Here is a 54,912-nt window from a genome sequence, read left to right on the forward strand (position 1 = left end):
GCCCGGTTACATTCCGAACCCGGAAGCTAAGCCTTTCAGCGCCGATGGTACTGCAGGGGGGACCCTGTGGGAGAGTAGGACGCCGCCGAACAATCATTGTGGGAAAGCCCCGCACCAGATCATGGTGCGGGGCTTTCCTGCGTTTCAGGGCAGGTTGAATACCGGTGCGGGCCGGCGCCGGCCCGTGATTGGATCCGGGTGCATGGAACAGTTTGCGATCCGGCCCGTACGCACCGACGAATGGCAGAAGGTCAAGGCGCTCCGCCTGGAAGCCCTCGCCGACCCGCTCGCACCCATGGCCTTCCTGGAATCCGTCGAAGACGCCGCCGCCAAACCCGACACCTACTGGCAGGAACGGGCGCGCGGGGCGGCCGAAGGCCTGCACGTCCGGCAGTTCATCGCCGAGACGCCCGACGGGCAGTGGGTCGGCTCCGTGTCCGCGTTCGTCGAACCCGTCGGCGGCGCCGACTTCCTCGAACGCACCGTGGACACGGACCAAGGGCACCTCGTCGGCGTATACGTACGGCCCGAGTGGCGCGGCCGCGGACTGACCGACGCCCTGTTCACCGCGGCCCTCGCATGGGCCTGGTCGTTGGAGGAGCCGCTGCTGGAGCGCGTCCGGCTGTTCGTGCACGAGGACAACGCCCGGGCCGGCGGCTTCTACCGCCGGTACGGGTTCCGGCCGAGCGGGCTCGCCATCCCCAAGCCCGGCGACCCGGCCGCGAAGGAACTGGAGTACGTGTACCCCCGCCCCGCGCCCCAGGGCTAGTGCTGTGACCGGGAGGGTTCGCCGGGAGCACTAGGGAGCCGGGGTACGGGCGCCCGGCCGGGGCGGCAGGACCGCGTCGGCCGGGGTCTCCGCGGGCCACTGCGGCCAGCGGGACCGCGCCTGCTCGCGGCTGCGGCACAGCGCCAGCAGCGGCAGCGCGTCCTCACCAAGGAGGTCCGGCAGCTGGGGGACGGGGGCGACGGCCGCCACGTCCTCCAGGACCAGGGTCAGTGGTGGGTCGAGCCGGCCGTGGGATGACCGTGCGGCCATGCGGCGGCCGTGCTCGACCACGCTCGACGCGAGTGCGGTCAGCAGCGGCATCGCACCCGGGTGGGCCGCGGGGTCCTCCACGGATTCGCCCACCACATAAAGGGTGCCCCCCTCGTCCGGGAACGATGCCAGCGTCAGCGCATCCGTTCGGTTCGGGTTGCAGGCCTCCCGGATGTGCACCGACGTCAGGCACGACAGGGCCCGGGCCGTCAGATGCCGGGCCTGGTCACGCCGCTCGGGATGCGCCGTGAGGGCGCTCTCCAGTTCCCCGGCCGCCCCCGCCGCCGCCTGCGGGTGCGTGCGCAGGATGCGGACCGCCTCCTGGACGCCCGCGCCCTGCGCCCACCGGTGCAGCTGCTTGAACGGGCGGCCGTCCAGCGCGGCCGCCTGCAGCCAGCTCCGCAGCAGCGTCTCCGCCGTGTCGGCGACCGCCTCGTCCATGCGCGCCCGCGGCCGTACGGGCGCCAGCAGGGCCGTCGCGCGGGCAGCGGCCGTCTCCCGGTCCGCGCAGCCCTCCGCCGGGTTCCAGTGCATACGGGCCGGGGTGTCGCACAGGTGCGACGGGTCGTACAGGAGAACCGGGCCGAGCTTCGCGCGGGCGTCCTTCGTGTCCGCCCACAGCGCCGGGGAGGACGTCACGACGAGCGCCGGGCCCTCCGCGACCGCGATACGGGCCGCCGCCAGGCGGCGGCGTTCGCCCGGACCCCCGAACGCCAGACGGCCCGCCGGAGCGGCGGCCGGCACCGCGGGGCGCGGCGGGTGGCCGAAGCCGTACCGGTACGCCTCCTCCGCCCCCGGCGGGGCGGGCGCGGCGGGCGGGGACGCCGGGGCGGGGACGGCGGCGGCCGTCGGCTTCGCCACCGGCGGCCGCGGCGGACCCGGCCGGGCCGGCTCGGGTTCCGGCTCCGGTGCGGGCGGCGGGACCGTGCGGGCGCGGGCGCGGGCCCGGCGGGCCTTCGTACGGGCCACGGCGCCGACCACAAACACGGTGAGCACGAAGAGGACCAGCAGCTGCCCGACGAACAGGCCCCAGAAGAGCCCCCAGCCCGACAGCGCCGCCGGGTCCGCCGCCGGCCAGGCGCCCGCGAGGTCCTGCGGCTCCGCTATCAGGGCGCGGACGGCGCCGGGCGTGCGGCCGAACGTGACGGTGTCCGGCCAGGCACCCTTCGCGAGGAGCGCGGCCAGCCCCGTCGAGGACCACACGAGTGCGGCCAGCCCGAGGAGGAACGCGACCAGGGCGACCAGGAGGCCGTCCGGGATGCCGCGGGAGGGGGCGGGGGCAGGGCCCACAGGGCGTCTCGTGCCGCTCTCGTGCATCTGGTGCCTCTCGTGCTCCTCGGGGCTCGCCGGCCCCTCACGCCACCGTTGTCGCGGACCCCGGGCCGCCGCCCTGGTGGCGTTCCATGAGCAGGGCGCGCTGCTCCGCCTCCAGTTCGGCCGCCAGGAGGTCGTCGGGAAGGGGGTGCGCGGTGGCGGACTCCGTCATCGCGCGGTCGGTGTAGACGAGGGGGCGTTCGGATTCGGTGATCAGGTGTTTGACGACCTGGACGTTGCCGTTGACGTCCCACACGGCGATGCCCGGCGTGAGGGTGGGGATGATCTCCACCGCCCACCGGGGCAGGCCGAGGACCCGCCCGGTGGCGCGTGCCTCGTCGGCTTTCTGGGCGTAGATCGTGCGGGTCGAGGCCATCTTGAGGATGGCGGCGGCCTCGCGGGCGGCCGCGCCGTCGACGACGTCGGACAGGTGGTGGACGACGGCGACGAAGGACAGGCCGAGGCGCCGGCCGAACTTGAGGAGGCGCTGGAACAGCTGTGCGACGAAGGGGCTGTTGATGATGTGCCAGGCCTCTTCGACGAGGAAGATGCGTTTCTTGCGGTCCGGGCGGATCCAGGTGTGCTCCAGCCACACGCCGACGATCGCCATGAGGATGGGCATGGCGATGGAGTTGCGGTCGATGTGCGAGAGGTCGAACACGATCAGCGGGGCGTCGAGGTCGATGCCGACGGTCGTGGGCCCGTCGAACATGCCGCGCAGGTCGCCGTCGACGAGGCGGTCCAGGACGAGCGCGACGTCCAGGCCCCAGGCGCGTACGTCGTCTATGTCGACGTTCATGGCCTCGGCGGAGCCGGGTTCGGGGTGGCGCAGCTGCTCGACGATGTCGGTGAGGACGGGCTGGCGGTCGCGGATCGTCTCGACGACGTAGGCGTGGGCGACCTTCAGGGCGAAGCCGGAGCGTTCGTCGAGGCCGTGGCCCAGCGCCACCTCGATGATGGTGCGGAGCAGGGCGAGCTGGCCGGTCGTGGTGATGGCCGGGTCGAGGGGGTTGAGGCGGATCCCGTCGTCGTTGGCGGCGACCGGATCCAGGCGGATGGGGGTTATCCCCAGCTGCTGGGCGATCAGGTTCCACTCGCCGACGCCGTCCTCGCCCTGGGCGTCGAGGACGACGACCTGGCGGTCGCGAAAGCGGAGCTGGCGCAGGACGTACGTCTTCTCCAGGGCGGACTTGCCGTTGCCGGATTCGCCGAGGACGAGCCAGTGGGGGGCGGGGAGCTGCTGGCCGTACAGCTGGAAGGGGTCGTAGATGTAGCCCTTGCCGCTGTAGACCTCCCGGCCGATGATCACGCCGGAGTCGCCGAGGCCGGGGGCGGCGGTGGGCAGGTAGACGGCCTGGGCCTGGCCGGTGGAGGTGCGGACGGGCAGGCGGGTCGTCTCGACCTTGCCGAACAGGAAGCTGGTGAAGGCGTCCGTGAGGGCGGACAGCGGGTCTCGCATGGCGGCCTTTCCCTCCAGCTAGCGTCGGATGCCGGTGGCGAACGGCAGGGTGTTGACGAAGGCGCGGTGGTGTTCGCGGTCGCACCACTCCAGCTTCAGGTAGGACTTGCCGGCCGAGGCGCGGATGGTCCTCTTGTCGCGGGCGAGGGCCTCCGGTGAACGCGAGGACACGGTGATGTACCCGACGAGGTTGACCCCTGCCGCACCGCTGGCGAGATCTTCACCTCTTTGGTCGAGCCGGCCGTGGGCGGCGATGTCGCGGGGGTCGACGGTGCGGTTCATCTTGGCGGCGCGGGAGGCGTCGGCCTCGTCGTTCGTCTTCTCGGTGAGCATCCGCTCGATGGCGATCTCGGTGGGTTCGAGGTCCATGGTGACGGCGACGGTGCGGATGACGTCCGGGGTGTGGACGAGCAGCGGGGCGAGGAAGTTCACGCCGACGGGGGTCATGGGCCACTCCTTGATCCAGGCGGTGGCGTGGCACCAGGGGGCGCGGGTGGAGGACTCGCGGGTCTTGGCCTGGAGGTAGGTCGGTTCGACCGCGTCGAGTTCGGCGGGCCAGGCGTTGCGCTTGGTCATGGCCTGGATGTGGTCGATGGGGTGGTCCGGGTCGTACATGGAGTGGACGAGGGAGGCGAGGCGGCCCTGGCCGAGCGGCTGGCGTACCCGGATGTCGGCTTCGGCGAGGCGGGCGCAGATGTCGGTGAGCTCGCGGGCCATGACGATGGCGAGGCCGGAGTCGCGGTCGAGCTTGCGGCCCTTGCGGCCGCCGGCACGGGCGATGGTGTGGGCCTCGGCGGCGAGTTCGCGCGTGTAGTGCATGCAGGCGACGAGGTAGGCGCGGTGCTGCTCGGAGGAGGTGGAGACCATCGACTGGAGCTGGTCGTAGGAGTCGCGCAGCCAGGCCGGGGCGGTGGGGTCGCCGCGCTGGATGACGTCCTTCGCGTGGGCGTCGGGGTCGGCGGGCAGGGTGCGGGCGAGCATCTGCAGGCGGGTGACGAAGCCGTCGCCGTTGGCGACGTGCTTGAGGAGGGTGCCGAAGCGGTCGACGAGGGCCTCCTGGTCCTCGCTGTCGCGCAGGCCGACGCCGGGGCCCTCGATCTCGATGGCCGCAGTGACGGTCCTGCGGTCCGCGTGGAGGAGGACGGCGATCTCGTCGGGGCCGAAGGGCGCGGAGAGCCAGCTGATGCGGCCGATGCCGGGGGGCGGGCCGACCTCGACCTCGCGGCCGTCGGCGCGGGTGCCGGCCTCCATGGCGCCGGAGCGGTAGGAGGTGCCGCGGCGCAGGATGCGCTTGTAGCTGCGGTTGATCTCGAACCACTTGTAGAAGGTGCGGCCGCGGTAGGGGACGTAGACGGCGGCGAGGGCGAGCAGGGGGAAGCCGACGAGCGTGGCGATGCGCAGGGTGAGGTCGGGGACGAGCAGGCCGCTCATCATGCCGAGGAACGCACCCGCGATGATCAGGGCGATCTCGCCGGTCTCGCGGTTCTTGCCGATGACGGCGTTCGGCCGGGCGCGGCCGATGAGGTAGGTGCGGCGGGGCGCGACCGGGTGCATCTGGTGGGGCTGGGCCGTCAACGCCCGTCACCTCCTGTGTTCCTCGTGCTCGAGCTCGTGCGGGGCGCGGGTGCGGCGGCGGGGACGGTTCCGCCGCCGGTGGGGCGGCTGCTGTGTGCGGCCACGCCTCCGGAGAGGGGGTTGGCGGGGGCGGGGGTGCTGCCGCCGCCGGAGCGGTGGGCGCCGCGGCTGCTGTGGGTCTTGATGCCCTGGGAGACGAGGGAGGCCGGGCTGCTGATGACGGCGGCGGCCTGGGCGCCGTCGGTGGCCTTGGTGCGGCCGGCGCGGGCGGCGGCGATGTCGTCTCCGAAGCCGGGGACGAAGCGGTAGATCATCGCGGAGGCGAAGATGGCGAGCAGGATGATCGCGAGGCCGGAGACGACGGCGGAGAAGGCGTTCGGGCCCTTGTCGCCGGCGAGGGCTCCGGCGAGGCCGAGGACGATGACGATGACCGGCTTGACGAGGATGACGGCGATCATGATGCCGGCCCAGCGGCGGACGTGGCCCCACAGGTTGCGGTCGACGAGCCCGGAGTAGACGACGACGCCGAGGAGGGCGCCGACGTAGAGGAGGGCGGCCCGGATGAAGAGCTCGAGGAAGAGGATGCCGGCGGCGAGGACGGTCACCAGGGAGACGACGATCAGCATGATCGGGCCGCCGCCGATGGAGTCGCCCTTCTTGAGGGCTTCCGTGAAGGAGCCGAAGAACATGTCGGTCTGGCCGCCGCCGGCGGAGGCGATGACCTCGGTGACGCCGTCGGTCGCGGAGACGACGGTGTAGAGGATCAGGGGGGTGAAGGCGGAGGCGAGGACGGTCAGCCAGAGGAAGCCGACGGCCTCGGAGAGGGCGGTGGCCAGGGGGACGCCGCGGATGGCGCGCTTGGCGACGGCGAGGAGCCACAGGACCAGGGTGAGGACGGTCGAGGCGGCGAAGACGATGGCGTACTGCTTGAGGAAGGCGCCGTTGGTGAAGTCGACGTTGGCGCTGCCGTTGACGGCCTTGCCGAGCTCGGTGACGATCCAGGCGGCGGCGTCGGCGCAGCCCTTGGCGAGGGAGCCGAGGGGGTTGAGGGCGTCGGCGGGGTCGCTGGGGGCGAGGCCGGTGCGGGGGGCTCCGCCGGTGGCTGCGCCGTTGCCGCGCTCGCAGAAGTCCCTGGCTGGGCCCACGATCAGGTCGCACCGGTTGTCGTTCGGCGACGCCGAGGGGGCCGGGGAGGCCGGAGGGGTCGCTGCCGGCGTCGTCGGCGGGGCGGCGTACGCCCGGGCGGCGAGGAGGACGGCGGCGGTCTGTACGGCGGCCAGCGCGCCGGCGGCGCGCCGGATGGGGCTACCGGGCATAGGTGAAGCCTCCGTACTCCGTGGCTGCCTTGGCGATCTCTTCGGCCGTGGAGGCCGTGCGGTCGGTGTGGACGGGGGCGGGCCCGTCCTGCTGGGCGAAGCTGTCGACCTTCCAGTCGTTGTCCACCCGGCGGAGCGTCAGCGTCATGGTGAACCAGTCGTTGCTGACGGGGTTGGTCGAGCCGACGCCCGCGGTGCCGAAGACTCCGGTGCACCAGACGTCGATGACGGCTGCGCCGTCCGTGTACTTGACGGCCTTGGTGCCGACGGGGACGGTCCGGGACACGTAGGTCAGGCCGGGGGCGGCGTTTCCGTTGGCGTCGAGCCCTGCCCGGTCGAGGAAGGGCTTGCCGTAGGCCTGGTCCAGTCTCGGTTCGATCTCGGCCACCTTGTCGGGGGCGAAGACCTGGCGGACGATCTGGCGGCGCATCTGCGGTTTGAGGATGTCCGCCGAGACCAGGGCGACGGCGTAATTCGCGGCGGCGGACTGGGCGCCCTGTTGGTCGGCCGGGAAGCCCGTGGGGATGTTCGCGTTCTTGCCGTCGACCGGGCGGGTGCCGGTGGGCGCGGTGGCGGAGGCGGCCGGGGTGTCGTCGTCCCTGCCGGCGGGCGCGGTGGTGTCGCCGGACTGGTTGGCGAACGCGATGGCGGCGATCAGCAGGACCACCACGCCGACCACCGTGACCAGGCTGCGCGAGGTGCGGGGGGTGCGGCGGGGGGCGCCGTACGGGTCGGTGTCGGCCTCGGGGAGGCGGGTGCGGGTCTGGCCCGTGCCGCCGATGTCGCCGTGGCCGCCGCCGTACTGGTCGTCGTTGCTCATTGCCTGTCCGCCCCCTCCGCGTCGTACGACGGTAGTGCTGGTTCCCGCGTGGATGCGGTGTGCTGATCGGGCCTCGGTCCGGATCCGGCGGGCGGTCCGGCTAGACGGCCATTCCGTAGACGATGGTGAACAGCGTGCCGAGGGAGCCGATGATGAAGACGCCGGTGAGGCCGGCGACGATCAGGCCCTTGCCCTGTTCGGCGCTGAAGGTGTCGCGCAGCGCGGTGGCGCCGATGCGCTGCTTGGCGGCGCCCCAGATGGCGATGCCGAGGCAGAGGAGGATGGCGACCGCCATGATCACTTCGATCATGATCTTCGCCTCGTTGCCGAGACTGCCGAAGGGCCCCCAGTTGGGGGCGATTCCGCCGATGATGGTGGTGATGTCGCCCTTTTCGGCTGCCAGGATCATGTAACTCACCGCCCCTGTACGGGTAGTTCCGGTAGCCCGTGCCGACGGCATGGGTCACCCACTATCTTCGCTGATGAAACCCCGGTCGTACGTCGACTTGGCGGCGTTCTTTGCCCGGTGTCCCGGGGCTTGGCCCGTCCGGGGCTCTGACCTGCGGTGGTGACGGTGTGTTCGTCTGACGGTCCGATGGTCGGATGGTCCGTCAGGCCCAGTGCGCGGGGCGGGTGAGGCCGGGCGGAATCCTGGTGCTGCTGTCGCCTCGGGCGGCGCCGAGCTGGGCCTGGGTGAGGAAGAGGGCGTCGCGCAGGTCGGCTCCGCGCAGGTCGGTGTCGCGGAAGTCGGCGCCGATGAGGTCGGCGAGGCGCAGGTCGGCGCCGGAGAGGTCCGCGGCGATGAGGTAGGCGCCGCGGAGGTTGGCTCCGCGCAGGTCGGCTCCGGCGAGTCGGGCGCCCATGAGGTCGGCGCCGCGGTGGTTGCGGCGGCGGCCGGGGGCCTTGGCGCGGACGAGCTCGCTGGCCGCCAGGAGGAGGGTGTTGATGCGGCCGCGCAGGTCGGGGAGGTCGAGGTCGGCCGTGAGGGTGTCGGCGCCGGCGGCGGCCCAGCGGGAGGTCTCGTCGAGGAGGGTGCGCAGCCGGGGGTGCAGGGGGCGGGCGGCCGGGCGGGCGAGGGCCTCGGTGACGTAGAAGAGGAGCTCGTGCAGTTGCCGCATGAGGGGGAAGACCTCGAACATGCGGCCGGCGGTGCCGGGGTGGGTGCGCCAGTCCTCGCCGCCGAAGGTGACCTGGGAGACCTGCTGGCCGGCGCCGAAGCAGTCGAAGGTGGTGCAGCCCTGGAAGCCGGAGTCGCGCAGGCGGGTGTGGATGCCGCAGCGGAAGTCCTGGCGGAGGTTCCTGCAGGGGGTGCCGGCGGCCTTGTCCACGGCGAAGTCGTTCGACCTGGCGAAGGGCAGGGCGACGCAGCACAGGGCGAAGCAGTTCGCGCAGTCGGCGCGGAGGCGGTCGCGGTCGTGGGGGCCGGAGGCGGGGGCGGCGGGGGTGGCTGGCACCTCGTCATTGTCACAGTCCGGGCCGGGGCGGTGTGCGCCGGGAGGTGGGCCGCGGGGGCCTGGTGCCCGGCGTTACCGGCGGGTAGCGTCCGGGTATGGCGTTCTACGAGCGGATCGACGGGGAGCGGTTCCTGGCCACCGAGGACACGCGGGGGCCGTGGGATGCGGGGGCGCAGCACGCCGGGCCGCCGGCGGCGCTGCTCGGCCGGGCGGTCGAGGAGCGGGCGGGGGCGCGTCCGGACATGAGGATCGCGCGGATCACCTTCGACATCCTGCGGCCGGTGCCGCTGGGCGTGGTGTCCGTACGGGTGCGGGAGCTGCGGCGGGGCCGGAGCACCGAGGTGGTGGAGGCGGAGCTGGAGCCGGCGGGAGCCGGGCGGCCGGCGGTGGTCGCGCGGGCGCTGCGGGTGCGGGTGGCCGGTGGCGGGGCGGTGCCGGCGGTGGCGGAGGGGCCGCGGCTGGCGCCGCCGGGGTCGCTGGGGCCGTCCCCGTTCTACGCGGTGCCGTGGGAGCGGGGGTACCACACGGCGATGGAGATGCGGTTCGCCGAGGGGGGCTTCACGGAGCTGGGGCCGGGGGCGTGCTGGATGCGGATGCGGGTGCCGCTGGTGGCGGGCGAGCCGGTCGGGCCGCTGGACCGGGTGCTGGTCGCGGCGGACTCCGGCAACGGGATCAGCGCGGCCGTCGACTTCGGGCGGTACGTCTTCGTCAACAGCGACCTGACGGTGCACCTGCACCGGCACCCGGCGGGCGAGTGGGTCGGCGTGCAGGCGCGGACGAGCGTGGATCCGGCGGGGATCGGGCTCGCGGACTCGGTCCTGCACGACGAGAAGGGGCCCGTCGGCAGGGGCGCGCAGAGCCTTTTCGTGGCGCCGCGCCCCTGACGCCGGGCGGGTCGCGGGCCTGGTCAACCCCCCTGCGGGGCGGGGAAGTCCGTGTGGCACCCTCTGGCGGGTGGAAGCCCTGACAGACACCGACCCCGCCCAGGTGGGGGCGCACGCCCTGCTGGCCCGGCTGGGTGCGGGAGCGCTGGGCCGGGTGTACCTCGCGCGGTCGCCCGGGGGGCGGCTGGTGGTGGTGCATGCGGTCCGGTCGGAGGCCATCGGGGATCCGGAGGCGCTGGCCCGGTTGCGGCGCGAGGCGGAGGCGGTGCGGGCCGTGCGGTCGGCGCACACGGCGGACCTGGTGGACGCCTCGCTGGCGGCGCCGCCGTTCTGGCTGGCGACCGAGTACGCGGCCGGGCCGACGCTGACCCGCGCGGTGGCCGTGCGGGGGCCGCTGCCGGCGCCGACCTGCCGGCGGCTGCTGGCCGCGCTGGCGGAGGGGCTGGCGGCCCTCCACGCGCACGGGGTCGCGCACCGGGGCTTCACGCCGGAGTGCGTGGTGCTGGGCGCGCGGGGGCCTCAGATCACCGGCTTCGGTTTCGCGCGGGGCGCGGGCGCGCCCGGTTTCACGGCGCCGGAGGTGCGCGCGGGGGCGGAGGCGGGGCCCGCGGCGGACGTGTTCGCGCTGGGGGCGGTGCTGGCGTACGCGGCGACGGGGCGGCAGCCGTCCGGCGGGCCGTTGGACACGGCCGGCATCGAGCCGGGGCTGGCCGAGCTGGTCGCGGCCTGTGCGGAGGAGGACCCGGCGCGGCGGCCGGGCCTCGCGGAGGTGGCGGCGCGCTGCGCCGCGGAGGGTTCCCTCGCGGGGGATCCGGTGTACGCGGGGCTGGGGGCGCTGGGCGATGCGGTGCCGCGGCAGGCGGTACGGGTGCAGGGGCCGGCGCTCGCGGCGGGGTACGGGTATCCGCCGCCGACCGGGTACGTGCCGCCGGCGGCGGCTGCTGCGGGCCCGTCCCCGCGGCCGCGTCGGCGCGGCCGGGGCGGGGCGTGGGTGGCGGCGGGGCTCGCGCTCGCCGCGCTGGGCGCGCTGGGCGCGGTGGCGGCGGGGCGGCTTCCGGCGGGCGGCGGGGGCGCGGCACACGCGGATACGGCCGGCGGCCCGCGTCCGTCGGCCGGGTGGTCGTCGGCGGGTCCGCCGGTGCTGATCCGGCAGACGGCGCCGAACCTGGACGTCTGGGACCCGGTGCGGGGCGAGTGCCGCGGCCCGGGGGCGGAGGAGCGGCCGCCGGTGGGGCTGGAGGGCTCGATTACTCCGGCCGGGCGGGATCCGGAGGGGGAGCTGCGGCCGGGGCGGGTGCGGATCGCGTTCCGGTTGGAGGAGGAGGCGGTGCCGGGGGCGCCCGCGTACCACGTGGCGGTGGTGGTGAAGGCGCCGCACGAGGTGGATGCGCGGGGGCGGTCCACGGGGGTGTCGGACAACCGGCAGCTCGGCTTCACCGCGGTGGCGCGCGATGTCCGCGAGGGCGGTGCGGCGCAGTGGAAGTCGGTGGTGTATCCGGACGACTTCTCGATGGAGGTGGACGGCCGGAGGGTGCCCGCGCCGGAGCCGGCGCAGGATCCCGGGGGGTGGACGGTGGTGTTCCGGCACGCCGTTTCGGATACGGAACACAGGAGCGTGTGGTGCGGGGGCTTCCACACAGAGGAGCAAAAGGGATGAATCCGACACGTGTCGGTGAATCCCTGTGAATGTCTGTCCGATGGGGGAGGGTTGACGGGTGCGCAGATTCTGGAAGGTCGGCGGGGGCGCCCTGGCTGTGTTCCTGTGCTTCGTCGCCCTCCTGGTGATAGGCACGTACTCGGCGGCTGCGGGCATCGCGGGCGGTGCGGGGGGCCGCGCGCTCGGGCTCGCCAAGGGGGCCGTACCCGCGAAGTACCAGGCACTGGTGCAGAAGTGGGGCGTGCTCTGCCCGACCCTGTCCCCGGCGGTCCTGGCGGCGCAGCTGTACTCGGAGAGCGGCTGGAACCCCACGGTCGTCAGCCCGGCCGACGCGCGGGGCATCGCCCAGTTCATCCCCGGCACCTGGGCCACCCACGGGATCGACGGGGACGGCGACGGGGACCGGGACATCTGGGACCCCAACGACGCGATCCCCTCGGCGGCTTCGTACGACTGCGCGCTCGCCAAGGACGTCGGGAAGGTCCCCGGCGACCCCGTCGCGAACATGCTCGCCGCATACAACGCCGGCCCCGGCGCGGTGTTCAAGTACCAGGGGGTGCCCCCGTACAAGGAGACGCAGGGGTACGTGAAGGCGATCACGACGCTGGCGAAGAGCTTCGAGCGGCCCGTCGGGCGGGTCGCGCCCTCGCAGCAGGCGGCCGGGGCGATCTACTTCGCGCAGAAGCAGCTGGGCACGCCCTACCTGTGGGGCGGCAACGGAACGCCCGACCAGGACGGGCGGTTCGACTGCTCGGGGCTGACGAAGGCGGCATACGAGTCGGTGGGCATCACGCTGCCGCGCGTTGCCAACGACCAGTACAACGCGGGGCCGCACCCCTCGCGGGAGGAACTGCTCCCCGGCGACCTGGTGTTCTTCTCCGACGATCTGACGAACTCGCGGGAGATCCGGCACGTCGGGCTGTACGTGGGCGGCGGATACATGATCAACGCCCCTTACACGGGTGCGGTGATCCGCTTCGACAAGATCGACACGCCGGACTACTTCGGTGCCACACGGGTCACCAAGGACGGGGCCGAGGCCCTGCCCGACCGCACGGCCGACGCGAAGAGCCCGGGCAACGCTCCGTGAAGCGCAGGCCCTGAGCTGCGGTGACGCGTCACTCTTGGATAACGTTGCCGTGATCATTGCGTGGAGAGTGGAACCGCCGTGCCCGAGCAGGCGTTCCATGGTCACGGGGTGGATCCACACGGGGGGGTTTCACGGGGTGCACACACGGGTGCACCCCTAGGGGAACCGAGCAAGAACAAGGGGCCGCATCGCCATGGCTGCACTGGCAACCGGTGGGCCGAACGTGGACGTCAGCCTGCTCTACGACGTCAACGCGCTGGCCCGGCACGCCCCGGCCGCGGTCGACAGGGCCGTCGTCCTCGCCGGCTCCTACGGCATCCCCCTCCTGATGGTGCTCCTCGTGCTGTGGTGCTGGCGCGGCGCCCGGCGGCAGGAACCGGCCGCGGCCGCCGAGACGTTCGCCGCACTGCTGTGGGCGCCGCTCGCCGCCGCGATCGCACTCGCCGTCAACGTGCCGCTGCGTCAGCTCGTCGGCCGCGAGAGGCCGTTCAGGATGCACGAGGGGCTGCACGTCCTGGAACCGGCCGCGAGCCAGAGCCTGTACTCCTTCGTCAGCGACCACGCCACCCTCACGATGGCCATCGGCATGGGCCTGTTCCTCGCCCGCCGCCGGCTCGGCCTCGCCGGCATCGGCCTGGCCCTTGCCGAAGGGCTCAGCCGCGTCTACGTCGGCGTCCACTACCCCACCGACGTCATCGGCGGGTTCGCCCTCGGCACCGCCGTCGTCCTCCTCCTCGCCCCGCTCGCCATGGCGGTGCTGACGCCCGCCGTGCGCGCGGCGGCCCGCTCCCCGCGCGCCGCCCGGCTGGTACGGGCCCGCCACCCGGCGCGGCCCCGGCCGGTCGAGCTGGGCGGCGAGCGGGCCGCGGTCGGCGGCGGCCGTACGCACGACAGCGACCTGGCGGCCTGATATGCCGGCGCCGCCGGGGCCTGCCCCGAGCGCCGGTCAGGGGTGCCCGTAGGCCTCCCACAGGGACATCGCCGCCGCCGCGAGCAGACACAGCCCGGCGATGCAGAAGCACAGCCGCACCGCGGCCGGCCGGTGCCGGGGTGTCACCGGTCGCCGCCCTCGGGGCCGCGGCCGCCGGCCTCCGCGTCGCGGCGGTGGCGCGCCCGCAGCCACAGCCCCGTCGCCAGAGCGGCGGCGCAGGTCAGCCCGACGGCCAGGGCCACGTCGGCCGGGCCGTCGGCCGAGCCGGTCGGCCTCGCCGCGGCCGCGCCCGCCGGCGCGAGGACGAGGAGCAGCGCCCACGCGAGGAGGGCGGCGGGGGATGAGGGTCCTGGCATGCCTCCAGCGCACCCGCGGCCCGGCCGCCCCGCCAGCCGGACTCGGCCGAACGGGTGACGGCCGCGGCGGGCGGCCGGAGCCGGGAGCCCCGGGACGGCGGGGCCCTACGCGGCGCCGTGCTCCGCGGCGTCCCTGCGGGCCAGGTCGCGCGAGCGGCGGGCCGGGCCGCGCCAGCCGCAGCCGCACACCGCCAGGCAGAACGATCCGCGCTCCGCGGTGGACGCGGCGTGCGCGGCCGGCGGCTCCTGCAGGCCGGGCCGGATGCGGAAGGCGGTTTCGGGCTCGGGGGCGGGCAGCGCCCCAGGGTGCGGATCCACGCCGCCACGGTACCGGCGGCGCGGCGCGCCCGGGAGGCCCGCACCGTGACGGGAGCCCGCGGACCTCGTTAAACCGCAGCGGGTGGGGGCCTCGGACAAGCAGCGGCGACGTGTTGGGGGTTGGCAGGCGATGGTGGTGCACCAGCAGGGGCAGCGGCGCGGCCGCGCGGGCGAGGCGGTGCTCGCCGTCGGCGTGGCCGCGGTGGTCGCCGTGACGAGCGGGTGCGGCGGTTCCGCCGCCGCGGGGGACGACAGGCCCCCGGCCGACCCGGCGGCCGCCGTGCGGGCGGCCCCCGACCGGCTGGCCGCCGCGGGGAGCGCGCAGGCCCGTACATCCATGGAGATGGCGACCGGGGGCACCCGGGTCACCATCCGCGGCGAGGGCGGCGTCGACTTCAGGAACCGGATGGGCCAGCTCCTGGTCATGCTCCCTGCCGACGCGGCGGGCAAGGAGGCGCACCAGCCCATCACCGAGCTGCTCGTCCCCGGCGCGCTGTACATGAAGAACCGGGGCGCGGGCGTGCCCGCAGACAAGTGGGTCCGCGTCGACACCACCGCCCTCGCCGACGGGAACCTGGTCACGGGCGGCGCGACCGACCCGCTGGCCGCCGCCGAGCTGCTGCGCGGCGCCGTGGACGTCCGCTACGTCGGCGAGACGGAGCTGGCGGGCACGAAGGTGCGGCACTACCAGGGGACGACCGACATCGGGCGGGCCGCGAAAACGGCCTCGCCGGGCGTCAAGGGGGCATTGGAGGCAGCGGCGAAAGGGTTCACCACGGACACGGTGCCCTTCGACGCCTACCTCGACGAGGAGGGGCGGCTGCGGAAGGTCCGGCACCGCTTCAGCTGGGTCAACAATGGCGTGATCGATGTCTCCTCGACCACGCTGCTCTACGGGTTCGGCACTCCGGTGACCGTCGTATTGCCCGCAAGCAGGGACATTTACGCCGGGAAGATCGCCGAATAGCCGGTGGGAGGCACCGGGTGCCATGCCTTCGGGTCATGGCGGGGTATCCGGAAATGGTCCATACGTGTCATGCGCACACCGCGGGTGCCTCCCTACGCTGGAACGCATCGCAGACCGATGTCCGATGGCGGCAGATCGAGGTGAGACGCGTGACCCCCGTGTGCGGTGCGACGGTGCAGGACCACGTGGCGCTGGCCGAGATCGAGCTGTGCGGCGAGCTGATCATCGCCGCGTCCGCCGCCGAGGAGGAGCGGCTCAGCCAGGACCGGATCGACGAGGTCCTGATGGGCCTCGGACTGTAGGCCGCGCCGCCCCGGGGTGCCGCTCGGCCGGCCGCCGCCGTCAGGTGCGCAGCAGCCGGGCGATCGCCTTCGTGGCCTCCTCGACCTTGGCGTCGATCTCGTCCCCGCCCTTGACGGCCGCGTCGGCCACGCAGTGCCGCAGGTGCTCCTCCAGGAGCTGGAGGGCGAAGGACTGGAGGGCCTTCGTGCTCGCCGAGACCTGGGTGAGTATGTCGATGCAGTAGACGTCCTCGTCGACGAGGCGCTGGAGGCCGCGGATCTGCCCCTCGATCCGGCGCAGCCTCTTCAGGTGCTCGTCCTTGCGGTGGTGGTACCCGTGCACGGCGTGCCCCTCGGGGGCCGCCGCGGTGTCGGCGCCGCATCCGGAGCTCTCCGCCTCGATGGCCGTCATGGGTCCTCCAATGTGGTCCGCGACGAGACCGGGGGATACCCCCGATGGGTATAGAATACCGGGCTTCGCGGCCGCGGGGAGGGGCCCGCGGGCCCACTCTGCCTGATGGAGGACACGGAGAACGGCGGGTTAGCCGTGGCAGGAGCGAGCGCCTAGCATCAGGTGACCGAATCCGATGCACCCCGAGGACCACACGTGCGATTTCGTCTGACCCCCAGGGAGACGAGCTTCTACGACATGTTCGCCGCATCCGCGGACAACATCGTCACGGGCTCCAAGCTCCTGATGGAACTGCTCGGAGCGGAGCCACCCGCCCGGGCCGAGATCGCGGAGCGCATGCGGGCGGCCGAGCACGCGGGGGACGACGCCACCCACGCGATCTTCCACCAGCTGAACTCCTCCTTCATCACGCCGTTCGACCGCGAGGACATCTACTCCCTGGCCTCGTCGCTCGACGACATCATGGACTTCATGGAGGAGGCCGTCGACCTGGTCGTCCTCTACAACATCGAGGAACTCCCCAAGGGCGTCGAGCAGCAGATCGAGGTCCTGGCGCGGGCGGCCGAGCTGACCGCCGAGGCCATGCCCCACCTGCGGACCATGGACAACCTGACCGAGTACTGGATCGAGGTCAACCGCCTGGAGAACCAGGCCGACCAGATCCACCGGAAGCTGCTCGCACAGCTCTTCAACGGCAAGTACGACGCCATCGAGGTGCTCAAGCTCAAGCAGATCGTCGACGTGCTCGAAGAGGCGGCCGACGCGTTCGAGCACGTCGCGAACACGGTGGAGACCATCGCGGTCAAGGAGTCCTGAACCCCGTGGACACCTTCGCTCTGATCGTGACCATCTGTGTCGCGCTCGGCTTCACGTACACCAACGGGTTCCACGACTCGGCGAACGCGATCGCGACCTCGGTCTCGACCCGGGCGCTGACCCCGCGGGCCGCCCTCGCGATGGCCGCGGTGATGAACCTCGCCGGCGCCTTCCTGGGCAGCGGCGTCGCCAAGACCGTCAGCGAGGGGCTCATCGAGACCCCTCAGGGCGCCACGGGGATGTGGATCCTCTTCGCCGCGCTCGTCGGGGCGATCGCCTGGAACCTGGTCACCTGGTACTTCGGCCTGCCGTCCTCCTCCTCGCACGCCCTCTTCGGCGGCATGGTGGGCGCGGCGCTGGCCGGCGGGATCGGGGTCATCTGGTCCGGCGTGGTCGAGAAGGTCGTCATCCCGATGTTCCTCTCGCCGCTGGTCGGCCTGGTCGCCGGCTACCTGGTGATGGTCGCGATCATGTGGATCTTCCGGCGGTCCAACCCGCACAAGGCCAAGCGGGGATTCCGCATCGCGCAGACCGTCTCGGCTGCCGCCATGGCGCTCGGCCACGGCCTCCAGGACGCGCAGAAGACGATGGGCATCGTGGTGATGGCCCTGGTCATCGCCGACGTCGAGGAGGCGGGCGCGCCCATCCCCGTGTGGGTCAAGATCGCGTGTGCGGTCATGCTGTCGCTGGGTACGTACGCGGGCGGCTGGCGGATCATGCGGACCCTCGGCCGCAAGATCATCGAGCTGGACCCGCCGCAGGGCTTCGCGGCGGAGACCACCGGCGCCTCGATCATGTACACGGCCTCGTACATGTTCCACGCGCCGATCTCCACGACCCACGTGATCACCTCGGCGATCATGGGCGTGGGGGCGACCAAGCGGGTCAACGCGGTCCGCTGGGGCGTCGCCAAGAACATCATCCTGGGCTGGTTCATCACCATGCCGGCCGCGGCGCTCGCGGCGGCGGTGTGCTTCTGGCTCGTCAGCCTGGCCGTCGGCTAGCCGGCGGTACGGGCCCCCCGGGCTCGGAGACGTGAAAGGGCCGGCTCCCCCCACCCGAGGGGAGCCGGCCCTTCGCCGTGCGGTGGCACCGCCATGCAGCACCGCAGGGCGGCTCAGCCGAAGCGGCCCGAGATGTAGTCCTCGGTCGCCTGGACGGACGGGTTGGAGAAGATGCGGTTCGTGTCGTCGATCTCGACCAGCTTGCCCGGCTGGCCGACCGCCGCGAGGTTGAAGAACGCGGTGCGGTCCGAGACGCGGGCCGCCTGCTGCATGTTGTGCGTCACGATGACGATCGTGAAGCGCTCCTTCAGCTGCCCGATCAGGTCCTCGATGGCGAGGGTGGAGATCGGGTCGAGGGCCGAGCAGGGCTCGTCCATCAGCAGGACCTCCGGCTCGACCGCGATGGCGCGGGCGATGCACAGGCGCTGCTGCTGGCCGCCGGAGAGGCCGGAGCCCGGCTTGTTCAGCCGGTCCTTGACCTCGTTCCACAGGTTGGCGCCGCGCAGGGACCGCTCGACGATGTCGGACAGGTCCTGGCGGCGGTGGCCGCCGTTCAGGCGCAGGCCCGCCGCCACGTTCTCGAAGATCGACATGGTGGGGAAGGGGTTGGGGCGCTGGAAGACCATGCCGACCGTGCGGCGGACGGCGACCGGGTCGACGCCGGGGCCGTAGAGGTCCTCGTCGTCCAGGAGCACCTTGCCCTCGACGCGGCCGCCGGGGGTGACCTCGTGCATCCGGTTCAGGGTGCGCAGGAAAGTGGACTTGCCGCAGCCGGAGGGGCCGATGAAGGCGGTCACGGAGTGCGGCTCCACGGTCATCGAGATGTCGTCGATGGCCTTGTGGGTGCCGTAGAAGGCGGAGAGGCCGCTGACGTCGATTCGCTTGGCCATGAGGGTCACTTCGCTTTCGTGCGGTCGCTCAGCGACCGGTCTTCGGGGCCTTCCAGCGGGCGATGCCGCGGGCCACCAGGTTGAGGATCATGACGAAGGCGATCAGGACGAGCGCTGCGGCCCATGCCCGGTCGTAGGAGGCGTCGCTGCCGACCTTGTACTGCTCCCAGATGTACAGGGGGAGCGAGGACTGGGCGCCTTCGAAGGGGTTGCCGTTGATCAGCTGGGAGCCGAAGACCAGCAGCATGATCGGGGCGGTCTCGCCGGCGATGCGGGCCACGGCCAGCATCAGGCCGGTGGAGATGCCGCCGACGGCGGTCGGGAGGACGACCTTGAGGATCACGCGCCACTTCGGCACGCCGAGGGCGAGCGCGGCCTCGCGCAGCTCGTTCGGGACGAGCTTGAGCATCTCCTCCGTGGAGCGGACCACGACGGGCATCATCAGGATCGACAGGGCCATCGCGCCGGCGAAGCCGGAGGGGCCGAAGCCGAGCATCAGGTTCCAGGTCGTCAGGATGAACAGGCCGGCGACGATGGACGGGATGCCGGTCATGACGTCGACGAAGAAGGTGACGGCCTGGGCGAGCCGGCCCTTGCCGTACTCGACGAGGTAGACCGCGGTGAGCAGGCCGATCGGGGCGGCGATCAGGGTGGCGAGGGCGACCTGCTCGATGGTGCCGAGGAGGGCGTGGTAGACGCCGCCGCCCGGTTCGAAGCCGGTCACGCCGTTCATGGAGTGGGTCAGGAAGTGGCCGGTCAGGACCTTCATGCCGCGGCTCAGGGTGGTCCAGAGCAGCGAGACGAGCGGGACGACGGCGAGGAGGAAGCAGACCCAGATCACGGAGGTCGCGACGCGGTCCTTGGCCTGGCGGGTGTTCTCGACGACCGCGCTGGAGACGAAGGTGGCGGCGATGAAGAGGAGCGCGGAGATCAGGCCCCACTGGACCCTGCTCTCCAGGCCGAGGGCGAGGCCGGCGGCGCAGCCGAGCAGGACGGAGAGGACGGCGGTGGCGGCGGGCGCCCAGCGGGGCAGGCCGCCCCGGGTGAGGCTGCCGCGGGAGCGGGAGCCGGGGGCCCGGACGGGGCGCTGGTCCTGGATTGCGTGGCTCATCAGGCGTTCGCCCCCGAGTACTCCTTGCGGCGCGCGATGATCATGCGAGCGGCGCCGTTGACCAGCAGGGTGAGGAGGAAGAGGACCAGGCCGGAGGCGATGAGGGCGTCGCGGCCGAACTCGTTCGCCTCGTCGAACTTGGCGGCGATGTTCTGGGCGAAGGTGCCGCCGCCCGGGTCGAGGAGGTGCCCGGAGATCAGGAAGCTCGGGGAGAGGACGGTGGCGACGGCCATGGTCTCGCCGAGGGCGCGGCCGAGGCCGAGCATGGAGGCGGAGATGACGCCGGAGCGGCCGAAGGGGAGGACGGCCATCCGGATGACCTCCCAGCGGGTCGCGCCGAGGGCCAGGGCGGCCTCCTCGTTCATGCGCGGGACCTGGAGGAAGACCTCGCGGCTGACGCTGGTCACGATCGGCAGGATCATGATCGCGAGCAGGATGCCGACGGTGAAGAGCGAGCGGGCGACGCCGGGCTGGGACTTGTCGAAGACGTAGGTCCAGCCGAGGTACTCGTCGAGCCAGAGGTTGAGCCCGGCGAGCTGCGGGACGAGGAAGAGCGCGCCCCAGATGCCGTAGATGATCGACGGCACCGCGGCCAGCAGGTCGACGACGTAGCCGAGCGGGGCGGCCAGCTTCCGCGGCGCGTAGTGCGAGATGAAGAGGGCGATGCCGACGGCGATCGGGACGGCGATGGCCATCGCGATGACCGAGCTGACGACGGTGCCGAAGAGCAGGACGGCGATGCCGAAGACGGGCGGGTTCGCGGAGGCGTCCCAGTCGAAGGTGGTGAGGAAGTTGCCCTCGTTCTTCGACAGGGCTATGGCGGCCCGGTAGGTGAGGAAGACGGCGATCGACGCCATGATCGTCAGGAGCAGGATCCCGGAGCCCTTGGAGAGCCCGGAGAAGACCGCGTCACCGGCGCGGCCGGCGGTCTTCCCGCTCACGGAGACAGGCGGTGGCGTGTCTGTCTGGGTGGGTGTGGTGGTAGCCATGGTCTTTCCGGTCTGGACGGGGGACGCGCCCCCTGGCGGCGGTGCACCGGATCCCCCCGCGGGCGGGGGGAGGGGCCTCGGGCCCGGGCCGGCCTGTGGTGCGGGCCGGCCCGGTGCTCCGGGGCTCGGGGGGTCAGGACAGCGAGTTGACGACCTCGCGGACCTTGCTGTTGATCTCGGCGGGGATCGGGGCGTAGCCGTGCTCGGAGAGGAGCTTCTGGCCGGCGTCGGAGGCGGTGTAGCCGAGGAAGGACTTCACGGTCGGCAGGGTCTCGGCCTTGTTGCCCTTGTCGCAGACGACCTCGTAGGTCACCAGGACGATCGGGTAGGCGCCCTCGGCCTTGGTGGTGTAGTCGAGCTTGAGGGCGAGGTCGGAGCCGGTGCCGACGACCTTGGCGGCGGCGATGGCCTTGGAGGCGCTGTCGGCGGAGGCCTTGACCGGGGCGGCGGCGCCGGTGTTCAGGTCGACCGTCTTGATGTTCTGGGAGGTGGCGTAGGACAGCTCGAAGTAGCCGATGGCGCCGTCGACCTGCTTGACCTGGGTGGCGACGCCGGAGGAGCCGGAGGCGCCGAGGCCGCCGGGGGCGGGCCACTTCTTGGCGGCGTCGTAGGTCCAGGCGTCGGGGGCGGCGGCCTTCAGGTACTTGCCGAGGTTCTCGGTGGTGCCGGAGTCCTCGGAGCGGTGGAAGTGCTGGATCGCCGTGGACGGCAGGGCGACGCCGGGGTTCAGCTTCTTGATCGCCTCGTCGTCCCACTTCTTGATCTTGTCGTTGAAGATGTTGGCGATCGTGGGGGCGTCGAGGACGAGCTTGTCGACGCCGGAGAGGTTGTAGCCGATGGCGACCGGGCCGCCGACCATCGGCAGGTTGATCGCCTGGCCGCCCGTGCAGACCTTCTTGGACTCCTCGACCTGCTCCGGCTTGAGCGCCGAGTCGGAGCCGGCGAAGCCGACGCTGCCCTGGTTGAAGGCGACGATGCCCTCGCCGGAGGAGGACGACTTGTAGTTGACCTCCACGCCGGAGCAGGCGGCCATGTAGTTCTTGACCCACAGGTCCATCGCGTTCTTCTGGGCGGAGGAGCCGGACGCGAGCAGCTTGCCCTGCGCACCGTCGCACTTGATGTCGCCCGCGGCGGCCGACGGCTTGCCGCTGGCGTTCCCGCCGGTGCCCGTGTTGTCGTCCGAGCCGCACGCCGTGAGGACCAGGGCGCCGGACACGACAAGCGCGCCGAGGGCGGAGGCACGAAGCATGTTCTTGCGCTGAAGCTTCACTTTCGGGTGTTCCTTCCAGAAGCCGCCGGCCGCTTTCGGTATCGGGGCGGCGTGCGAAGAGGACTACGTCTGTGGGCAGGGGGCCGCTGGATTCGGCCAGCGGCGCGCTGGGCGCACTACCGAAATTAGGCAGATCAGGTGAAGCCATCAACGGGAGGGAATGAACGGGAGGTGAACCTCGCCGAACGGCCGGGTGCGGAGCCTGCGCCACGGCGTGCGGCAGCTTCCGCGGCGCGGCGCATCTGGCCGGAAATCGACCCTCCGCCGCCGGCGGCGGTCAGGCGGGGGCCGGGGCGGGGTGCCAGACGCCGTGGAAGGCACGGCGGGCTGCCTCCGCCTCGTGGCGCTGGTCGGCGTGCAGGACCCCCAGGGCGTACGCCGTCGCCGGGGCGATGCGCGGGGTGCGGGCGGCGGCCGCCGAGGCGGCCGCCGCCGCCGCGGCGTCCCCGTGGCGGGCGAGGGCTCCGCCCGCCTCGGCCAGCCGGGCCACGTCCTCGCCCAGCGCCTCGCGCGCGTAGCGGTGGACGCGCAGCAGGCGGCGCACCTCCTGCCAGGAGCCGTCGTGTCCGGCGTCGTACGGCGGTGCCTGCGCGGCCGGCGGCAGGGCGGCGACGGCCGCGGCGAGCCGGGCCCGGGGCACCTCGGCCAGCGGGAGGAGGACGTCCGCGGCGCGTCCCCGGGCGGCGACCGGGTCCAGCGGCACCTCGGAGGCCAGGACGGCGACCGCGTCCGCGACGGCGTGGAACCGGGACGAGCCCATCGCCTGCAGGGCCGCCGCATGGGCGCGGGTCCGGGCCGGCGCCAGCTGCCGCTCCAGCAGCGCGGCCGCCCGCGCCGGGCCCGCGGCGAGGCCGCCCGCGCCGGCGCCGGGCCGCTCGGCGGCGGAGCCGGAGAGCCGTTGCAGGGCGTCCAGGAGCCGGATCGGCAGGGCGGCGGACGCGTGCTCGTCGGCCAGCACCGAGGACAGCCAGGCCAGCTCGCCGCGCAGGCCGTCCGCCCACGCGGTGTCGGTGGCCGGGCGGAAGGTGGCCAGGGATCCGGCGATCCGGCGCGCGGCCCCCCGCAGGCCGCGCGCCGCCTCGGCGGCGCCGGCCGCGGAGGCTCCGCCCGCGGTGGCGGATCCCGCGGCTTCGGCGTGCAGGCGCAGGGCGCGCAGGAAGCCGGTGGCCTGGGCCCGCAGGTACGCGCCGAGCACGTCGCCCGCGCGGGCCCCGCTGCCGTGGCAGGCCGTCGGGTCAGGGTTTGGCAGAGCCACGCCGGCGCCTCCGGGCGTCTATGAGCATCTCCTGGACGTGCCGCAGCGGCTGGCCCTCGGGGTCGGTGCTGTGCCGGGTCCACTCGCCGTCCGGGCCGAGGTGCCAGGAGGAGGTGGAGTCGGACATGCCGGTCTCCAGCAGCCGGTCCAGGGCGGAGCGGTGCGCGGGGTCGGCGACGCGGACCAGCGCCTCGATGCGGCGGTCGAGGTTGCGGTGCATCATGTCGGCGCTGCCGATCCACACCTCGGGTTCGCCGCCGTTGCCGAAGGCGAAGACCCGGGAGTGCTCCAGGAAGCGGCCGAGGACGGAGCGGACCCGGATGTTCTCCGAGAGCCCCTCGACGCCGGGGCGGACGGCGCAGATGCCGCGGACCCAGATGTCGACGGGGACCCCGGCCCGGGAGGCCCGGTAGAGGGCGTCGATGAGGGCCTCGTCGACGATGGAGTTCACCTTGATCCGCACGTACGCGGGCCGGCCGGCCCGGTGGTGTGCGGTCTCCTTGTCGATGCGGGAGATCAGCCCGTCGCGCAGGGAGCGGGGGGCGACGAGGAGCCGGCGGTAGGTCTCGCGGCGGGAGTAGCCGGAGAGCCGGTTGAAGAGGTCGGAGAGGTCCGCGCCGACCTGCGGGTCTGCGGTGAGCAGGCCGAGGTCCTCGTACAGGCGGGCCGTCTTGGGGTGGTAGTTGCCGGTGCCGACGTGCGAGTAGCGGCGCAGGGTCTCGCCCTCCTGGCGGACGACGAGCGAGAGCTTGCAGTGGGTCTTCAGGCCGACGAGGCCGTAGACGACGTGGCAGCCGGCCTCCTCCAGCTTCCGCGCCCACTTGATGTTGGCCTGCTCGTCGAAGCGGGCCTTGATCTCGACGAGGACGAGGACCTGCTTGCCGGACTCGGCCGCGTCGATCAGGGCGTCGACGATGGGCGAGTCGCCGGAGGTGCGGTACAGCGTCTGCTTGATGGCGAGGACGTCGGGGTCCGCGGCCGCCTGCTCCAGGAAGGCCTGGACGGAGGTGGAGAAGGAGTCGTACGGGTGGTGCAGCAGGACGTCCCGCTCGCGCAGCGCGGCGAAGATGTCCGGCGCGGACGCGGACTCCACCTCGGAGAGGTCCCGGTGGGTGCCGGCGACGAACTTGCGGTACTTCAGCTCGGGCCGGTCCAGGGAGGCGATCCCGAAGAGGCCGGTCAGGTCCAGCGGGCCGGGCAGCGGGTAGACCTCGGCGGCGGAGATGTTCAGCTCCTGCACGAGGAGGTCCAGCACGCCGGGGTCGATGGACTCCTCGACCTCCAGGCGGACGGGCGGGCCGAAGCGGCGCCGCATGAGCTCCTTCTCCAGGGCCTGGAGCAGGTTCTCCGCGTCGTCCTCCTCGACCTCCAGGTCCTCGTTGCGGGTGACGCGGAACATGTGGTGCGCGAGCACCTCCATGCCGGGGAACAGCTCCTCCAGGTGCGCGGCGATGACGTCCTCCAGCGGGACGTAGCGCTGCGGGGAGGCCTCCAGGAAGCGGGGCAGCAGCGGCGGCACCTTGACGCGGGCGAAGTGCCGGTGCCCGCTGACGGGGTTGCGGACGACGACGGCCAGGTTCAGCGACAGGCCCGAGATGTACGGGAACGGGTGCGCGGGGTCCACGGCCAGCGGGGTCAGCACGGGGAAGATCTGGTTGCGGAACAGGGTGAAGAGGCGGGCCTGCTCCTTCTCGGCGAGGTCCGGCCACCGGATGAGGTGGATGCCCTCCTCGGCGAGCTGGGGGGCGACGTCGTGCTGGAAGCAGGCCGCGTGCCGGGCCATGAGCTCGCGCGAGCGCGTCCAGATCAGGTCGAGGACCTCGCGGGGCTGGAGGCCGGAGGCGGACCGGGTGGCGACGCCGGTGGCGATGCGGCGCTTGAGGCCGGCGACGCGGACCATGAAGAACTCGTCGAGGTTTCCGGCGAAGATGGCCAGGAAGTTCGCCCGCTCCAGCAGCGGGGTCGCCGGGTCCTCGGCCAGCTCCAGGACCCGCTCGTTGAAGGCCAGCCAGCTGCGCTCCCGGTCGAGGAACCGGTCGGCGGGCAGCTCGCCGCCGTCCTTCTCCTCGTAGGAGTCGAGGTCGCCGTCGATGTCGGGGCCGAGATCGGGTTCGAGTCCGGCGCGCGGGCGGTGCGCGGCGATGGAGCCGAGCCGCGCGGGCACGGCGGGCGGCCCTGCGGGTGCCGCGGCGGACGGGTGCGACGGGTGCTGGGCGGGGACCTCGGTGGGGCCTGCGCCGGGCTGGTGGCTCATGACTCCATTCTTCCGCGCGCACGCCAGGTCAGGCGCGTCGGAGGGGGGCGGTGTGGACCGGAGTCGGGACTGCATGCGGGGAGGTTCGCAAGCGTGTCTTAAGTACCGGTGAACGGGGCATGGCGGCCGGGGTCCGCAGGGGTGTGCGTACGCCGGATTCGCTCCGGAATGCACCCGTCCGGAGCACCGGGCGGACCCGGGGCCCCGGACGGAGGCGGTGCGGCGGTGCGGCGGCGCCGTGCGGGCCGCGCTCAGCTCTCGGTGCGGTACATGAGGTCGACCTCGTGCGTGCTGAAGCCGAGGCCCTCGTACACGGCGAGGGCCGCCGGGTTGTCGGCATCGACGTACAGCATCGCGGCGGGCAGGCCGGCGGCGGCGAGGTGGTGCAGGCCGATCGCGGTCAGTGCCTTGCCGAGCCCGCCGCCCTGGGCGCCGGGCAGCACGCCGACGACGTACACCTCGCCGAGCTGCTCGGCGGCGTGGACCTTCGTCCAGTGGAAGCCGACGAGCTCCCCCTCGCGTTCGGCGAGGAAGAAGCCCTCCGGGTCGAACCACGGCTGGGCGATGCGGTCGTCGAGGTCGCGCTGGGTGAGCGAGCCCTGCTCGGGGTGGTGGGCGAAGGCGGCGGCGTTCGCCGCGAGCCAGGCGGCGTCGTCCTTGCCGGGGACGAAGGTGCGGACGGTGACCCCGGCGGGCAGGACCGGCTCGGGCAGCGGCGGCGAGCCGGCGCCGAGCGGGCGGCGCAGCTGGCGCAGCTCGCGGAAGAGGGTCAGGCCGAGGACCTGGGCGAGGTGCCGCGCAGCCGACTTGCCCCCGTGTGCCCACACCCGGATGCGTTTGCCCGACGCGGCGAGGAGGGCCTGGCCCAGCGCCCGGCCGTGGCCGCGGCCGCGGAGCGCGGGGTGGACGACGAGTTCGGCGGCGGGCGCCTCCACCGGGTCGGTGTCCTCGAGTTGGCCGTAGGCGGCGAGCCGCCCCTTCTCGGTGAGCAGGAAGTGGCGGATGCCCTCGCGGGGTCCGCCGCGCAGCTGGAGCCGGCCCTGCTCGGAGACGGCGGTGGTGCCGTCCGTGAGGGCCGCGTCCTCGATGAGGCCGACCACGGCGTCGGCCTGCTCTGCCGTCAGTTCGTCGAGGGTCTCGATCCGGCGACCCGGTTCCAGGGCCGCTGCTGCGTCGTCAGTCATGCTCCGAGCGTACGGCGGCGGGGGCCGCCGGCGCTGGCGCGCCGGCGGGGGCGGCGCGGGGTCGTGGCCGGTATCCGCCGTCCGGGGCGGCGCGGGCGTGTGTGACGAGCGAGATACCGCCCACCCCTGTTGGTGCTACGCGCGTTGACCTTAGGCTGCGCCCCGACCTCCCAAGATTCGCCGCTGTTCATAAGGGGACGAAATGTCAGCGACGCCACAACGGCACCGGCGCAACCGCCGCTTGACCCTCACCGCCGTGGCCGTCACGGCCGCTTCCGGCGCCATGGTCGCCGCCGCCCTGCCGGCCGGCGCCGCCGGTGCGGCCAAGGACCGCACCGTCGACGTGCAGCTGCTGTCGTTCAACGACTTCCACGGCACGCTGGAGGCCCCGCAGGGCTCCTCGGGCACCGTGACCGAGCGTCAGGCCGACGGCACGACCAAGGCCGTCCCGGCCGGCGGTGTCGAGTACCTGGCGACCAGCCTGCGCGAGGCCCGCAAGGGCCACAAGTACTCCGTCACCGCGGCGGCGGGCGACATGATCGGCGGCAGCCCGATGCTGTCCGGCCTCTTCCACGACGAGCCGACCATCGAGGCGCTCAACAAGCTCGACCTGGACGTCACCAGCGTCGGCAACCACGAGTTCGACGAGGGCCGCGCCGAGCTGCGCCGCATGGTGTACGGCGGCTGCCACCCGGACGAGGGCTGCTACGAGATGGGCAAGGAGTTCACCGGCTCCGAGTTCCCGTACCTCGCGGCGAACGTGACGGACGAGAAGACCAAGCGTCCGATGATGTCCCCCACCTTCGTGTGGAAGAAGGGGGACGTGAAGATCGGCTTCATCGGCGTCACCCTGGAGGGCACGCCGGACGTCGTGACGGCCGAGGGCGTCAAGGGCCTGAAGTTCCAGGACGAGGTCGAGACGATCAACAAGTACGCGGCCGAGCTGAACAAGCAGGGCGTGAAGTCGATCGTCGCGCTGATCCACGAGGGCGGCCTGCCCGCGAGCGGCGCCTACAACTACGACTGCAACGTGCCGGGCGCCGGCGCCGGGATCTCCGGTGCGATCGTCGACATCGCGAAGAACGTGGACGCGAAGGTCGACGCGCTGGTCACGGGCCACACGCACCAGGCGTACGCCTGCAACATCCCGGACCCGGCGGGCAACCCGCGCACGGTCACCTCGGCGGCGTCGCTCGGCCGGCTGTTCACCGAGACCACGCTGAAGTACGACCTCAAGACCAAGGACATCGTCCGCACGGCCGTCTCCTCGCCGGTGCCGGTCAACAAGGTCGTCACCCGGGACGTCGCCAAGGCCCCGGACATGACCGAGCTGATCACCCGCTGGCAGACCCTCGCCGCCCCGATCGCGAACCGCCCGATGGGCTACATCGCGGGCGACATCCCGGGCCGCGGCCTGGACGCGCCGGAGAAGCCGCTCGGCGACCTGATCGCGGACGCGCAGCTGGAGGCCACGGCCGCCGCGGACAAGGGCGGCGCGCAGCTGGCCCTGATGAACCCGGGCGGCATCCGCTCGGACCTGGCGTTCAAGGCCGCGGGCGAGGAGGGCGACGGCGTCGTCACCTACGGCGAGTCCTACACGGTCCAGCCGTTCAACAACATGCTGAACGTGGTGGACCTGACCGGCGCGCAGCTGATCACCGCGCTCCAGCAGCAGGTCAGCGGCCCGCTCAACGGGGCCAACCCGAAGATCCTCCAGGTCTCGAAGGGCTTCACGTACACCCTGGACATGACGAAGTCGGGCGCCGACCGGATCGTCGTGGACTCGGTGAGGCTGAACGGTGAGCCGCTCGACCCGGCGAAGACCTACCGCGTCGTGATGAACGAGTTCCTCGCGGGCGGCGGCGACGGCTTCGGCGTGCTGAAGGAGCACAAGAACAGGCTGGTCGGCGTCTCCGACCTGGACGCCTTCAACGCCTACCTGGCGAAGTCGTCGGCGGCGAGCCCGATCGCCCCGCCGGCGGCGAACCGCATCACCGTCGTGAAGTAGGGCGCGCGGGCGCCGGGGGCGTCCGCCGCACCGCACGCCCGAGGGGGCGGCGGGCCATCCGGCCCGCCGCCCCCTCGCGGCCTTTCCGCCGCCCGTCCGACTGCCGGGCGCAGAACGGGGGTTCGCACCGGGGCGGCGGCTGCCGGCGGGTGGTGGATGCGGCTGCCGTACGGGGTGAACCCGCGCCCCCGGCCCGGTGGGATCACTGATCCGGCACGACTGGCGGACGGCCCGCCGCCTGCGGGGCCGCCGCCGGAGGAGGGGTCGGCGCACCGGGGATGCGCAGCACCGCCTCCGTGCCGGGCCCGCCGTCCGCCGGGGGCCGCAGCTGCGCGGTGCCGCCGGCGCGCTGCGCCGTCCGCGCCACGATGGACAGGCCCAGCCCGCTGCCGGGCAGCGCCCGCGCGGACGGCGAGCGCCAGAACCGGTCGAAGACGTGCGGGAGGTCCTCCGGCGGGATGCCGGGCCCGTGGTCCCGTACGGTCAGCGCGCCCGCCCGCAGCGACACCTCCACGCGGCCGCCCGGCGGGCTGAACTTCACCGCGTTGTCCAGCAGGTTCACCACCGCCCGCTCCAGGGCGGCCGCCTCCCCGCGCACGTACCAGGACTCCAGGGCGGCCTCGAAGTGCAGCTCGGGGCCCCGCAGCCGGGCCCGGGCCAGGGCGCTGCCCGCCACCTCGTGCAGGGCCACCACCTCCAGCCGGGCCGGGGGGCCCGCGTCCGTCCGGGACAGCTCCTGGAGGTCGCCGATCAGTGCGGCCAGCTCGGCGGTCTGCGCCTTCACCGAGGCGAGCAGCTCGCGGCGGTCCTCGGCGGGGATGGCGCGGCCGGTCTCCTCGCTGCGCGCCAGCAGTTCGACGTTGGTCCGCAGCGAGGTCAGCGGGGTGCGCAGTTCGTGGCCGGCGTCGGCGATCAGGCGGGACTGGCGCTCCCGGGAGGAGGCGAGCGCCGCCGTCATGGAGTTGAACGACCGCGACAGGCGGGCGATCTCGTCCTCGCCCTCGTCGGGGATCCGCACGGTCAGGTCCTCGGTGCGGGCGATGTGCTCGACGGCCCCCGTCAGCTCGTCGACGGGGCGCAGCCCGGTCCGGGCCACCCACAGCCCGGCCGCTCCGGCGCCGACGACACCGATCCCGGACACCAGCACCAGGACCCATGTCAGGGTGGACAGCGGCTTGTCGATGTCGGCGAGCGGTTTCGCGATCGAGATGGCGAACACCTTGGTGTCGGGGCCCGCCTGCGCCTGGAGGGTGTAGACGCGCATCCGGTGGCCGTCGGCGGTGACCGCGTCGTGCAGGACGTTCGGCCGGCGGGCGGCGGCGACCTCCCGGTCGGCCTGCGTGACGGGCAGGTCGGTGCGGCCGGCGACCCAGCAGTGCGCGCCGCTCGCCAGGACGATCTGCACGGTCGCGTTGAGGTTCCCGGCGATGTCCTGGGAGGGGCGGGCGGGTCCGGTCGCGCAGATGCCGCCGTCGAGGATCCGCACGACCTCCCGCGAGGGGTTGGTCGCCATCAGCGAACGGTCGAGCTGCTCGCGCAGCTGCGTGCGCACCATCACCCACGACACGGCGGCGACGGCGGCGACGGCCACCGCCACGGCGACCGCGACGAGCAGCGCGAGCCGCGAGCGCAGCGGCAGCCGGCGGAACCGGGAGGCGGGGCTCACTCCGTTCCCCCTCCGTCTCCCGATCCGGGGGCGCGCAGCACGTAGCCGACTCCGCGCACGGTGTGGACGAGGCGGGGCTCCCCGCCCGCCTCGGTCTTGCGGCGCAGGTACATCACGTACACGTCCAGGGAGTTGGAGCTCGGTTCGAAGTCGAAGCCCCACACGGTCTTGAGGATCTGCTCGCGGGTCAGGACCTGCCGGGGGTGGTTGAGGAACATCTCCAGCAGCGTGAACTCGGTGCGGGTCAGCTCCACGGGCCGGCCGGCCCGGGTGACCTCGCGGGTGGCGGGGTCCATGCGCAGGTCCTCGAAGGACAGGGCGTCCCCGGACGGGGCCGCGCTGCCCGCGCCGTTCGCGGCCGCGTACGCGCTGCGCCTCAGCAGGGCGCGGACCCGGGCGAACAGCTCGTCCAGCTCGAACGGCTTGACGAGGTAGTCGTCGGCGCCCGCGTCGAGGCCGGTGACCCGGTCGCCGACGGTGTCGCGGGCGGTCAGCATCAGGATCGGGGTGGTGTTCCCGGCGGCGCGCAGCCGGCGGGCGGCGGTCAGGCCGTCCATGCGGGGCATCTGGATGTCCAGGACGATCAGGTCGGGGGTGCAGGCGGCCGCCTTGTCGAGGGCGTCGAGGCCGTCGACGGCGGTCTGCGCGGTGTAGCCCTCGAAGGCGAGGCTGCGGCGCAGGGCCTCCCGCACGGCCGGCTCGTCGTCGACGACGAGGATGCGCTGCGGTTCGCCTTCGGCGGGAATCATCTCGTGGCCCCCAGGGGTGGTCGGCGGGTCGGTGGCCCCGGCGGTCGCGGCCGCGGCGCTACCAGCCTCGCACGGGGGCCGCAGGGCGGCGGGGGCCACGGCTAGTGCTGTGACCGGGAAGGCTCACCGGGTCACGGCGCCCGGCACGGCGCCTCGCCGCGTTGTCGGACCGAGCACGTACGCCCAGTACGCGCCGCGGCCCTCCGCCTTGCGATGCACCGCACCGGACACCGCGACCCGGCAAACCTTCCCGGCCACAGCACTAGAAGGCGGTGCCGGAGCCTCCCGCGGTGCCGCTGCCGCCCTGGCGCAGGGAGGGCAGGTCGGCCTTGATCGTGTTGACGGGGATCGCGAAGCCGAGGCCGACGCTGCCGGCGGCGGAGCTGTCGCTCGCCGGCGAGTAGATCGCCGACGGCATGCCGACGATCGCGCCGTTCATGTCGACGAGGGCGCCGCCGGAGTTGCCGGGGTTGAGGGAGGCGTCCGTCTGGATGGCCTTGTACGAGGTCGTGTTCGTGCCGGTGTTCCCGTTGAACTGGCGGCCGTCGAAGGAGAACGGCCAGCCGCCGTCACCGCGCTGCTGCCGCTGCGGGGCCTGTTCGGACTTCGGGACGTTCACCTCGCGGTTCAGGGCGGAGACGATGCCGCTGGTGACGGTGCCGGTCAGGCGGTCGGGGGAGCCGATGGCGACCACCTCGTCGCCGACCTTGAGGCCGTCGGAGTTGCCGAGCCGGGCCGGCTTCAGGCCGGTCGCGCCCTCGATCCTGATCAGGGCGAGGTCCTTGTCGGGGTCGGTGCCGACGGTCTTCGCGGCGAGCTTCCTGCCGTTGCTGAGGGTGACCTGGATCTCTGAGGCGCCGCTGATGACGTGGTTGTTGGTGACGACCTCGCCGTCCGCGCTGATGATCACCCCGGAGCCGGTGCCCTGCCCGGAGCCGGTGCGCGTGTCGATCCGCACGACGGACGGGCCGACCTGCTCGGCGACGCCGGCGACCGTGCCGCTGGTGGACTGCGAGACGTTCGTGCCGGGGAAGCCGGTGCCGGGCAGCCCGGCCCGCTCGGCGAGCAGCTGCTGCACGCCCGCGGTGGTGGCCCCGCCGACGACCGCCGCGGCGAGCGCCACGGCCGCCAGCAGCACCGCGGGCCGCCTGGCGCGGGGCGCGCGGGCCGGGTCGGCCGGGCCGTCCGCTCCGGGATCCGGCAGCGCGTCGGCGGCGTACGGGGCCGGAGGGACGGGAGGGGTCGGCGGTGCGGGAGGGGCGTACCCGGGCGGGGCGTACGCGGGGGCGGCGGGCGGGACCGTCTCGCCGCGGATGACCGGGGGCCGGTGCGCTTCGTACCAGCCGGGCGCCGGCTCGGCGGCCCCGCCGGGCGGCGCGTAGGCCCCGTCGAGGGGCGCGCTCGGGTACGGGCGGTTCTCCTGCGGGTACTCGCCTTCGCGGCGGAAGCTGTCGGTCATGGCACCGACTCTCCCCGCGGATCATGAGAGCTTCCTGAGTTCCGGCTGAGAAGCCCGACAGAACCTTGTATGCCCGATATAAGCGTCAGGAGCAGCCGCAGGAGCGGCGGACGACCAGCGCGGACGGGAACTGCTTCAGCCGCTCCCGCCGCGAGCCCGCGACCCGCAGCCCGTCGTCGAGGACGAGGTCGACGGCGGCCCGTGCCATCGCCGGGCGGTCCGAGGCGACCGTGGTCAGCGGCGGATCGGTGAGCGCCGCCTCCTTCACGTCGTCGAAGCCGGCCACGGCCAGCTCGCCGGGCACGTCGATGCGCAGCTCGCGGGCGGCGCGCAGCACGCCGATCGCCTGGTCGTCGGTGGCGCAGAAGATCGCCGGCGGCCGGTTCGGGCCGGAGAGGACCTCCAGAGCGACCCGGTAGGCGTCGTAGCGGTTGTACGGGGCCTCGAAGAGGCGGCCCTCGACGGACCGGCCGGACTCGAGCATGGCCCGGCGCCAGCCCTCGACGTGGTCGGCGACCGGGTCGCCCACCGACGGGGTGTTCTCGATGCCGCCGATGCAGGCGACGTACGCGTGCCCGTGCTCCAGGAGGTGGCGGGTGGCGAGCTGGGCGCCGCCGATGTCGTCGGTGACGACCGCGACGTCGTCGATGGCCTCGGGCCGCTCGTGCAGCAGCACGACCCGCGCGTCCCACGCCTCGATCTCGGAGGCGGCCCGCTCGCTCATGCCCTGGCTGACGAGGATCAGCCCGGAGACCCGCATGCCGAGGAAGGCCCGCAGGTAGTGGACCTCCCGCTCGTCCCGGTAGTCCGAGTTCCCGACGAGCACCATCTTTCCGCGCTCGGCGGCGGCCTGCTCGACCGCGTGAGCCATCTCCGCGAAGAACGGCTGGCGCGCGTCGGGGACGATCATGCCTATGAGGTCGGTGCGCCGCGACGCCATCGCCTGGGCGACCCGGTCCGGGCGGTAGCCCAGCTCCTTGATCGCGGCGAGGACACGCTCGCGCGTGGCCGGGGCGACCGGCCGGGGTCCGTTGTTGATGACGTAGCTCACGACGGCGGTTGAAGTACCCGCAAGTCGCGCCACGTCATCCCGCGTCACCTTGGCCACGCCCGGGAGTCTACGCGGGGTGACCTACCTCTGGGCAGGCCGTCCTGCGGACCGGTCGGTCACAGGAGGTTCCTCCATACGGGGAGGGCCTCACCGGGCCTCCGCCGGAAGCGGCGCGGCGGTCTGCGCCGCGGCCTCCGCGGCGGCCCGTTCGGCCTTCTCCGGCGTGACGAACCGGTACCCGACGTTGCGGACGGTGCCGATCAGCGACTCGTGCTCGGGACCGAGTTTCGCACGCAGCCGCCGTACGTGCACGTCCACCGTCCGGGTGCCTCCGAAGTAGTCGTACCCCCACACCTCCTGGAGGAGCTGGGCGCGGGTGAAGACGCGGCCCGGGTGCTGCGCCAGGTACTTCAGCAGCTCGAACTCCTTGAAGGTGAGGTCCAGGACCCGGCCCTTCAGCTTCGCGGAGTAGGTGGCCTCGTCGACCGACAGGTCGCCGTTGCGGATCTCCATGGGGGAGTCGTCGGAGCCGAGCTGCGCGCGGCCGGTGGCCAGCCGCAGCCGCGCCTCGACCTCGGCGGGGCCGGCGGTGTCGAGGAGGACGTCGTCGATGCCCCAGTCGGCGGTGACGGCCGCGAGGCCGCCCTCGGTGACGACGAGGATCAGCGGGCAGCCGGGCCCGGTGGAGCGCAGCAGCTGGCACAGCGAGCGGACCTGCGGGAGGTCGCGGCGGCCGTCGACGAGGATGACGTCGGCCCCCGGGGTGTCGACCAGGGCGGGCCCCTCGGCCGGGGCGACGCGCACGTTGTGCAGCAGCAGGCCCAGGGCCGGCAGCACCTCGGTGGACGGCTGGAGGGCGTTCGTCAGCAGCAGGAGGGAGCTCATGCCCGACCCCCTGCCCGGGTCGGTCGGTGGTGCACGGTTCGCTGGTCCGTCACGTCGGTTCCTCCTCGGTCCCGTCGAGGACTTTCGCGGTACTGCTTCGTACGTGGTGCGCGGTGTGCGTGCGGCGGCCGCCCGGGCTGCGCGCCCCGGGGCCCGCACGGGTGCCACTGTTCCCGGCCCGTTCAACGTGCCGAAAGCACAAAAGGACCCGGGGGCTGCATTGCCCGGATCCTTCGCCAGCAGAATAGCCCACCGTCGGGCGGCGGGCAGAGGCTTCGCCGACTCCGCTTCTGTGGTCCGTGCCACCCTGCGGAACCAGCCTATGCCCCGGTTTCGGCGGTTCGGGGGACGTATGGCACGGCCGGCGGGGGCCGCCGGTGCGCGCGCGGGGCGCGCGCGGGCGCGCCGGAGCAGCGGGCGGGAGGGGCCATCATGGAGGCCGACGGTAGACAGCCGACGATAGGAGCTGCAGTGGCAACCGGAACCATCCGCTACTGGGCGGCGGCCAAGGCCGCGTCCGGGACGGCGGAGGAGCCGTACTCGGCGCGGACACTGGCCGAGGCGCTCGACGCAGTGCGCGAACGGCATCCCGGGGAGCTGCCCCGGGTGCTGCTGCGCTGCTCCTTCCTCGTGAACGACGAGCCGGTGGGCAAGCGCCCGCACGACGCCGTCCTGCTGACCGAGGGGGGCACCGTCGAGGTGCTCCCGCCGTTCGCGGGCGGGTGAGCGGAAGACGATGAGCACTCCCGAGGAACAGCAGCGCCGGCAGTACGGGCAGCAGCACCCCCAGCAGCAGCACCAGTCGTACCCGCAGTACCAGCAGCCGCAGCAGGACCCCCAGCCGCAGGACCCGGGGCAGTACGGGGCGGGGCAGCAGCCGGCTCCGGAGGCCGACCCGTACGGCACCCAGACGTGGCAGGCGCCGACATGGGACACCGGCTACCAGCCCGTCCAGCGGCCCGAGCCGACCCCGCAGCCGCAGGCCCCGCAGCCGCAGCCGCCGCTCGGCGGGCAGCCGGCCCCCGAACGGCCCGTCGCCCCCCACGGATGGTTCCGGGACGAGGCCCCGGCCGCGCCGCAGCAGCCGGCCCCGGCCGCGGAGTGGACCGGGAACGGCTACCCGCAGCCGTACCCCGGGCAGGCCGCGCCGCAGTACCCGGCGCAGCCCGCGGCCCCGGAGGGCTGGCTCCGCGACGCGGCCCCCGCGGCCCCCGCCCCGGCCCCCGCGGCCGCGCCGGGTCACGACTGGGCCGCCGAGACCGCGTACCTGCCGCCGGTCCGGGGCGCTGCCGCCACCGGGGCCCCGTATCCGCCGCCGGCGCAGGGCGCCGCGGCTGCCGCCGAGACCGCTTATCTGCCGCCCGTGAGGGACGCCGCCGCCACCGGGGCCTCCTTCCCGCCGCCGGTGCAGGATGCCGCCGAGACCGCCTATCTGCCGCCCGTACGGGATGCTGCCGCTCCCGGGGCGTCCTTCCCGCCGCCGGTGCAGGGTGCCGAGGCTGCCGCCGAGACGGCGTACCTGCCGCCCGTGCGCGATGCCGCGGCCGCCGAGACGGCGTACCTGCCGCCCGTGCGGGAGGGCGCCGGCGGCTCCGACGGCTGGTTCCGCGAGGAGGCCGCGGCCGGCCCCGCCGCGGCCGCGCCGCTCGCCGAGAGCTGGGCCGAGGCCACCGCCTACCTGCCCCCGCAGACCGCCGCCCCCGCCCAGGCCGCGGAGCAGCCGGACACCTCCGCCGGGCAGCCGGGCGAGCCGCAGCCGCCGGCCGCCGGGACCGCGTACTCGCCGCCCACCCTCGGCGGCAACACGATGCGCGCCGTCGACCCCGTACAGGCCCGCGCCGAGGGCCTCTCGCCGATCATCGACCCGGGACCGCAGTCGGCCCTGCTGACCGCCGCGCTCGGCCTGCTGCTCGCCGCGGCCGCCCCCTTCGGCGACCTCGCGCTGCTCCTCCCGCTCGCCGTCCTCCAGGGGCTCACGGCCGCCGGGTGGTTCCGCCTGAACGGCATGTGGCCCGCCCGCCAGGGCATCGCCCTCGCCTTCCTCGGCGCGCTCGCCGCGGACGCCGCCGTGCTCGCGGTCGATGCCGTCCACGGCCCCGGCGCGATCATCGGGACCCTCGGCGTGTGGGTGCTGCTCACGCTGGTCCTCCAGCTGCGCAGCGCCGCCGACCCCGACGAGCGGATGTACGGCCTGATGGCCTCGGTGGCCTCCGCGGCCCTCGCCATCATGTGCGCCGGCTTCCTGGCCGCCGGGTCGGCCGCGGTGTCGGTCGGCGCGGTCGCCGTGGCCGTCGCCGTGTTCGTCCGCGCGCTGCCCCTGCCGCCCGCGCCCTCGGTCGGCGTCTCGCTGGCCGCGGCCGCCGGCTCCGGCATCGCCGTCGGCGCGCTGACCTCCCTCGGGGCCGGCGGCGCGCTGCTGGGCCTGGCCGCCGGGGTGTGCGCGCTGATCGGGCTGCGCGTGGCGGCGTACGACTACCCGTCGAAGTTCGTCCACATGACCGCCGGCGTGGCGCTGCCGCTGGCGGCGGCTGCCCCGGCCGTCTACCTGCTGGGGCGGGTGGTCGGCTGACGGCGCGCCGGGCCGCCCGGGGCCCGGTACCGGCCCCGCGGCGCCCCGGCGTGGTCAACTGGGGGGCACGTACCGGGTCTACAGGGGGGAGAGGCACGTGCGCGTCCTGCGTGTCGTCGTGTTCGTCGCAGTGGTGCTGGGCGGCCTGTTCGTGGCCGCCGACCGGTTCGCGGCCGGCTACGCCGAGGACCGGCTGGCCGACCGAATACGGGCCCGGCAGGGACTGGCGGGCACCGCGGAGGTCGAGATCCACGGCTTCCCCTTCCTCACCCAGGCGCTGAGCCGCGAGTTCGACCGGGTCGACGTACGGGTGACCGGGGTCGACGCCCTCGCCGACGGCCGCAAGACGCGCCTGTCGGAGCTGGACGCGTCCTTCCGCGGCGTGAAGGTCGACGGGGACTACGGCGGCGGCACCGCGAAGAGCGCCGAGGGATCGGCGCTGATCACCTACCCGGACCTGACGCGGGCCTCGCAGACCGGGGTGCAGCTCGCGTACGGCGGGGCGCGGGACAAGGTGAAGGTGACCGCCTCCGTGGAGCTGCTGGGCCGGACCTTCACGCGGAGCGTGGTCTCCTCCGTCAGCCTCGTGGACGCCGGAGGCGACGGCGGCGGCAAGCTCGTGCGCGTCCGGGCCGACGAGGTGCCCGGCGAGGGCATCCCCGGCATCGAGGGCGCGGTGCGCCGCAAGACCGACTTCGACCGCCGCCTCGACGGCGGCCTGCCGTCCGGGCTGCGGCTGACGGGGCTTGCCTCCGACGAGGCCGGCGTCCATCTGGAACTGGGTGGTACGGACGTCTCCCTGGCCGGATCGTGAGACAGGTGGTCCGATCCGCAGAAGGGCGGCCCGCGCGGGGTGTCCGCAGACCCCCCGCGGAGCTGCCGGAACGGCAGCTGGTCCCGACATGCGGATGATCCTGTCTCGGTATATGACACACCGGTGACAGGGCGGCCGGTTCCTCCCTACGATCCATGGCTATGAAGCATCAGCAGGCGGACCTCACGAAGCGACGGGCAGTAGACCTGTGTCGCGTCGCCGCCATGCTCTGTCGATCCATGTGACCCGAGAGCGCCATCCGCTCCGCCCGTCGGACGACCGTACTTCCCGCGTGACCGCAGTGCAGCCGCCCCGGCCTGCCCGCTGACGCCTCCCCGCGCCCAGCGGCCGCCCGAGCACCTGCCCCACCGCCCACGCGGCAGCGCAGCACCTCTGCCAGCCCGCAGCACCCGCACCGCCCCGCCGCACACTGCCCCGGAGGAGAAACCATGAGCCGCAGCGACGTCCTCGTCGACGCCGACTGGGTCGAGGCCCACCTGAACGACGCCAACGTCGTCATCGTGGAGGTGGACGAGGACACGTCCGCCTACGACAAGAACCACATCGCCGGCGCCGTCCGGATCGACTGGAAGAAGGACCTCCAGGACCCGGTCCGCCGCGACTTCGTCGACCAGGAGGGCTTCGAGAAGCTGCTCTCCGCCAAGGGCATCTCCAACGACGACACCGTCGTCCTCTACGGCGGCAACAACAACTGGTTCGCGTCGTACGCCTACTGGTACTTCAAGCTGTACGGCCACCAGGACGTCCGCCTCCTCGACGGCGGCCGCAAGAAGTGGGAGCTCGACTCCCGCGACCTGGTCGACGGCTCCGAGGTCCCGAACCGCCCGGCCACCGAGTACAAGGCCAAGCCGCAGGACACCTCGATCCGCGCCTTCCGCGACGACGTCGTGGCCGCCATCAACACCCTGAACCTGGTCGACGTCCGCTCGCCCGACGAGTTCTCCGGCAAGCTCCTCGCCCCGGCCCACCTGCCGCAGGAGCAGTCGCAGCGCCCCGGCCACGTGCCGAGCGCCCGCAACATCCCGTGGTCGAAGAACGCCAACGACGACGGCACCTTCAAGTCCGACGACGAGCTCAAGGCCCTCTACGAGACCGAGCAGGTCGACCTGGCGAAGGACACCATCGCCTACTGCCGCATCGGCGAGCGCTCCGCGCTCACCTGGTTCGTGCTGCACGAGCTGCTCGGCCAGGAGAACGTCAAGAACTACGACGGCTCGTGGACCGAGTACGGCTCTCTCGTCGGCGTGCCGATCGAGCTGGGCGCAGGCAAGTAATCAGGGCACGCGACGCCCGGTAGAACGACTTCTCTCAGGACAGGACAGAGAAACATGTGCGGAGCACAGATCGGCGGGCCCGACCTCGCCACCCTCAAGCCCGGTGAGACGGCCATCCAGGGCCAGGTGACCAAGGACGGCGAGCCCGTCAGCGGCTACGTCCGCCTCCTCGACTCGACCGGCGAGTTCACCGCGGAGGTCCCGACCTCCGCGACCGGCCAGTTCCGCTTCTACGCGGCGACCGGCTCGTGGACGCTGCGGGCCCTCGTGCCCGGCGGCCAGGCGGACCGCGCCGTGGTCGTCGCCGAGGCCGGCGGCGTGACGGACGTGGCCATCGCGGTCTGATCCCGCGACGGGAGCCCGTGAACCGGCCGGAGGGCCGCACCCCAGGGGGTTGGACGCCACTGGAACGGGGTGCGGCCCTCCGCGCCGTCCGGACGTGGCGGGCCGGCCGGGCAGCACTAGGCTGGAGGCATGTACGCGCGCCGGCGCCGCATCTACTTCGTCCTCATGGGCGTGTGCCTCTTCCTCTTCGTCTCGGCCTGGTCCTTCGTACGGCTGCTGTCGGTCGAGGCCGCGGTGGCCCTGTGCGTGGTCGCGATGGTGATCCCCCCGGTCGCGGCGATGGTCGCCAACCGCCGCGGCCCCGAGGACCGCTGGTGGGACGACCCGTCGGGCGACCCCAAGTCGGACGAGTGGTGGGACGAACTCGACGGCAAGCGCCGCCCCCACGACGAATGACCTTCCGCGTGACCGCAACGTAATACGTTTCCGCACAACCGTTCCCTTCGGGTACATGTCAAGGCTGTGCGCGGGTGACCACCCGCCGACAGACCGTGGGGAACACGTCCTTGGAACACGCACAGACCTCTCCCGAGCCGCGGGAAGAGGGGAATCCGGCGGAGGCGCCGCCCGCCCGCCCGGCCCGCCGCGGCCGCCGCACCGCCCTGCTGATCGCGTGCGGAGCCGCGCTCGGGGTCCTCGGAGGCACCGCCGCCGGCTACGCCGTCCAGTACCACCGCCCGCCGACGCCGCTGCCGCCGCTCGCCCAGCAGAAGCTGGTCACCCCGAAGGCGCTCGCGCCCGACGCCGCCACGACGCGCGACGGCATCAACGCCAACCGCCGCCACAAGACGGACGGCGACCTGACCGCGCTGCTGGTCGAGGCTCCCGCCGGGGCGAAAGTCCTCGGCAAGGGCTATGAGACCCTCGACGTCTTCTCGCTCCTGTTCGAGCAGCCGGACAAGGCCCTGGGCGGCTTCGCCGAGGACGGGGTGCGGCGCATCGCCACCACCGGGTGGGTGCAGGACGACCGCGTCTTCGTCGACATCCGCCTGATCCAGTTCCGCGACCGCCTGGGGGCGGACGACTACCAGCAGAGTCAGGCATCGGTCATGCCGACCAAGGAGTACGCCGGGAACCCGGGCGTGCCCGTCCCCGGCGCGCCCGCCGACCTCGCGCACGTGTGGGTGAACTCCAGGGCCGAGACGGAGCCGGGCTACCACCCGGTGCGGGGGGCCCGCGCCGTCGCCCGCCGCGGCGACATCGTCATGGAGATCGACTACTTCGACAACCGCGGCCGGATCGCCGAGGGCGACGTCGTCGACCTGGCCAAGCGACAGCTGGAGCGACTGTGACCGAGCCGCTGAAGACCGACACCGCCGACGCCGCCGCGGACGCCTCCGCAGCCCCGGCCGCCCCCGCGAGCCCGGCAGTCCCGCCCGCCCCGGAGCCCGCGCCCGCGCCCGCGCCCCGCCGCGGGCGCAAGGCCGCGGCGGTCGCCGGCGGCGCGGTCGCCCTCGCCGTCCTCGCGGGCGGCGGGATCGCCGGGTCGATCGCACTGGAGGGGGCCGACCGGAGCGTCGAGACCCGCTACTGGGTCCCCGACGGCGCGAAGCCGGCGGCCCCGGAGGACCCGGCACCCGTCCCCGCCGGGGAGCTCTCCGGCAAGCTGCTGCCGGTCCCGTCCGGCTTCTCCCTGGGCCCGGACATCGGGAAGGACGGCAACGACTTCTCCGTCCCCGGCGACAAGGCCGTCCAGGCCTACGGCGACGCCCGCGGCGGGCAGTCCGGCTCGCAGCGCAAGCGGCGCGAGGAGGCGCTGGAGGGCATGAAGCTCAAGGGCCTCGCCGGCCGCAGCTACACCAAGGACGGCGGCGGCGCCGTCTACCAGGTCCGCTTCATGCAGGCCGACCCCCAGGCGGTCGGCAAGCTCGCCGAGGTGGCGAAGAAGCTCAACGAGCTGGGCGGAGACGGCCGCGCCGCCCCCGCCGTGGACGGCCACCCCGAGGCCGGGTGCGCGCTCCTGGCCATCGGCGAGGCCAAGAAGGAGAAGATCGACTCGATGGAGTGCGTCGCCGTCCAGGGCGACGTCCTGGTCACCTTCCGCGCCTTCGGCCCCAAGCCCTTCTCGCCGGCCGACGCCGCCTCCTTCCTCAAGAACCAGCTGAGCCACCTGAAGTCCCCCGGGGAGTCCGTGTGACCGACCACCGCACCACCGAGACCGCCGCCGAGGCCCCGGCCGGGGCCCCGGCCGACGGCGGCTCCGCTCCCGGCACCGCCCCGGCACCGGCCGCCCCCTCGGGCCGGCGGGGCGCCGCGGCGCTGCGCTGGCTGGCCGCGGCCGCCGCGTTCGCCGCCTTCGGGACCGGGACCGCGTACGGGATCACCCAGGCCGACCGCACCGACCTGCCCGGCCTGGAGACCCGCGGCGACGGCCGTTGGGACTATCCGGTGCTCGCCAAGCCCACCCTGGCGCCCGGTGCCCCGCAGCCCTTCTCCTCCGACAACAACGGCGGCATCCACTACGCGGCCCTGTTCGAGCTGCTCCTGCCCGCCCCCGCCGGGTCCGCCCCCGATCCGGCCCTGAAGGTGGAGCAGGACCAGAAGGTCTCCGAGGACGCCTTCCTGGAGGAGTTCGAGCCGACCGTCCGGCAGAAGATGAAGCAGGAGTTCACCGACGAGGGCCTGCGGCAGATCGCCGGCCGCGCCTGGACCATGCCCGACGGCAGCCGCACCCGCATCTACCTGCTGCGTTTCTCCGCCCCCGACTTCGCCGACGACCGCGACCGGTGCGGCATCACCATGAACGTCAACGGGGTGAACCGGATCGAGGACGACTCCGACTGGAAGAAGGTGAAACTCGTCCAGGGCCGCCCGGGCGGGCACGGCACGGTGGACGTGTTCGCGGAGGCCGCGCCCGTCGGGGACGAGGAGGTCCGGGTCGGCTGCATCCAGTCGGGTGACGTGCAGGCCGCCGTGTTCCAGTCGCGCAAGGGCGGGGTGGCGTCCGTCCCGTTCCACCAGACCGTGGTCCTGCAGAGCCAGCTCCTCGGCTGACCGCGCCCCGGGGCGCCTCCGCGGCGCCCCGGCCGCGCGGGCGGGGCACCTCGGGGGAGTGGCGCGGGCGGCCGGACAGTAGGCTTGGGGACCGGCCCCGTACCCGCCAACCGACACCTCCGAGGAGTCCCCCGTGCTTGAGGCATTCTTCACCTCCCTGCTCGTCCTGGTCTGCGTCGGCGTCCTCGCCTTCACCGGCCTCGCCGTGAAGAAGCTGTACCAGGGCCAGCGCTGATCCGCGGATCGGCCTCTCCCCGGACCCGGAACCCCCTCCCACAGATCGCCTGAGCAGCCATTCATGATCCAGATCCCGTCCGACCTGAACCCGGGCCTCGTCCCCCTCGCCTTCCTCCTCGGCACCTGGGAGGGCGCTGGCGTCTTCGACTTCCCCGGTGAGGAGAAGTGCAACTTCGGCCAGGAGGTCGTCTTCAGCCACGACGGCCGGGACTTCCTGGCGTACACCTCGTCCACCTGGGTCCTCGACGCCGAGGGCCGCAAGGTGCGCCCGCTGGAGTCCGAGTCCGGCTACTGGCGCATCGACGCGGACCGCAAGATCGAGGTCGTCATGGTGCGCGACCAGGGCGTCGTCGAGGTCTGGTACGGCGAGCTCGCCCACCAGAAGCCGCAGATCGACCTGGCCACGGACGCGGTGGCCCGCACCGCCGCCTCCGGCCCGTACAGCGGCGGCAAGCGCCTGTACGGCTACGTCAAGAGCGACCTGATGTGGGTCGGCGAGAAGGCCACCCCGGACGTCGAGCTGCGCCCCTACATGTCGGCCCAGCTCAAGAAGGTCGTCACTCCGGAGGAGGTCGCCGAGATGGCGCGCAACCTCCCGGACATGCCGGACGACGGCATCGCCTTCTTCCGCTGATCAGCCGCCGGCGCGTGCGCCGGCCGCCACCGCAGCGCGTCCCGGCGGGGGCCGCGGGCAGCCCGCCCGCGGTCCCCGCCGCGCTTACACTGGGCCCGTGGTGAGCCCCGAAAGCCCCGACCGTGCCTCCGGCACCGACTGGAAGAGCGACCTGCGGCAGCGCGGATACCGGCTGACGCCGCAGCGCCAGCTCGTGCTGGAAGCCGTGGACGCCCTCGGCCACGCGACGCCGGACGACATCCTCGCCCACGTCCGCAAGACGGCCTCCGGTGTGAACATCTCCACCGTCTACCGGACGCTGGAGCTGCTGGAGGAGCTGAAGCTCGTCTCCCACGCCCACCTCGGGCACGGGGCGCCCACCTACCACCTCGCGGACCGGCACCACCACATCCACCTGGTGTGCCGCGAGTGCGCCGGCGTGATCGAGGCGGACGTCGGCATCGCCGCCGAGTTCACGGAGAAGCTCCGCGGCGCCTTCGGCTTCGACACCGACATGAAGCACTTCGCGATCTTCGGGCTGTGTCGCGCGTGCGCCGCCGAGCGCCCTGCCGAGCCCGCCTGACGGGGTCGTACGCTTGGTCCCATGACGACCAGCCCCCTGCTGAACCTCCCCGGCGCCGTGCAGGCCGAAGGCCGCGACGAGGGCGTCGCCGCCCACTACGGAGAGCTGTACGGCGAACAGCGCGCACTCGCCGACGGCCGAGGCTTCGTCGACCTCTCGCACCGCGGGGTCGTCACCGTCACCGGACCGGACCGGCTGAGCTGGCTGCACCTGCTGATCACCCAGCACGTCACGGAACTCCCGCCCGGCCAGGCCACCGAGGCGCTGATCCTCTCCGCGAACGGGCACATCGAGCACGCGCTCTACCTCGTCGACGACGGGGAGACGGTGTGGGCGCACGTCGAACCGGGCACCGCGGAGGCGCTGATCGCATACCTGGAGTCGATGAAGTTCTTCTACCGGGTCGAAGTCGCCGACCGGAGCGGCGACTTCGCCGTCGTGCACCTGCCCGCCGGGTCCATCGCCGAGGTCGACAAGGAGCTCGTCGTACGGGAGACCGCGCACGGCCGGGACGTCTTCCTGCCCCGCGGCGGGCTGGAGGCCTTCGCGGCCGAACACGGGCCCGCCGCCGGCCTGCTCGCGTACGAGGCGCTGCGCGTCGAGGCGCACCGGCCGCGGCTCGGCCTGGAGACCGACCACCGCACCATCCCGCACGAGCTGGGCTGGATCGGTACCGCGGTGCACCTGCAGAAGGGCTGCTACCGCGGGCAGGAGACGGTGGCCCGCGTCCACAACCTGGGCAAGCCGCCGCGCCGCCTGGTCTTCCTGCACCTGGACGGCTCCGAGGTGCACCTCCCGGCGCACGGGGCGCCGGTCAGGCTCGCCGCCGACGGCGCGGAGGGCCGCCAGCTGGGCTTCGTGACGACGGCGGTCCGCCACCACGAGCTCGGCCCGATCGCCCTGGCGCTGGTCAAGCGGAACGTCCCGGTGGACGCCCCGCTGCTGGCGGGGACGACGGCCGCCGCGCAGGAGGTCGTCGTCGCGCCGTAGGCCCCTCGACGCCCCGGCCTCAGACGTCGACGACGATGGTGAACGGGCCGTGGTTCGTCAGCGAGACCCGCATGTCCGCGCCGAACCGGCCCGTCGCCACCGTCGCCCCCAGCGCGCGCAGCTGCGCGACGACCTCGTCGACCAGGGGCTCCGCGACATCGCCGGGCGCGGCCGCGTTCCACGTGGGGCGGCGGCCCTTGCGGGCGTCCCCGTACAGCGTGAACTGCGAGACCACCAGCAGGGGCGCGGAGATGTCGCTGCACGACTTCTCGCCTTCCAGGATCCGCACGGACCACAGCTTCCGCGCCAGTTGCGCCGCCTTCTCGGGGGTGTCGTCGTGGGTCACGCCCACCAGGACGCACAGCCCCTCGCCGACGATCTCGCCCACGGTCTCACCGGCCACGACGACGCTCGCGCCGTCCACTCTCTGCACCACTGCTCGCATACCACCTGTGTACCAGGCGCGCACCCCGCCGGGGCCGAACGGGTGGCGCGGGACTGCGCCCGCACCACGGACAGTGGCACGATGCACGCAGGCGGTGCTTCCCCCCGGCCCCACGCGTCACGCGGGAACGGGGACGAGCCCATGCACCGGTCGAGGGGACGGACACGTTCACATGAATACTTCTGGTACCTCCGTACCTGCATCACCCGCATCATCCGCTCCACCCGCCGGCGCCGCCGCCGCTCCGGCGGCCGGCCCGGTACGGCCGCCCGCGCAGCGCAGCGCGGAGGAGCCGGGGCAGGCGCCGACCACGCCCGCCACCGCGCTCGGCCTGCCGGAGCTGCGCGCGCTGCGCCGCGAGGCCCAGCGCGAGGAGGCCGACCTGAGCTACGTCCGCCGGCTCCTGCAGGGCCGGATCGACATCCTCCGCGCCGAACTGGCCCGGCGCAGCGACCCGGAGGCCCCCGTGCCGCCCGAGGCGCCGGTGGTGGACCGGCTCTCGGAGATCCTCGCCGACGCGCCGTCCAGCCGCAGTGCCTCCGCCCGGCACGTCACGCTCGGCACGCCGCGCGGGGAGGAGTACCGGGTGCTGGCGGCGGAGATGCTGTCCGACGTCGAACTGTCGGACCTGGGGGCCCGTACGGACGGCGAACTCCACGAGGCCATGCGCCGGTTGACCGGCTACGAGCAGCAGGTCTCCCGCCGCAGGCAGCAGTTGCAGCGCACGGCAGACGACTGCAGCGCCGAGATCACCCGGCGCTACCGGGAGGGCGAGGCGCAGGTGGACGACCTGCTGGCCTGACCGGGCGGCCCGCCGGCTCCCGCGGCCGCCGCGGGAGCCGGCGGGCCGTGCCCGGCCACCGGCGGAAATTGCGGCGACGGGAGCGCGTACGGCGCACTAGCGTGGCGCCCCATGAGCGCTGACGTCCGGCCCATCGCCGCTTCGGAACTGACCCGGTGGATGCAGACGGTCCACACCGGCTTCCTGACGGCCTCACCGGTGACGGAGTCGGACGCCGAGCACCGCGCCCGGCACAGCGACCCGGCCCGCATCCTGGGCGCCTTCGACCGCGACACCGGCGCCTGCGTCGGCACCTTGCGCTCCTTCCGGCAGGAGCTGACCGTCCCCGGAGGGGCCACGGTCGTCTCCAGCGCCGTCAGCAACGTCACCGTGCTGCCCACGCACCGCCGCCAGGGCCTGCTGACCCGCATGGTCGCCGCCGACGCCGCAGCGTCCGCCGAGCGCGGCGACGCCGTCTCGACGCTGATCGCCGCCGAGTACCCGATCTACGGCCGCTACGGGTACGGGCCCGCCGCGTCGATCACCGAGTGGGAGGTCGACGTGCCGCGCGCCGGACTCGACCTCCGCCGGTCGGGGCCCGGCGACGGCGGCCGCATCGACCTCGTCGACACCGCCGAGGTGCGGCGCGTCGGCCCCGCCCTGCACGAGCGGCTGCGCCGGGAGCGGCACGGCATGGTCAGCCGCGACGAGCGCTGGTGGGCCCTCGCGACGGGCCTGGAGGAGCTCTCGCACCGCCCGTACCGGCACGGCTTCCACGCCGTCCACCGCACGGCTGACGGGGAGGTCGCCGGCCTCGTCTCGTACAGCGCCGACGACGTCTGGGCCGACGCCAAGGTGCCCATGAACACGGTCCGGGTGAGGGACCTCCTCGCGGCGACCCCGGCCGCCGAGCGGGCGCTGTGGCACTACGTGTGCTCCATCGACTGGGTGCAGAAGGTCCGCACCGGCTACCGCGCTCCCGACGACCTGCTGCCGCACCTGCTGCCCGACCCGCGCGCGGCGCGCCCGGTGACCTCCGCCGACTTCCTGTGGGTGCGGATCCTGGACGTCGTACGGGCCCTCGGTGCGCGGACGTACGCGGTGCCGGGGACACTCGTGCTGGAGGTCCGCGACCCGGGCGGGCCGGCCGCCGGCCGGTACCGGCTGGACGCGGGCGCCGGTGACTGCGCCCGCACCCGGGAGCAGGCGGACCTGAGCCTGGACGTCTCGGCGCTCGGCGCGCTCTACCTGGGAGACGAGTCCGCGGTGCGGCTCGGCGCGCTGGGCCGGGTGGCCGAGGAGCGGCCGGGGGCGCTGGCCCTGGCGGACGCGGTGTTCCGGACGGCCCGCCGGCCGTGGTGCCCGGACGTGTTCTGAGCCCCGGGGGCGGGGGCGGCGAGCGGGGCTGCGTACGGGGAGAGTGGGGCATGCGGGGAGAGCGGGACGTGCGGGACGGGGCGGGAGTGGCGGAAGTGGCGGAAGGACCGGAAGCGGAGACGGCGGTCTCGGAGGCGACGGTCGCGGCCCTGCGCGCCGCCGGCTGCGTCTTCGCGGAGGAGGAGGCCGCGCTGCTGACGGCCGCCGCCGGCGGCGAGGAGGCGCTTCTGGCCGCGCTGGTCGCCCGCCGGGCCGGCGGGGAGCCGCTGGAGCACGTCGTCGGCTGGGCCGACTTCTGCGGGCTGCGCATGCGGGTCGGCGCGGGGGCGTTCGTCCCGCGCAGGCGCACCGAGTTCCTGGTGCGGGAGGCCGTCGCGCTCGCCGCGGCGGACGGCCGCCCGCGGCCGGTCGTCCTCGACCTGTGCTGCGGCGTGGGAGCCCTCGGCGCGGCGGTCGCGGCCCGGCTGGGCGCCGGGACCGAGCTGCACGCGGCGGACATCGACCCGGGCGCGCTGGCCTACGCGCGCGCCAACACCGCCCCGTACGGCGGGCGGGTGTACGAGGGCGACCTGTACGGGGCGCTGCCGGAGACGCTGCGCGGCCGGGTGGACGTCCTGCTCGCCAACGCGCCGTACGTGCCGACGGACGAGATCGCGCTGCTGCCGTCCGAGGCCCGCGACCACGAGCCGCCGGTGTCGCTGGACGGCGGCCCGGACGGGCTGGACGTCCACCGGCGCATCGCGGCGGGCGCCCCGCCCTGGCTGGCGCCGGGCGGGCGGCTGCTGATCGAGACGAGCGGACGGCAGGCGCCGCGCACGGCCGCGGCCCTGGAGGCGGCGGGCCTCGCCGTCCGGACGGTCGAGTCGGAGGAGTTCTGGGCGACGGTGGTCATCGCCACCCGCACTCCGTGACGGCGCCCGCCGCCGGCCGGGTCTCAGCGGCGGCCCAGCAGTTCCGCGATCCGGACGAACCCGTCCTTGCCGTGGCCCAGGCCGATGACGCGGCGCGCCCAGCCCTCGGCCGCGCGCATCACCGCGGCGTCGATGCCGTGCGCCTCGGACGCCTCGACGATGTGCGCCATGGAGGAGGCCGCCGAGGTGATGGGGTTGTCCTTGCCGGAGTAGCCGCCGGAGTCCGCCTCCTCGGCCACCTGGGCGAAGATCGGCGGGAGGATCGCGGCGATGCCCTGCGCGAAGGGGGCCAGCTCCCGGCCGGTGATGCCCTCGGCCCCGGCCACGGCCAGGGCGTGCGCGTAGCCGGCCATCGCCGTCCAGAAGACGTCGAGGAGCGCGATGTCGTACGCCGCCGCCCGGCCGATGTCCTCGCCGAGGTGGGTGTGGGTCCCGCCGAGCGCGGCCAGCACGGGCCGGTGCTCCCGGTACAGCTCCTCCGGGCCGGCGTGCAGGAACACCGCGTCAGGGGTGCCGATCGTCGCGGCCGGCGTCATGATCGCGCCGTCGAGGTAGCGGACGCCGTGAGCGGCGGCCCACTCGGCGGCGGCCCGCGCCCGCTGCGGGGTGTCGGCGGTCAGGTTCACGACCGTCCGGCCCCGCAGCGCGGCCGCGACCGCCTCGCGCCGCAGGATCCCGTCGGCGGCGTCCTGGTTCACGACGCAGACGACGACGAGACCGCTCTTGGCGGCGGCCTCCTCGGGGGAGGGGGCGCCGACCGCCCCGCGGGCGGTCAACTCCGCATCCCTGCCCGGCGTCCGGTTCCAGACGGTGGTGCGCACGCCCGCGTCGAGGAACGCACCGGCGAGGGCGCGGCCCATCGGCCCCAGTCCGAGCACCGTCACGGCAGACTGGTCGGAGGGGCGCCGGGCGGTGTGCTGCGTGGACGTGGACATGGTGTGGCTCCCGTTCGTTGGTTCAGGGATGGAATGGGGGGCGCATGACGCGCGGTCGTGCCCGGGACACGGAGGTGTGCGGAGTGACCGCCGCGATCGCCGTGATCGACGGCAAGTGGAAGACGGCCCTGCTGTGGCTGCTGGAGTCGGGCCCGTGCCGGCCCGGGGAACTGCGCCGGCGGCTGCCGGGCCTCAGCGAGAAGGTGCTGACGCAGGCGCTGCGCGAGATGGAGGCGGACGGGCTCGTGCACCGGGAGGTGCACGACGTGCTGCCGCCGAAGACCGAGTACTCGCTGACCGCCTTCGGCCGCGAACTCTCCGACGCGCTCGGCCCGGTGTCCGACTGGGGGCACCGCAGGCTGGAGCGGCTCGCGGGGGAGCAGTCGGCCGGGTAACCCGCCGCCTCCCTTCCGATCCGCCGGCCGCCGACCCCGTGCCTCAAGACTCGCGCGGCGGGGGCCGGTTGCCCAGTACCCACAAAAAAGTGGGTGTCGGCGGGGCCCCGCTCGGGCCCCTCGGCGCGGAGGATCAGCCGATGGAAGGGGACCCCCGCCGCGACGGCGTACGCGGGTGCGGGGTACGGCTCCCGCTACCCCCGCTCGGGGCGCAGCAGGACCTCGCTGCCGACGGGGGTGAAGCCGCAGGCCAGGAAGGCCCGCAGGGAGCGGGCGTTGCCGGGGGCGACGGCGGCGAAGACCGGGTCGCCCTCCGGCACCAGGGACAGGGCGTCGGCGATGAGCGACCGGCCGTGTCCCCGGCTGCCGGCCTCGGCGTCGTGGAGTTCGATGCTCAGCTCCCGCCGCCCGGCGAGGCCGTCGGCCAGGGTGACGAGGCCGCGTCCGTCGCCGTACACCCGGACGTTCGCCCGCACCTCGCGGGCGTGGCGGACGCGCGGATGGCCGTCCGCGCCGGCCGTCTCCGCCAGCCGCGGCGGCCCGCCCGTGCCGCGCGCGGCGAGTGTCGCGTCGGTGACGCCGATCCAGCCCTTCGGGCCGGCCAGGTGCCGCAGGAAGTCCGGCGCGAGCGACTCGCCGAAGCCGTCCGGTCCCCGGTCGTGCACGTCCTGTCGGGCCAGGGCGGTGGCGATGACGGCGTGTCCGGTGAAGGCGACCGAGCACTCGAGCCCTCCGGCCAGGGGCGGCACCACCGTCACCAGCCCGTCGGCCGGCGGAAAGCGCCCGTCGGCGGCGTCCGTGAAGAACGCCAGGAGCGGATGCGCCTCGCCCACGATTGCCCGCCTTTCTGCCCGGGAACCCGCCAGGGCAAGTGTCGGCCGGGCCCCGCAGCCCGGTCGAGGCGGCTCACGGCCAAGGCGGTCGGCTACACGCGGGTCCCCCGGGTGGGAGATGCAGCAAGCGGTTGCTTGCAAAAGTTAGCAAGGTGCGGCAGGATCGCCGCATGGCATCGCTCAACGTCGGCAACCTCGGCGAGTACCTCCGCGAGCAGCGGCGGCACGCGCAGCTGTCGCTGCGGCAGCTGGCCGACGCCGCCGGCGTGTCGAATCCGTACCTGAGCCAGATCGAGCGCGGTCTGCGCAAGCCGAGCGCGGACATCCTCCAGCAGCTGGCCAAGGCGCTGCGCATCTCCGCGGAGACGCTGTACGTGCAGGCCGGGATCCTGGACGAGCGGGACCGGGACGAGGTGGAGACGCGGGCCGCCATACTCGCCGACCCGTCCATCAGCGAGCGGCAGAAGCAGGTGCTGCTCCAGATCTACGAGTCGTTCCGCAAGGAGAACGCGCAGGAGGCCGGTCCGGCCGCCGCGCAGGCGCCGGGCACCGCGGGCGACGCGGAGCCCGCGGACCCCGCGGGTTCCGCCGACGGCGCGAAGCACCCAACGAACTGAACTGTGATCCGGGAGGACCAGCCACATGGCCATCGCCGATGACCTGAAGAAGACCCTCGCCGACCCGACCCCCCTCTACTTCGCCGCCGGCACCGCCGACATCGCGCTGGAGCAGGCCAGGAAGGTGCCCGGCCTCATCGAGCAGCTGCGCGCCGAGGCGCCCGTCCGCTTCGAGGCGGTGAAGAACACCGACCCGAAGATCGTGCAGCAGAAGGCCCGCGAGGCGCAGGAGGTGGTGACCGCCAAGGTCGCCGAGGTGCTCGGCACGATCGACGCCAAGAAGATCGGCGAGACCGCCCAGGACCTCGCCATGCGCGGGGTCGGCGTGGCCGCCGAGTACGCGGTGAAGGCCAAGGAGACCTACGACCGGGTCGCCGAGCGCGGCGAGCAGGCCGTCCGCGACTGGCGCGGTGAGGTCTCGGACGAGATCGTCGACATCGCGGTCGCGGTCGAGCCGGAGCCGTCCCTCGACGACAAGGCCGCCGCCCGCCGGACGACCACGCGCAAGACCCCGGCGAAGAAGGCCGCCGAGGAGAGCGTCGAGAGCTGACCGCGGCGGGGCCGGGCACCCGGAGGGTGTCCGGCCCGTTGGGGTGGATGAGGGGTCCCGTGCCGGTAGCGTGGGGGCACAGGGCACCAGCCATGGCAGGGCACGTGTGAAGGCGGTCGAGTCGATGTTGATGAACGGGTTCGATAACGGCGTGCTCCCGCTCCTCGGGTTCGCCATGCTGGCGCTGGCCGTCGTGGCCTTCGTGCTCGCGCTGCTGGCCAGGGAGGACGCCTACCGCGCCGCGGACAAGCAGACGAAGACGTTCTGGATGGTCATCCTCGGCGTCACCGTGCTGGTGGACTTCTTCCTCGGGATGCTGTTCCTGCAGATCGCGGGCCTCGTCGCGACCATCGTGTTCCTCGTGGACGTCCGCCCCGCGCTCAAGCAGGTCTCCGGGGGCGGCCCGCGCCGCGGCGGCAGCAGCAGCGACGGCCCGTACGGGCCCTACAACGGCGGCCGCTGACCCCCGTCGCCGAAGCGCCGGGGCCGGACGCCCGCCCGCCCCCGCCCCCGCACGCGTACGCGTCAGGGGGCGTTGCGCGACAGGAGCACCACGGCGACGTCGTCCGTGAGCTCGCCGCCGTTGAGCCGGCGGGCCTCGGTGACGGCGGCCTCCAGCAGGCCCTCCCCGCTCAGCCCGCGTGCCAGGTGCCGGTTGATCATCTCGACCATGCCGTCCTGCCCGAGCCGCTCCCTGCCCTCGCCGACGCGGCCCTCGATGAGGCCGTCGGTGTAGAGCATCAGGCTCCAGGCGCCGCCGAGCTCCACCTGCCGGCGCGGCCAGCGGGCCTTGGGCAGCAGGCCCAGCGCGGGCCCGCTGTTCTCGTACGGGAGCAGCCGCGCGGGCCGGCCCGGCCGCGAGACCAGCGGCGCCGGGTGCCCGGCCAGGCACAGCCCGGCGCGCCGGCCGTCGGGGGATATGTCGACCGTGCACAGCGTCGCGAAGATCTCCTCGCAGGGCCGCTCCACGTCGAGGACCTCCTGCAGGGTCGCCAGCAGGTCGTCGCCGCACAGGCCGGCCAGGGTCAGGGCGCGCCAGGCGATGCGGAGCTCGACGCCGAGGGCGGCCTCGTCCGGGCCGTGGCCGCAGACGTCGCCGATCATGGCGTGGACGGTGCCGTCCGGGGTGCGGACAGTGTCGTAGAAGTCGCCGCCGAGGAGGGCCCGGCTGCGGCCGGGCCGGTAGCGGGCGGCGAAGCGGAGGTCGGATCCGTCCAGCAGCGGGGTGGGCAGCAGGCCGCGTTCCAGGCGGGCGTTCTCCTGGGCCCGCAGTTTCGATTCTGCAAGCTTGTACTGGGCCGTGTCGGCGCGCTTGCGCTCCACCGCGTACCGGATCGCCCGGCTCAGCAGCCGGCCGTCCAGCTCGTCGCGGAAGAGGAAGTCCTGCGCCCCGACCCGGACGGCCTCGGCGGCGCGCTCGGCGTCCGCCTCGTCCGTCAGGACGAGGACCGGATGGCGCGGGGCGATCCGCAGCACCTCGCGCAGCACGTCGAGCCGGTCGGCCGTGCCCGGCGCGGCGCCGGCCAGGGCCGCGCGGGCGGCCGCCGACGGGTTCGGCAGGGCCAGGTCCAGCAGGATGCAGTGGACGTCCGGCGTGAGCAGGCGGGCCGCCTCGGTGAGGTTCCGGGCGGTGCGGAGCCGGATGCGCTGGCCGTCGGAGTCGAGGATCTCCGGAACGGTGAGGCCTCCCGCGGGGTCGTCCTCGATCACCAGCAGGGTCAGGGACGCCTGCGGCGGTACGGCCTGACCGCTCTCCGTGGCGGGGATCTCCCTCTGCCGCGGTACGGGTACGGGCATCGTCTCCGGTTCCTTCCCTCCCCCCGAGGGTGCGCTCGTGGGCCGACCCTAGCGGTCCGCGGCGCCCGAGCGGAATGGCGTTCCGGTACAGGGCCAGCGGCATATGCCGGTATCGCGGGGGAAAATCCGCCTCGCCGAATGACCAACGTCACGGCGGGGACGGGACCGTCCCGTCCGGCGAGACGCCTTCCGGGCGCGGGCGGTTGCCTTCCGGAACGGCGTCCGCGGCGGCCCGCCGGGCCTCCCCGGGCCGCCCCGGCGCCCTCGCCGCGCCCCGCCGCACCTTCCGCGGAACCTCCCCGCGGCCTCCACGGAACGGCCACGCACCCCCGGCCCGCCCCCCGCACATCCCGCGCGTCCGGCCGCTTCACGCCGGCGCGCCCCCGCTACGCGTCCGGCCGGACCACCGCCTTGATCGGCATGGAGCCGGCGCCGGCGAGGGTCACGTTCCGGCCGGGGCGCGGGGCGTGGACCATCGCGCCGTCGCCCACGTACATGCCGACGTGGCTGGCGTCATCGAAGTAGATGATCAGGTCGCCGGGACGCATGTCCTTCAGGGCGACCTTCGGCAGCAGCCGCAGCTGCTCCTGCGAGGTCCGCGGAATGCCCTTGCCCGCGGCGCGCCACGCCTGGGAGGTGAGCCCGGAGCAGTCGAAGGAGGCCGGCCCCACGGCGCCCCACTGGTACGGCTTGCCGATCTGCGCGGTGGCGAACTGCACGGCCTTGCGGCCCGCCTCGCTGGCCGTGCCGTTGATCTCCTTCAGGACGCCCGTCGACAGCCAGGCCGTCTGCGCCTGGTACTGGGCCTCGTGCTCCAGCTGTATCAGCCGGGCCCGCTCCTCGGCCTCCAGCTTGCTCTCCAGGTCCTCCGCTGCCTTGATCTTGGCCTCGACCTCCTTCTTCGAGGCCTCCTTCCGGACGCGGTTCGCCTCCAGCTTCTGCCACTCCGCGTTCGCCTCGCGGGCGCCGCGCTGCAGGTCGGCCTGGGTGCGGTCCAGCTCCGACAGCAGGTCCGCGGTGGCCTTCTCGCCCTGCCGGATCCGGCTCGCCCCGTCGAGGAACTGGCTGGGGCTGCCGCTCAGCGCGAGCCGGGCGCCGGCCGGCAGCCCGCCCGAGCGGTACTGGGCGCGGGCGGCGGCGCCGGCCCGCCTCCTCAGGTCGTCGATGCGCTCCTGGCCGGCGGCGACCCGCTTGGCGATCTCCACGATCCGGTCCGACTGCGCCTTGGCCTCGGTCTCGGCCTGGTTGTAGGCGTCGGTCGCGGCGCCCGCCTGCCGGTAGAGGCCCTCAATCTCCTTGCGGACCTGCTCCAGGGACCTGGCGCCCGGCTCCGGGGCCGGCGCCGCGTGGGCCGGCGCGGTCAGCGC

Annotated in this window: 57 protein-coding genes and 1 rRNA gene (1 of these 58 only partly in view); 31 read left to right on the plus strand and 27 right to left on the minus strand. The window is 73.8% G+C overall.

Translation table 11 applies throughout. The annotated features are described in order from the left end of the window. Together rrf and ACZ462_RS15990 are read left to right on the plus strand one after the other, a co-directional pair. Positions 1-91, plus strand: a 5S ribosomal RNA gene (gene rrf / locus ACZ462_RS15985); the annotation flags it as partial. Between the two features lie 111 nt (positions 92-202). Beyond that, positions 203-769, plus strand: a complete 567-nt coding sequence (locus tag ACZ462_RS15990; protein ID WP_467807890.1) for a GNAT family N-acetyltransferase — start codon at positions 203-205, stop codon at positions 767-769. 30 nt (positions 770-799) lie between these two features. Here ACZ462_RS15990 and ACZ462_RS15995 read toward each other — a convergent pair whose 3' ends face one another. From ACZ462_RS15995 to ACZ462_RS16025, 7 genes are all read right to left on the minus strand, one after another. Next, entirely contained in the window at positions 800-2,356 is a 1,557-nt protein-coding gene (locus tag ACZ462_RS15995) for a type VI secretion protein (RefSeq protein ID WP_467807889.1), read from the minus strand. A gap of 37 nt (positions 2,357-2,393) precedes the next feature. Continuing rightward, positions 2,394-3,812, minus strand: coding sequence for an ATP-binding protein (locus ACZ462_RS16000; protein ID WP_467807888.1), 1,419 nt, complete (start codon positions 3,810-3,812; stop codon positions 2,394-2,396). Positions 3,813-3,830: 18 nt separating this feature from the next. After that, the gene (locus ACZ462_RS16005) at positions 3,831-5,366 is read right to left on the minus strand and encodes an SCO6880 family protein (protein WP_467807895.1); all 1,536 of its coding nucleotides are present in this window, start codon (positions 5,364-5,366) and stop codon (positions 3,831-3,833) included. 17 nt (positions 5,367-5,383) lie between these two features. Next, positions 5,384-6,703 (minus strand): hypothetical protein, encoded by a 1,320-nt coding sequence (locus ACZ462_RS16010; protein ID WP_467807887.1) that lies wholly within the window; start codon positions 6,701-6,703, stop codon positions 5,384-5,386. Then, complete coding sequence (locus tag ACZ462_RS16015) at positions 6,693-7,523, minus strand: hypothetical protein (RefSeq protein ID WP_467807886.1); 831 nt, start codon at positions 7,521-7,523, stop codon at positions 6,693-6,695. The genes ACZ462_RS16010 and ACZ462_RS16015 overlap by 11 nt, the downstream gene beginning before the upstream one ends. 100 nt (positions 7,524-7,623) lie before the next feature. Next, on the minus strand, positions 7,624-7,932 hold the full coding sequence (locus ACZ462_RS16020) for a hypothetical protein (RefSeq protein ID WP_125548292.1): 309 nt from the start codon (positions 7,930-7,932) through the stop codon (positions 7,624-7,626). A 202-nt stretch (positions 7,933-8,134) separates the two neighbouring features. Next, a complete protein-coding gene (locus ACZ462_RS16025; RefSeq protein ID WP_467807884.1) occupies positions 8,135-8,977 on the minus strand; it encodes a pentapeptide repeat-containing protein in 843 nt (280 codons plus the stop codon). A gap of 95 nt (positions 8,978-9,072) precedes the next feature. On the opposite strand from ACZ462_RS16025, the gene ACZ462_RS16030 reads away from it, so the two are divergent. The 4 genes from ACZ462_RS16030 (at position 9,073) to ACZ462_RS16045 (ending at position 13,518) form a co-directional block, all read left to right on the plus strand. After that, positions 9,073-9,861, plus strand: coding sequence for a thioesterase family protein (locus tag ACZ462_RS16030; RefSeq protein ID WP_467807882.1), 789 nt, complete (start codon positions 9,073-9,075; stop codon positions 9,859-9,861). Positions 9,862-9,931: 70 nt separating this feature from the next. After that, complete coding sequence (locus ACZ462_RS16035) at positions 9,932-11,518, plus strand: serine/threonine-protein kinase (protein WP_467807880.1); 1,587 nt, start codon at positions 9,932-9,934, stop codon at positions 11,516-11,518. A gap of 58 nt (positions 11,519-11,576) precedes the next feature. Continuing rightward, a complete protein-coding gene (locus ACZ462_RS16040) occupies positions 11,577-12,608 on the plus strand; it encodes a C40 family peptidase (RefSeq protein ID WP_467807878.1) in 1,032 nt (343 codons plus the stop codon). Positions 12,609-12,801: 193 nt separating this feature from the next. Further along, a complete protein-coding gene (locus ACZ462_RS16045) occupies positions 12,802-13,518 on the plus strand; it encodes a phosphatase PAP2 family protein (RefSeq protein WP_467807877.1) in 717 nt (238 codons plus the stop codon). Between the two features lie 143 nt (positions 13,519-13,661). Here ACZ462_RS16045 and ACZ462_RS16050 read toward each other — a convergent pair whose 3' ends face one another. Together ACZ462_RS16050 and ACZ462_RS16055 are read right to left on the minus strand one after the other, a co-directional pair. After that, a complete protein-coding gene (locus ACZ462_RS16050; RefSeq protein WP_467807876.1) occupies positions 13,662-13,895 on the minus strand; it encodes a hypothetical protein in 234 nt (77 codons plus the stop codon). Between the two features lie 105 nt (positions 13,896-14,000). Next, complete coding sequence (locus ACZ462_RS16055) at positions 14,001-14,213, minus strand: hypothetical protein (protein WP_467807874.1); 213 nt, start codon at positions 14,211-14,213, stop codon at positions 14,001-14,003. A gap of 130 nt (positions 14,214-14,343) precedes the next feature. Between ACZ462_RS16055 and ACZ462_RS16060 the strand changes: the two genes are divergently transcribed. Both ACZ462_RS16060 and ACZ462_RS16065 read left to right on the plus strand, forming a co-directional pair. Then, positions 14,344-15,180: an SCO4651 family lipoprotein gene (locus tag ACZ462_RS16060; protein ID WP_467807873.1), complete on the plus strand. Its 837-nt coding sequence runs from the start codon at positions 14,344-14,346 to the stop codon at positions 15,178-15,180. Between the two features lie 149 nt (positions 15,181-15,329). Beyond that, positions 15,330-15,482, plus strand: coding sequence for a hypothetical protein (locus tag ACZ462_RS16065; protein WP_467807897.1), 153 nt, complete (start codon positions 15,330-15,332; stop codon positions 15,480-15,482). 40 nt (positions 15,483-15,522) lie between these two features. On the opposite strand, the gene ACZ462_RS16070 is transcribed toward ACZ462_RS16065, so the two are convergent. Then, on the minus strand, positions 15,523-15,873 hold the full coding sequence (locus ACZ462_RS16070; RefSeq protein ID WP_467807871.1) for a metal-sensitive transcriptional regulator: 351 nt from the start codon (positions 15,871-15,873) through the stop codon (positions 15,523-15,525). Positions 15,874-16,068: 195 nt separating this feature from the next. On the opposite strand from ACZ462_RS16070, the gene ACZ462_RS16075 reads away from it, so the two are divergent. After that, positions 16,069-16,689: a DUF47 domain-containing protein gene (locus tag ACZ462_RS16075; RefSeq protein ID WP_125541117.1), complete on the plus strand. Its 621-nt coding sequence runs from the start codon at positions 16,069-16,071 to the stop codon at positions 16,687-16,689. A gap of 5 nt (positions 16,690-16,694) precedes the next feature. Beyond that, positions 16,695-17,693, plus strand: coding sequence for an inorganic phosphate transporter (locus tag ACZ462_RS16080; protein ID WP_467807869.1), 999 nt, complete (start codon positions 16,695-16,697; stop codon positions 17,691-17,693). Between the two features lie 113 nt (positions 17,694-17,806). On the opposite strand, the gene pstB is transcribed toward ACZ462_RS16080, so the two are convergent. From pstB to mshD, 7 genes are all read right to left on the minus strand, one after another. After that, complete coding sequence (gene pstB / locus ACZ462_RS16085; RefSeq protein ID WP_467807868.1) at positions 17,807-18,583, minus strand: phosphate ABC transporter ATP-binding protein PstB; 777 nt, start codon at positions 18,581-18,583, stop codon at positions 17,807-17,809. A 28-nt stretch (positions 18,584-18,611) separates the two neighbouring features. Further along, entirely contained in the window at positions 18,612-19,694 is a 1,083-nt protein-coding gene (gene pstA, locus ACZ462_RS16090) for a phosphate ABC transporter permease PstA (protein ID WP_467807867.1), read from the minus strand. Next, a complete protein-coding gene (gene pstC / locus ACZ462_RS16095; RefSeq protein WP_467807865.1) occupies positions 19,694-20,683 on the minus strand; it encodes a phosphate ABC transporter permease subunit PstC in 990 nt (329 codons plus the stop codon). Before pstC ends, pstA begins: the two co-directional genes overlap by 1 nt. Before the next feature lie 133 nt (positions 20,684-20,816). Then, the gene (pstS, locus tag ACZ462_RS16100; RefSeq protein WP_467807864.1) at positions 20,817-21,953 is read right to left on the minus strand and encodes a phosphate ABC transporter substrate-binding protein PstS; all 1,137 of its coding nucleotides are present in this window, start codon (positions 21,951-21,953) and stop codon (positions 20,817-20,819) included. Positions 21,954-22,230: 277 nt separating this feature from the next. Next, a complete protein-coding gene (locus tag ACZ462_RS16105; RefSeq protein ID WP_467807863.1) occupies positions 22,231-23,208 on the minus strand; it encodes a CHAD domain-containing protein in 978 nt (325 codons plus the stop codon). Beyond that, entirely contained in the window at positions 23,189-25,462 is a 2,274-nt protein-coding gene (locus ACZ462_RS16110) for an RNA degradosome polyphosphate kinase (RefSeq protein ID WP_467807861.1), read from the minus strand. The genes ACZ462_RS16105 and ACZ462_RS16110 overlap by 20 nt, the downstream gene beginning before the upstream one ends. A gap of 251 nt (positions 25,463-25,713) precedes the next feature. Then, positions 25,714-26,646: a mycothiol synthase gene (gene mshD / locus ACZ462_RS16115; protein ID WP_467807860.1), complete on the minus strand. Its 933-nt coding sequence runs from the start codon at positions 26,644-26,646 to the stop codon at positions 25,714-25,716. 202 nt (positions 26,647-26,848) lie between these two features. Between mshD and ACZ462_RS16120 the strand changes: the two genes are divergently transcribed. Further along, positions 26,849-28,654, plus strand: coding sequence for a bifunctional metallophosphatase/5'-nucleotidase (locus tag ACZ462_RS16120; RefSeq protein ID WP_467807858.1), 1,806 nt, complete (start codon positions 26,849-26,851; stop codon positions 28,652-28,654). 202 nt (positions 28,655-28,856) lie between these two features. Here ACZ462_RS16120 and ACZ462_RS16125 read toward each other — a convergent pair whose 3' ends face one another. The 5 genes from ACZ462_RS16125 to ACZ462_RS16145 form a co-directional block, all read right to left on the minus strand. Beyond that, positions 28,857-30,320: an ATP-binding protein gene (locus ACZ462_RS16125; RefSeq protein ID WP_467807857.1), complete on the minus strand. Its 1,464-nt coding sequence runs from the start codon at positions 30,318-30,320 to the stop codon at positions 28,857-28,859. Then, positions 30,317-31,069: a response regulator transcription factor gene (locus ACZ462_RS16130; RefSeq protein ID WP_467807856.1), complete on the minus strand. Its 753-nt coding sequence runs from the start codon at positions 31,067-31,069 to the stop codon at positions 30,317-30,319. The genes ACZ462_RS16125 and ACZ462_RS16130 overlap by 4 nt, the downstream gene beginning before the upstream one ends. Positions 31,070-31,331: 262 nt before the next feature. Beyond that, positions 31,332-32,528, minus strand: a complete 1,197-nt coding sequence (locus ACZ462_RS16135; protein ID WP_467807855.1) for a S1C family serine protease — start codon at positions 32,526-32,528, stop codon at positions 31,332-31,334. 85 nt (positions 32,529-32,613) lie between these two features. Continuing rightward, complete coding sequence (locus ACZ462_RS16140) at positions 32,614-33,636, minus strand: LacI family DNA-binding transcriptional regulator (protein WP_467807854.1); 1,023 nt, start codon at positions 33,634-33,636, stop codon at positions 32,614-32,616. A gap of 90 nt (positions 33,637-33,726) precedes the next feature. After that, on the minus strand, positions 33,727-34,464 hold the full coding sequence (locus ACZ462_RS16145; RefSeq protein ID WP_467807852.1) for a response regulator transcription factor: 738 nt from the start codon (positions 34,462-34,464) through the stop codon (positions 33,727-33,729). 471 nt (positions 34,465-34,935) lie between these two features. Between ACZ462_RS16145 and ACZ462_RS16150 the strand changes: the two genes are divergently transcribed. From ACZ462_RS16150 to ygfZ, 13 genes are all read left to right on the plus strand, one after another. Further along, entirely contained in the window at positions 34,936-35,190 is a 255-nt protein-coding gene (locus ACZ462_RS16150; protein WP_467807851.1) for a MoaD/ThiS family protein, read from the plus strand. 10 nt (positions 35,191-35,200) lie between these two features. Then, positions 35,201-37,033, plus strand: a complete 1,833-nt coding sequence (locus ACZ462_RS16155; RefSeq protein ID WP_467807850.1) for a hypothetical protein — start codon at positions 35,201-35,203, stop codon at positions 37,031-37,033. 97 nt (positions 37,034-37,130) lie between these two features. Beyond that, positions 37,131-37,847, plus strand: a complete 717-nt coding sequence (locus ACZ462_RS16160; RefSeq protein WP_467807848.1) for an LmeA family phospholipid-binding protein — start codon at positions 37,131-37,133, stop codon at positions 37,845-37,847. Positions 37,848-38,008: 161 nt separating this feature from the next. Further along, positions 38,009-38,092 carry a putative leader peptide gene (locus tag ACZ462_RS16165; protein WP_350206375.1) on the plus strand — a complete coding sequence of 28 codons (84 nt, stop codon included), beginning with the start codon at positions 38,009-38,011 and terminating at the stop codon, positions 38,090-38,092. 204 nt (positions 38,093-38,296) lie between these two features. Next, positions 38,297-39,142, plus strand: a complete 846-nt coding sequence (locus ACZ462_RS16170) for a sulfurtransferase (protein WP_467807847.1) — start codon at positions 38,297-38,299, stop codon at positions 39,140-39,142. Between the two features lie 54 nt (positions 39,143-39,196). Next, entirely contained in the window at positions 39,197-39,487 is a 291-nt protein-coding gene (locus tag ACZ462_RS16175) for a DUF1416 domain-containing protein (protein WP_045950396.1), read from the plus strand. Between the two features lie 129 nt (positions 39,488-39,616). Further along, positions 39,617-39,883, plus strand: a complete 267-nt coding sequence (locus ACZ462_RS16180; protein ID WP_467807845.1) for a DUF3099 domain-containing protein — start codon at positions 39,617-39,619, stop codon at positions 39,881-39,883. 110 nt (positions 39,884-39,993) lie between these two features. Beyond that, on the plus strand, positions 39,994-40,779 hold the full coding sequence (locus tag ACZ462_RS16185; RefSeq protein WP_467807844.1) for a hypothetical protein: 786 nt from the start codon (positions 39,994-39,996) through the stop codon (positions 40,777-40,779). Next, complete coding sequence (locus ACZ462_RS16190; RefSeq protein WP_467807842.1) at positions 40,776-41,624, plus strand: hypothetical protein; 849 nt, start codon at positions 40,776-40,778, stop codon at positions 41,622-41,624. Before ACZ462_RS16185 ends, ACZ462_RS16190 begins: the two co-directional genes overlap by 4 nt. Beyond that, positions 41,621-42,481, plus strand: coding sequence for a hypothetical protein (locus ACZ462_RS16195; protein ID WP_467807841.1), 861 nt, complete (start codon positions 41,621-41,623; stop codon positions 42,479-42,481). The genes ACZ462_RS16190 and ACZ462_RS16195 overlap by 4 nt, the downstream gene beginning before the upstream one ends. Positions 42,482-42,779: 298 nt before the next feature. Then, a complete protein-coding gene (locus ACZ462_RS16200; RefSeq protein ID WP_467807838.1) occupies positions 42,780-43,352 on the plus strand; it encodes a heme-binding beta-barrel domain-containing protein in 573 nt (190 codons plus the stop codon). A 97-nt stretch (positions 43,353-43,449) separates the two neighbouring features. Next, positions 43,450-43,914: a Fur family transcriptional regulator gene (locus ACZ462_RS16205; protein WP_174250484.1), complete on the plus strand. Its 465-nt coding sequence runs from the start codon at positions 43,450-43,452 to the stop codon at positions 43,912-43,914. A 21-nt stretch (positions 43,915-43,935) separates the two neighbouring features. Then, the gene (gene ygfZ, locus ACZ462_RS16210) at positions 43,936-44,904 is read left to right on the plus strand and encodes a CAF17-like 4Fe-4S cluster assembly/insertion protein YgfZ (protein ID WP_467807837.1); all 969 of its coding nucleotides are present in this window, start codon (positions 43,936-43,938) and stop codon (positions 44,902-44,904) included. Positions 44,905-44,923: 19 nt separating this feature from the next. Here the strand turns inward: ygfZ and dtd are convergent, their stop codons facing one another. After that, positions 44,924-45,349 (minus strand): D-aminoacyl-tRNA deacylase, encoded by a 426-nt coding sequence (gene dtd, locus ACZ462_RS16215; protein ID WP_467807836.1) that lies wholly within the window; start codon positions 45,347-45,349, stop codon positions 44,924-44,926. A gap of 172 nt (positions 45,350-45,521) precedes the next feature. Here dtd and ACZ462_RS16220 point away from each other — a divergent pair, with 172 nt between their 5' ends. The 3 genes from ACZ462_RS16220 to ACZ462_RS16230 all read left to right on the plus strand — a co-directional run bounded on the left by ACZ462_RS16220 (position 45,522) and on the right by ACZ462_RS16230 (position 48,418). Next, a complete protein-coding gene (locus ACZ462_RS16220) occupies positions 45,522-46,151 on the plus strand; it encodes an RsiG family protein (RefSeq protein WP_467807834.1) in 630 nt (209 codons plus the stop codon). A gap of 111 nt (positions 46,152-46,262) precedes the next feature. Further along, positions 46,263-47,507 (plus strand): GNAT family N-acetyltransferase, encoded by a 1,245-nt coding sequence (locus ACZ462_RS16225; RefSeq protein WP_467807832.1) that lies wholly within the window; start codon positions 46,263-46,265, stop codon positions 47,505-47,507. 50 nt (positions 47,508-47,557) lie between these two features. Continuing rightward, positions 47,558-48,418 (plus strand): putative protein N(5)-glutamine methyltransferase, encoded by an 861-nt coding sequence (locus ACZ462_RS16230; RefSeq protein WP_467807830.1) that lies wholly within the window; start codon positions 47,558-47,560, stop codon positions 48,416-48,418. A gap of 23 nt (positions 48,419-48,441) precedes the next feature. Here the strand turns inward: ACZ462_RS16230 and ACZ462_RS16235 are convergent, their stop codons facing one another. Further along, positions 48,442-49,353, minus strand: a complete 912-nt coding sequence (locus tag ACZ462_RS16235; protein ID WP_467807829.1) for an NAD(P)-dependent oxidoreductase — start codon at positions 49,351-49,353, stop codon at positions 48,442-48,444. A 44-nt stretch (positions 49,354-49,397) separates the two neighbouring features. Here ACZ462_RS16235 and ACZ462_RS16240 point away from each other — a divergent pair, with 44 nt between their 5' ends. After that, the gene (locus ACZ462_RS16240; RefSeq protein WP_467807828.1) at positions 49,398-49,748 is read left to right on the plus strand and encodes a winged helix-turn-helix transcriptional regulator; all 351 of its coding nucleotides are present in this window, start codon (positions 49,398-49,400) and stop codon (positions 49,746-49,748) included. Between the two features lie 194 nt (positions 49,749-49,942). Here ACZ462_RS16240 and ACZ462_RS16245 read toward each other — a convergent pair whose 3' ends face one another. Next, on the minus strand, positions 49,943-50,581 hold the full coding sequence (locus ACZ462_RS16245) for a hypothetical protein (protein ID WP_467807826.1): 639 nt from the start codon (positions 50,579-50,581) through the stop codon (positions 49,943-49,945). A gap of 170 nt (positions 50,582-50,751) precedes the next feature. Between ACZ462_RS16245 and ACZ462_RS16250 the strand changes: the two genes are divergently transcribed. The 3 genes from ACZ462_RS16250 (at position 50,752) to ACZ462_RS16260 (ending at position 52,211) form a co-directional block, all read left to right on the plus strand. Next, positions 50,752-51,198 (plus strand): helix-turn-helix domain-containing protein, encoded by a 447-nt coding sequence (locus ACZ462_RS16250; protein ID WP_467807825.1) that lies wholly within the window; start codon positions 50,752-50,754, stop codon positions 51,196-51,198. 25 nt (positions 51,199-51,223) lie between these two features. Then, on the plus strand, positions 51,224-51,748 hold the full coding sequence (locus tag ACZ462_RS16255) for a hypothetical protein (RefSeq protein WP_467807823.1): 525 nt from the start codon (positions 51,224-51,226) through the stop codon (positions 51,746-51,748). A 124-nt stretch (positions 51,749-51,872) separates the two neighbouring features. Beyond that, on the plus strand, positions 51,873-52,211 hold the full coding sequence (locus ACZ462_RS16260; protein WP_467807821.1) for a DUF2516 family protein: 339 nt from the start codon (positions 51,873-51,875) through the stop codon (positions 52,209-52,211). Positions 52,212-52,273: 62 nt separating this feature from the next. Here ACZ462_RS16260 and ACZ462_RS16265 read toward each other — a convergent pair whose 3' ends face one another. Both ACZ462_RS16265 and ACZ462_RS16270 read right to left on the minus strand, forming a co-directional pair. Then, positions 52,274-53,545, minus strand: a complete 1,272-nt coding sequence (locus tag ACZ462_RS16265) for a PP2C family protein-serine/threonine phosphatase (protein ID WP_467807820.1) — start codon at positions 53,543-53,545, stop codon at positions 52,274-52,276. A gap of 386 nt (positions 53,546-53,931) precedes the next feature. Beyond that, positions 53,932-54,912, minus strand: the 3' portion of a protein-coding gene (locus ACZ462_RS16270) for a C40 family peptidase (protein WP_467807818.1). Its footprint extends 84 nt past the window's final position; only the last 981 of its 1,065 coding nucleotides appear in the window; its start codon lies off the right edge, out of view; the stop codon is at positions 53,932-53,934.

Source organism: Streptomyces sp. NPDC031121 (assembly GCF_055570615.1).

Excerpts from the sequence above, each read along its gene's own strand:
- ACZ462_RS16120 (WP_467807858.1), top strand. The coding sequence starts at position 26,849 with ATGTCAGCGACGCCACAACGGCACCGGCGCAACCGCCGCTTGACCCTC.
- pstA (WP_467807867.1), bottom strand. The coding sequence starts at position 19,694 with ATGAGCCACGCAATCCAGGACCAGCGCCCCGTCCGGGCCCCCGGCTCC.
- ACZ462_RS15995 (WP_467807889.1), bottom strand. The coding sequence starts at position 2,356 with ATGCACGAGAGCGGCACGAGACGCCCTGTGGGCCCTGCCCCCGCCCCC.
- ACZ462_RS16165 (WP_350206375.1), top strand. The coding sequence starts at position 38,009 with ATGAAGCATCAGCAGGCGGACCTCACGAAGCGACGGGCAGTAGACCTG.
- ACZ462_RS16110 (WP_467807861.1), bottom strand. The coding sequence starts at position 25,462 with ATGAGCCACCAGCCCGGCGCAGGCCCCACCGAGGTCCCCGCCCAGCAC.
- ACZ462_RS16020 (WP_125548292.1), bottom strand. The coding sequence starts at position 7,932 with ATGATCCTGGCAGCCGAAAAGGGCGACATCACCACCATCATCGGCGGA.
- ACZ462_RS16135 (WP_467807855.1), bottom strand. The coding sequence starts at position 32,528 with ATGACCGACAGCTTCCGCCGCGAAGGCGAGTACCCGCAGGAGAACCGC.
- ACZ462_RS16130 (WP_467807856.1), bottom strand. The coding sequence starts at position 31,069 with ATGATTCCCGCCGAAGGCGAACCGCAGCGCATCCTCGTCGTCGACGAC.
- ACZ462_RS16045 (WP_467807877.1), top strand. The coding sequence starts at position 12,802 with ATGGCTGCACTGGCAACCGGTGGGCCGAACGTGGACGTCAGCCTGCTC.
- ACZ462_RS16170 (WP_467807847.1), top strand. The coding sequence starts at position 38,297 with ATGAGCCGCAGCGACGTCCTCGTCGACGCCGACTGGGTCGAGGCCCAC.
- ACZ462_RS16155 (WP_467807850.1), top strand. The coding sequence starts at position 35,201 with ATGAGCACTCCCGAGGAACAGCAGCGCCGGCAGTACGGGCAGCAGCAC.
- ACZ462_RS16005 (WP_467807895.1), bottom strand. The coding sequence starts at position 5,366 with ATGCACCCGGTCGCGCCCCGCCGCACCTACCTCATCGGCCGCGCCCGG.
- mshD (WP_467807860.1), bottom strand. The coding sequence starts at position 26,646 with ATGACTGACGACGCAGCAGCGGCCCTGGAACCGGGTCGCCGGATCGAG.
- ACZ462_RS16255 (WP_467807823.1), top strand. The coding sequence starts at position 51,224 with ATGGCCATCGCCGATGACCTGAAGAAGACCCTCGCCGACCCGACCCCC.
- ACZ462_RS16220 (WP_467807834.1), top strand. The coding sequence starts at position 45,522 with ATGAATACTTCTGGTACCTCCGTACCTGCATCACCCGCATCATCCGCT.
- pstC (WP_467807865.1), bottom strand. The coding sequence starts at position 20,683 with ATGGCTACCACCACACCCACCCAGACAGACACGCCACCGCCTGTCTCC.
- ACZ462_RS16260 (WP_467807821.1), top strand. The coding sequence starts at position 51,873 with ATGTTGATGAACGGGTTCGATAACGGCGTGCTCCCGCTCCTCGGGTTC.
- ACZ462_RS16060 (WP_467807873.1), top strand. The coding sequence starts at position 14,344 with ATGGTGGTGCACCAGCAGGGGCAGCGGCGCGGCCGCGCGGGCGAGGCG.
- ACZ462_RS16000 (WP_467807888.1), bottom strand. The coding sequence starts at position 3,812 with ATGCGAGACCCGCTGTCCGCCCTCACGGACGCCTTCACCAGCTTCCTG.
- ACZ462_RS16240 (WP_467807828.1), top strand. The coding sequence starts at position 49,398 with ATGACGCGCGGTCGTGCCCGGGACACGGAGGTGTGCGGAGTGACCGCC.
- ACZ462_RS16230 (WP_467807830.1), top strand. The coding sequence starts at position 47,558 with ATGCGGGGAGAGCGGGACGTGCGGGACGGGGCGGGAGTGGCGGAAGTG.
- ygfZ (WP_467807837.1), top strand. The coding sequence starts at position 43,936 with ATGACGACCAGCCCCCTGCTGAACCTCCCCGGCGCCGTGCAGGCCGAA.
- ACZ462_RS16175 (WP_045950396.1), top strand. The coding sequence starts at position 39,197 with ATGTGCGGAGCACAGATCGGCGGGCCCGACCTCGCCACCCTCAAGCCC.
- ACZ462_RS16145 (WP_467807852.1), bottom strand. The coding sequence starts at position 34,464 with ATGAGCTCCCTCCTGCTGCTGACGAACGCCCTCCAGCCGTCCACCGAG.
- ACZ462_RS16225 (WP_467807832.1), top strand. The coding sequence starts at position 46,263 with ATGAGCGCTGACGTCCGGCCCATCGCCGCTTCGGAACTGACCCGGTGG.
- ACZ462_RS16070 (WP_467807871.1), bottom strand. The coding sequence starts at position 15,873 with ATGACGGCCATCGAGGCGGAGAGCTCCGGATGCGGCGCCGACACCGCG.
- ACZ462_RS16250 (WP_467807825.1), top strand. The coding sequence starts at position 50,752 with ATGGCATCGCTCAACGTCGGCAACCTCGGCGAGTACCTCCGCGAGCAG.
- ACZ462_RS16010 (WP_467807887.1), bottom strand. The coding sequence starts at position 6,703 with ATGCCCGGTAGCCCCATCCGGCGCGCCGCCGGCGCGCTGGCCGCCGTA.
- pstB (WP_467807868.1), bottom strand. The coding sequence starts at position 18,583 with ATGGCCAAGCGAATCGACGTCAGCGGCCTCTCCGCCTTCTACGGCACC.
- ACZ462_RS16030 (WP_467807882.1), top strand. The coding sequence starts at position 9,073 with ATGGCGTTCTACGAGCGGATCGACGGGGAGCGGTTCCTGGCCACCGAG.
- ACZ462_RS16235 (WP_467807829.1), bottom strand. The coding sequence starts at position 49,353 with ATGTCCACGTCCACGCAGCACACCGCCCGGCGCCCCTCCGACCAGTCT.
- ACZ462_RS16015 (WP_467807886.1), bottom strand. The coding sequence starts at position 7,523 with ATGAGCAACGACGACCAGTACGGCGGCGGCCACGGCGACATCGGCGGC.
- ACZ462_RS16050 (WP_467807876.1), bottom strand. The coding sequence starts at position 13,895 with ATGCCAGGACCCTCATCCCCCGCCGCCCTCCTCGCGTGGGCGCTGCTC.
- ACZ462_RS16180 (WP_467807845.1), top strand. The coding sequence starts at position 39,617 with ATGTACGCGCGCCGGCGCCGCATCTACTTCGTCCTCATGGGCGTGTGC.
- ACZ462_RS16265 (WP_467807820.1), bottom strand. The coding sequence starts at position 53,545 with ATGCCCGTACCCGTACCGCGGCAGAGGGAGATCCCCGCCACGGAGAGC.
- dtd (WP_467807836.1), bottom strand. The coding sequence starts at position 45,349 with ATGCGAGCAGTGGTGCAGAGAGTGGACGGCGCGAGCGTCGTCGTGGCC.
- ACZ462_RS15990 (WP_467807890.1), top strand. The coding sequence starts at position 203 with ATGGAACAGTTTGCGATCCGGCCCGTACGCACCGACGAATGGCAGAAG.
- ACZ462_RS16200 (WP_467807838.1), top strand. The coding sequence starts at position 42,780 with ATGATCCAGATCCCGTCCGACCTGAACCCGGGCCTCGTCCCCCTCGCC.